We start from the raw sequence: 57,302 nt of genomic DNA on the forward strand, positions 1-57,302 counted from the left end.
ATGGTACTGCGACCGGGAGGTCGTGGGAGAGTAGGACGTCGCCGGACATTCACACTGTTAAGGGCCACCCCACACCGGGGTGGCCCTTAACATTTCCCCAGAACTCTCGGGCAGCACATTTCCCCAAGGACTCTTCGTCAGCAGATCGTTCGAGCGGTCGGCCTGTCAGGCCGGCCGCTTTCGTGCGTTCAGAGGTCTTCGGGAGTGATGCCTACGAGGGCGGCTGCGGCGCAGATGTGGACCGGTGAGAGGTCGATCGGGGCTACCGGGGCCTGGAGAAGAGTCCCTCGTTCGAACGGGGTCAGGTCGATGTCGATGCCGTGGGCGCCGGCGACCATGCCGCGGACGTAGGTCAGCCAGCCCATCGTGGGGATTCCGCGGCGGAACAGGCCTGCGGAGGTCGCGAGCTCGGTGTCGGCGATGCTCGCCCACTCTGGCTCCCAGATGGTGACAACCGCTCGGAGGACCTGGGCGAAGCGCTCTGACTGGATGAGAGCGTCTTCGTCGCTCCAGTGGAGGGTCAGCTGGTCGGACGCGGTGGTCAGGGTGCTGCCCATGGAGAGGTCGAAGAGCCAGGGCAGGTCGCCGGTGCTCTGGAGGTGGAGTCTGGTGGTGCTGGAACCGTTCGACAGGACCTTGGTAGTGGCCTCAACCATCTCCTCGAGGGGAGTGGTGCCGTCGGCCTCCAGTACGTGGTAGCCCCAGCGCTCGTCCTGGGTCCAGGCGTGCACGTCGGGGAAGGCCACGGCGACTGCGGTGAGTGTTCGGCCTACGCGGAGAGCGCGCTGCTCGACGGACTCGTCGCGGTGCGACCACTGGGCGCGCAGAAGCCAGGTCGCCATTCACGCCCTCCGATCGGTTACCGGCTGGAGTTGCCCCACGGACGGTACGCCGCGTGATGACGGGTTGGCCAGATGTGAGCGGTGGGAGCGGGGGAGATCCCCGTTCGGCAGACGCGTCACGGGTCTAGTCTGCCGGATCGGGGGATCGGTCCAGACCACCGGGGTGGGTTTTCGGAGGATCGCGGTCAAATCGGGTGGTGGTGGGGGCTGTTGGAGGGGGTGGATGAGGAGGGACGGAGGGGAGGCGCACGTCGTTGTCGTGCGGGTGCGGGTGCGGGTGCGGGTGCGGGTGCGGGTGCGGGTGCGGGTGCGGGTGCGGGTGCTGGCGCACGGCGGGTGGCGCACGGTCGTCGTCGACGGGTGGATTCCCGAGACCCTCGGGCCGGATTGGGCTGGGGGGGTGGGAATGCGGCCGGTGGGGTTGCCTGGGGTGAGGTCGCTGCGGCCGGGAAGAGAAGGAAAGACGGGGCAGTGGGGACGGCCGAGGCATGGCTCGGCCGAGATGGGCCATGCGGAGGCTCGGCCCGGCGGAGGTGGGGCGGCTGAGTCGTGGCTCAGTCGAGGTGGGGCTTGGCGGAGGGCTCGCGGAAGCGGGCTCGGGGCGCGTTGGGCGCCCGGGAGAATGCCCTTGGGTAGCGGAGGCCCGGGTGGGTTTGGGGGAAGGGTGCCTAGGTAGGGGTAGGGGACCTTGGGGTGCCGAGGCTTGGGTGGGTGGGCTTGGCGGGTGGTTGGTGGTCGCCTCTGCGTGGGGGGTTACTGGGTGTCGAGCGTGGGGGTGGGGAGGTCGAGGGTGGGGGCGGGGCCTCGGTAGGAGTCGAGCCAGGTGCGGAGGAGTTCTACTCGCGCGGCGTAGTCTTCGTTGCCCTTGACGACTGGGGACTGGTTGTAGGGCATGGTGTCGGAGCTTCGGCGGAGTTTCACGTACAGGCGGGAGGACGCCAGGGCGTAGCGTTCCATGTCGTCCTGGAGGGCGCCGATGACGGTGATGTTGCGGTCTCGGCCGATTTGTTCGAAGAGGGCTACTGCCTCGCGGCGGTGCTGGGAGCCGAGGTTGCGGCCCAGTTCGTCGAGGATGAGGAGTAGGGGGCGGTCGCTGCCGCCGGCCAGGGCTGCGGCGCAGACCAGCTTGACGGCCTTCTCGTCCATTTGGGCGGTGTTGCCCTTGACGTTGAAGGCGGAGAACGGGCCACCCTCGGAGCGGCGCCACTTGGGGGTGACGGTCCAGCGCCAGGGCTTGTCGGGCTCGGACGGCGGGTCGGGCTCGGGGAACTCGAGCTTGGCGCCGTAGCCGCCGTACGCCTGGTCCAGGCGGTCGAACTCGTTCGAGACGAGGCGCAGGCGGGACTTGATGCCGTCGGCCAGGGACGCCCGGTGGGCGCGGGCGGTGCTTTCGGCTTCGCCGAGGCCCTCGCGGGCGCGTTCCAGGGCGGCGTTGCGCTCGGCGCGTTGGCTGGCGATTTGTTGTTGCTGGAGGCTGTCGAAGGTCTCGTGCTGGGCGAGGTGGCTCGCGAGCGTGCGCTGCAGCGCGGGGACCAGGCCGACACGCGTGCCGAGGGTGCCGGTTGACCAGCCGTCGGCGCCGTTGAGGATCTCCCACAGCTCGGACGGGATTTCCTCCCGGGAGCGTGCGTTCGGGAAGCAGCGGCGGATGACGTCGTCGAGTTGCGTCGAGGTCTGGTGGTTCCAGTCGGCCGTCGTACGGCGCTGGGTGTCGGCGGGGAGCGCGAGGAGGAATTCGGACGCTTCGTCGGCGGTGCCGCCCCAGGCCGTCGTACGGGACACCAGGTCGAGGCCGGTTTGCTCCTCGAGGAGTACCAGACGGCGGCCGCCGAGTTCGTCGAGGAGGCGGTCGTGTTCGCGGCGCGTGGCTTCGAGGTTCTTCAGGCGCTCGTCGCGGACCAGTTGCTGGCCGGCGGCTGCCTCGGCGGACTCCTTCGCGGCCTGGAGCTGGGGAGCGAGCAGGTCGCGGTCGGACTCGTGGCGGTCGTTCTCCTCGCGCAGGGCGAGCATCTGCTCCTGCAGGTCGGAGGCGGTGCCGAGTGCGCGGGCGGCCGCCGTACGGCGTTCGGCCTGCTGGACGCGGGAGCGGGCCTGTTCGAGGGCGGCCGCGGCGTCGGTGCGGGCCTCGACTGCCGACTCCAGGCGGCGGCGGGCTGCCTCGATGCGGGCGGTGCGGCCGGTGATCGGTTCGTCGTGCTGGCCGACGGAGAGGACTCCGGCGGGGTCGTCGATGAACTCCTTCGAGGCGCGCTCGGCGAGCGTGGCGAAGAAGGTGTCGAGGGAGAAGCGCGAGTCGGCGGAGGCCGGGCCACCGGCGGACTTGCGACCCTTCGAGGACTGACCGGTGGTCGTACTGTCGCCAGGTCGGTTCGCGAGGATGAGGAGGAAGCCTGGGTAACCCGCGTCGGCCAGCGCCATGGCGGCGAGGGTGGCGTCGTCGGCGTCGACGACGACGGCTTCGCTGTACGGCGCGAGGCGCGGCTCCCACTCGGCGCGGGCCGCGGTGGGGAGCTCGGTGATGTCGGTGAGGGCGCCGCAGGCGATGCCGGCGTTCTCCAGAACCTGCTGCTGAGGTGCGGATACCGTCTGGCCGCTCTCGGCCTCGCGGAGGTCGGCGGTTGCCTGGTCGACCGTGAGCCGGGCCGCGTGGTCGCGGCCGATGTGCTCCTCCAGTACGGCGCGCGCCTCGTCCTGCTCGGTCAGCGCGACGTCCAGCTCACGGCCGTCGGCGGAGCGGCCCGCGTCGACCAGGCGGCGGTGCTCCTGGCCGAGGCGTTCCAGCCGCTCGCGGACCGAGCGCTGTGCGAGGTCCAGCTCGCGGTCGCGGGCGTCGAGCTTGTCGCGTTCCTGGCGGGTCAGCTGTACGTCGCGGAGGAGGTTCTCCTCGCTGCCGAACGCGTCGATCTCGCTGTCGACCGCCTCGCGGCGCGCCTCCTGCTCGGCGACGCGCTCGTCGAGCGTGGCCAGCTCCTGCAGGATCTCCGTGTTGCGGGCGTCGCCGTCGACCAGGTGTCGGGCGCAGCGCGCCAGCCACGACTCCTTGGCTGCTGCCAGAGCTGAGCGGGCTGCTGCGCGCTGCAGGATGCCCGCCTCGACGGTGGCCATCTCCTGCTCCCAGCGCTGCAGGTCGGCGGCCGCCTGCTTCGTCGCCTCGCGCTGGGTGTGCTCGGCGGAGCGGTGCGCCTGCTCCTGCTCCAGCTCGTGGTCGAGGCCGGTGAGCGTGGCGATCGCGTTGAAGATGCGCGCCGGGCCCAGCTCGTTCAAGGGCTCGGCGAGGAGGTTCGCGGTCGGGCTGGAACGGACCGACGTCGACAGGAACGAGACGCAGCGCACCTGGCCGCCGTACAGGACCTGGGAGAGCTTGTTCGCGTGGTAGTCGGTGCGGCCGTTCGAGTGCGGGAGGGCGGCCCAGAGGGCGTCCGCGCCGGCGGCGCGCTCGGACTCGGTCGCGCCGTACGGGACGTGCAGGCCGTTCTTCCAGCGCAGATCGAGGTACGACGCCTTGCGGTTGATGCGGATCCAGACCGTGATCGCGGCCGCCTCGATCTCCGCGAGATCGGTCAGGTCGGGGTCGGAGAAGACGCCGACGATGTAGCCGCGGTCCACGTTCGACCAGTTGCCCTCCTGGCCGGCTGCTTCGGCGGTGAAGAGGAGCTCGGCGGCGCCGGGAGCGCCGCTGGTGAGGCGCCACTGGTCGTCGGCGTGGAGGAGGGAGAGGGCGGCGATCCACGAGGACTTGCCGGCGCCGTTGGAGTCGACCGGGCCCTGGCCGGCGACGGTGACGAGGCCTTGGCCGACCATCGGGATCGGGTGGGTGGAGAGGCGGGAGAGGTCGACGACCTGTACGCCGAGGAGGACCTTCGAGCCGAGGATGTCGAAGGCGCCGTCGGCGGGGGAGTCGGGGGTGCGGCGGGATCTGGGTTTGGGGTCGGCCGGGACATCCGCGTCGTGGGTCGCTGCGGGCGTGTCGGAGTCGGTCGCGTCCGCGGGCGCGGTGGCGGCGCCGGGCTTGGTCGCCTTCGGCTTCGCGCTGGTGGGCTCGGGGCTCACGGGGGTGCTCGAGTTTGCGGGAGCGCTGGGCTCCGGGGGCGCGGAGACAGAGGTGTCCGCGCCTGCGGTGTCCGGGGCGGCGGGAGCAGCGCCCGGAGTAGTCGCGGGGGCAGGCGTGTCGGCCGCGACATCCGGCGCGGCGGAGGTTGCGTCCGAGGCGATGCTTGGCGCTGCCTTCTTCGAGCGCTTGGGCGACGCGGGCGGCGCGGCTGCCTTCGGGGTTTCCTTCGGCTGCTCGGGCTGGGGTGGGGTCATGCCGGTGCCTCGTCTTCGGTGATGCCTTTGCGGGCTCGGATGGCTTCCGCGATCGGGCTGGCTGGGGCGGCCGCGAGGATCAACTGGTCCTGGAGGCGGCGGCGGGCGGCCGGGGTGAGTCGTTGGAGTTGGGGGCCGGGGATGTAGCTCGGGCCGCCGGAGTGGTCGCCGGAGAGTTGGATCAGGCCGGCGGCGCGGAGTCTCTGCAGGGCCAGGCGGCGTTCTTCGCCGCTGATCTTCGTGGTGCGCAGCTCGTCGACGGTGGTGGGGCGGGCTGATTTCCAGCTGTCGCCGGTGAGGATGCCTTCGCTGCGGGGGATCGCCACCGAGTGGATCAGCACGAGGACCAGTACAGCGCGGTCGACAGCGGACAGCGGCTGCCAGCCTTGGGCGGTGAGGGTTTCGGCGACGTCGTCGGCGTAGCCGGAGGTCCAGTGGGTGCCGTCGACCTTCACCAGCACTCGACCGATCAGGGTCAGCATCTTCTGGACCTGGCGGCGGAGGGTGACGTCGCGGAGGCCCGGGAGTTGGACTTCGGCGACCGGGTTGGCGGCGTACTGGACTGCGCTGAAGGCGGCCAGGACCTCGTCGCGGGAACGGTCGCTGAGGTCGCGCAGGATCGGGTCGAAGAGGGCGTGCTGGTCAGTCAACGGAGTCCTCCGGGGAGGAAACCGAGGGGGCAGCGTCAGCAGTAGCCGCGTCGGCCTCGTCCGAAGGCAGCGGATCCGCCGGCGTCTCCGCCTTGCGCTCCACCAGTACGGCGGCCGGCGGGTCCGGCAGCACCCGGCAGATCTCCCGCAGCGTCGCCAGGTCGCTCACCCCCCACGTGATCGTCCGCGGCCCCAACCGGACCTCGCCGTTCTTCTCGTCCCACAGGATCCACTGCGTGGCGGCCAACCGCCGCAGACTCCCGATGATCAGCGTGAGATCACTCGACTGCTCAGGCCGACCACGCATCCCGGCGTACACGGCCTTGATCTGAGTCAGCGTCCCCACGACACCAGGCCAAGCCGAAGCATCGCGCTCGGTCCAGCAGCACGCGACGCAGATCGACAGCACCCGCGCCGTCTCGTTCGGCATCTCCACCGCGACCGGCGGAGCGCCGAGCTCCTCCAGCACCCGGTGGCCGGCGCCGTCAGGAAGCATCGGCAGGACCCAAACCCCGGACCCGTCCGGCTCGACAGCGCGCGCCAGACCGGCGACCGCAGGCGTGTCCACATCGACCTTCAGAGCACCGCCGGACTGCACCTTCGCCCACCACAGCGCGTTGTACACCCGCCCGTTCTCCACGACCTCCGACGTCATCGGACCACCCGCCGGAACACGCCCTCGGTCGCCCACGGCGTCCCGGCCGACGGATCGATCCGCATCCCGTCCGACCACACCAGCTCGTAGTCGAGCTCGTCGTGCAAGTGCGCCGCGGTCAGCTCAGCCAGCACGCGCCGCGCGGTCACCCAGTCCCCGGCGTCGTCCACCACGGCCACGATGTCCACGCTCGACCGTCCGGCCAGCACCCGCTCGGCCTCCGCGCGCAGATCCTCGCGATCCGTCGCGGCCGCCGACTCAGGCGCCTCGGTCTCCGCCGAAGGTCGCGGCGGCGCCATCCGCGCCGACCCCGTACGCCGACCGGTCTCGACCGCCTCCAGCATCGTCTCCGGCGAGAAGTCCGGCGCGGCGGCGTCGAACAGCAACCCATCCAGTACGCCGGCCAACACCTCCGTCTCGCTACCCCGCGTGAACGACAGCCACGTCTCGATCGGCAGCAGCCCCAGCGCCCGCGTTGTCCCGGCTCGCTCGACCAGCCGCCCAGCGGCGAGCTGCACCGCGTCGGCGTACGCCGCCAGCGCCATCCGCAGCTGGGTGCAGTCCCGGTGCAGTGACGGCCAGCGCTCGAGGACGGTCCGGTGCACCTTCTCGGCCTGCTCGATCAGCCGCTCGTTTCCCCAGGCGAGCTGCGCGTTCTCGCGCAGCTGCGCCGTCGTACTGGTCGAGACCAGGATGGCCAGCTCGTTCCCGAGCAGGCGGAAGACCTTCGTCAGCCGCAGGATCGATGCCTGGCCCTCGTCCTGCGTGGCCCGCGGGTCGCTGACGCTGTGCGCCTCGAGCGTGAGCAGCTGGTGCAGCTCGCCCTGGCCGCCCTGGACCGACATCCGGCGCAGGAACATCAGCATCACGTACGGCGCGAACGCCGCGCGGTGGCGCAGCTCGTTGGGCCGGTCGACCAGCTTGGTGATCGCACCGTACTGGCGCAGCACCTCGAAGCGGCGGACCACCAGGTCGTGCGGGAACGCGCGGCAGGCCTGGGTCGCCTGCTCGACGGTCATCCCGTCGCTGCCGGCCTCGGCGAACGCGTCCAGGATCGCCTGGTCGACGTCGAGCAGCTCCGGGTCGACGATCATCGCGCCGGCCTCGCGGGCGAGCACGGCGAACACCTGCCGGTAGACCCGCAGCACCGCGGCTTCCGCCTCGGCGTCCAGCAACGTGGCGTCCATCGCACCTCCTCCCGTCGGTCTCCGCCCCGAATCGGCGACCAGACAAGGGACTCTAGCGACCGGGGGCACCAGACCGAAAACCGACTGACCGGCAGCTTGTGGACAACCCGCTCGCCCACCGATCCCACGCCCGGGCGAGAATTGGCCGGTCGTCGCCGAACAGGGAGAGTCGCCGTGCCGTTCGTACCGGGTGAAGTCGTCGCGCCGGGGGATCCGCGGATCCTGCTGGAGGGCCAGTGGGGTCACCAGCCGGGCCTGGCCGTGACCGTGAACACCGGCTCGCGGATGGCGTTCGGCTTCAGCGGCACCGGGCTGCAGGTGCTGTTCGACACCGACGGTCTCGAGGTCGCGCCGCACCTGTGGGTGACCGTGGACGACGGCGAGCCGGTGCTGCACCTGATCGAGGAGCCGGTGCTGCAGCTGGACGTCGAGGACGGCCGGCACACGGTCGAGCTCGTGGTGAAGGACGTCAACGAGTTCGTGAACCGGTGGGAGCCGCCGTTCGCCTGCGCGGTCAGCTTCGCCGGTCTGGTCCTGAACGACCGGTCGACGCTGCGGCTCGGCGCGCAGCCGGGCGGTCCGCGGTTCGAGTTCTACGGCGACTCGATCACGCAGGGCGTTCGCGCGCTGAGCGCGGACCCGGAGTCGGCCGGCGCCGACGGGACGCGCGCGTTCGCGTACCTGACCGCGCGCGCGTTCGGCGCCTCGGCGTACCAGGTCGGTTTCGGGCGCCAGGGCGTCGTGAAGCCGGGTAACGGTGGGGTCCCGGCCGGGCCGGAGTCGTTCGGCTGGAATTTCGCTGGCTCCCGCGCGCTCCGGATCGCCGCCCCGGACCTGGTCGTGCTCAACCTCGGCGTCAACGACGACACGCTCACCCCCGACCAGTACGCCGGCTACGTCCGCGTCGTCCGGACGGCGTACCCGACCAGCACGATCGTTGCCTTGAGCCCCTTCAGCGGCAAGTACGCCGCCGAGATCGAGACCGGCGTGAAGTCGCTCGACGACGCGGCGGTGCACTACGTCGCGACCACCGGCTGGATCACCGAGGCCGACTGCACCGACGGTCTGCACCCGTCGGTCGCCGGTCACGCCGCGATCGCCGACCGCCTGATCCCCGTCCTGGAGGAGCTCACCGGCCTCCGGCGTCGCTGAGCGACCACGGGTCTGCCGCCGGGGGACCGGTCAGCGTCCAGTCCCCGAAGTGCTCGGCGAACAGGTACCACAGCCCGTCACGTCCGAGCCGTAGCTGCCGGCGCCCCGAGGTCACCCGGTTCCTGTCGACCCGGGGCGCGTCGGCCCAAGCAGGCCCGCGACTAGCGCCCGCCAGGCGACCACTGTCGGCCTCTGCGGCCGCCAGCGCCGCCTCGCCCTCAGCGAGCGCTCCCGGCTCCGGCTGGAACGCCTCGGCAGCCACCGCGAGCCCGCCGGCTCCGCCCTCACGCCAGGCGACCGCCCAGCTCGTCAGCTTCCGCGAGGACATCCCGGCGCGATGCGCCAGGTCCGCCAGCGCAGCCCGACCGAGCACCTCTGCTGCCCGCCGAGCCAAGTCCTGCTCAAAACTCAGCGACAACCCACCGTCGCCGTCTCCAACAGCCAGCTCCCACCCGCGCCGCGCAGCGTCCGTCGCCAGCGTCACCAGGTCAGCCGCCTCAACACCCGACGACCGAGGCGGCCCCAGCGCCAGCACAGCAGCCGGTACGCCGGCCTGCCCACCAGGCCGCAGCGGCGTCGGCACAGCAGCAGCTGTCGCAGCAAACGCCTGCCGAGCCAGTACGCCGCTAGGCTTCACCTTGACGGCAGTTGTCGGAGCAGCACTGCTCTTCCGCCGAGCCCGCAGCGCCTCCAACAGCTCGTCCCGCCTCCGCCCCCGCAGCAGCAGCAACGCGAACGGGTCGTCGTCCAGCGCATCCGCGATCAGGTAGCAGACCGCCGCCGAGTGCTTGCAGGGCACAGCGAAGTCCGGACAGTTGCACGCCGTCCGCACCTCACCAGCACCCGGCAGCAGCTCCAGCCCAGCAGCCTGTACGTCGTCCAGCAGCTCCGGCGGCAGCTCACCGTCCAGCAGCGCCGCCACCCGCCCGATCTGCGCCGACACCACGTCCAGCACCGAGTCCCACTCGGCGTCGGTGAACGCGTTGATCTCCACAGTCACCCCGTACGGCGTGACGCGGCTGCCCTGCACCTCCGCCCGTACGACGCCCGGGTCGACCACCAGCTCCAGCACGCTGCCGCGCCGCGCGTACGACCGGCCGCGCGCCAGGCGCCCCGGGTCCAGCCGGGCTCGGTGCTCCAGCGCCTCCACCCAGGCCTTGCCCCACCACGTCGTACCGAACGGCCTGCGCGCACCCGGCCCCTTGGCCGCTGGCAGCCCGGCGTTGTCGCTGGACCGGCGCCAGCTCTGCCACGGCGTACTCATGGCTTCTTCCCCACAGCAGAAGGGTTGTGGACGCTGGCAGCACCAGCCGGCACCGGAGCCGTCGTCAGCTCGACCAGCTCCGTCAGCTCGGTGTCGGACAGCTCACTGAGCCAGGCCTCGCCCGAGCCGACCACTGCGTCGGCCAGGTCGCGCTTGGCCGCGATGACCGTAGCGATCCGGTCCTCCAACGTGTTCTCCGTGACCAGCCGATGCACCTGCACCGGCTGGTCCTGGCCGATCCGGTAGGCACGGTCGGTGGCCTGGTCCTCGACCGCCGGGTTCCACCAGCGGTCGTAGTGCACGACGTGCGTGGCTCTGGTCAGCGTCAGCCCGACCCCACCGGCCTTCAGCGACAGCAGGAACACCTGCTGCTCACCGGACTGGAACTGCTCGACCATCTGCTCGCGCCGCCGGACCCCGATGCCGCCGTGCAGGAACAGCGAGCCGATCTGCCGCGTCGTCAGGTGCGCCTCGATCAGCCGGCCCATCTCGACGTACTGGCTGAAGATCAGCACCGACTCACCCTCGGCCAGGATGACGTCGAGCAGCTCGTCCAACGCAGCGAGCTTGCCGGAGCGGCGGGGGAGCGGGCCGGGCTCGTGCAGGAACTGCGCCGGGTGGTTGCAGACCTGCTTGAGCTGAGTGAGCAGGCTCAGCACCAACCCGCGCCGCTCGATCCCCTGCGCCTGCTCGATCCTGGCGAGCGTCTCCTTCGCGACAGCCTGGTACAGCGTCGCCTGCTCGGTCGTCAGCGGTACGACGACGTCGTGCTCGGTCTTCGGCGGCAGCTCGGGCGCGATGCCCGGGTCGGACTTGCGCCGCCGGAGCAGGAACGGCCTGGTCACGCGGGCCAGCCGGGCGGTCGCCTCCTCGTCGTGGTACCGCTCGACCGGTACGGCGAGGCTGTGCCGGAACCGCTCCAGCGTGCCGAGCAGGCCGGGCGCGGCCCAGTCGAGGATCGACCACAGCTCGGACAGCCGGTTCTCGACCGGTGTCCCGGTCAGCGCGATTCTGGTTGCTCCGGGCAACGTTCTGAGGGTGCGCGCGGTCCGTGACAGCGGGTTCTTCGCGTGCTGCGCCTCGTCGGCGACGACCAGGCCCCAGCCGATCTCACCGAGCACGCGGTGGTCCTGGCGGACGACGCCGTACGTCGTGAGCACGACCTCGTCGGCGCCGAGATCGCTCAGCGAGCGGGCGGTGCCGTGGTACCGGCGGACGGCGACGTCGGGCGCGAACTTGGCGAACTCGCGCTCCCACGTGCCGAGCAGCGTCGACGGGCAGACCACCAGCGTCGGCCCGCGGCCGCGGCCGGACAGGTGGAGGTGCAGCGCGATCACCTGGATCGTCTTGCCCAGGCCCATGTCGTCGGCGAGGCAGCCGCCGAGCCCCAGCTCAGCCAGCTGGGCCATCCAGGCGACACCGCGCCGCTGGTAGTCGCGAAGCGTTGCTCGGAGACCTGCTGGCTCAGCGAAGGGCTGCGGCTCCTCTGCTGTTCGCAGCCGGTCCACCATCGTCTCCAGCGAGCCGCTGGGCTCGAACTCGACCAGCTCCCCGTCCACCTCGACCCGGCCGGTCAGCGCGGCCGCCAGCGCCTCAGCACCGGTCAGCTTGCGGGACGTGCCCCGGCGGAGCTTGCGGACGAGGTCCTGGTCGATGCGGACCCAGCGGCCACGCATCCGGATCATCGGCCGCTTCGCCTCGGCCAGTGCGGTGATCTCCTGCTCGGTCAGCTCGGAGCCGTCGAGTGTCGGGCGCCACTTGAACGCCAGGAGGTCGTGCAGCGTGAAGTCGGGGCCGCTGACCGCTGTCGGAGTCGGTGTGGCTGCTACTGCGCCTCGTACGGCGAGCTCACCGGCGAAGAGCTCGGCCGGCCAGAGCACCTCGATGCCTGCGCCGTCCAGCGCGGTGCTGTCGGTGGCGAGGTCGTCAAGTGCGTCGTCGTCGATGGTGATGTCGGAGGGCGCTGCGTCCTCCAGCGCTGCTGTCAGCGGTGGCCAGACGCGTGCGCCGCGTCGCAGCGCCAGGAGGAGGTCTGTCTCGGCTCGCTCACCCAGCGCTGCCAGTACGGCGGGAGGTGCGCTCCAGACGTCGGCCACGTCGACCAGCAGGCTCGGGTCTACTCCGCTGCGCAGCTGCAGCACTGCGCGGAAGTCCTCCAGGTGGTCAGGCGGCTCGATGCGGAGCACCAGGCGGGCGCCGGCCTCCTCAGCGAGCGCCGTCTCGCTCAGCCAGTCGGTGGGGCCGGTCAGCTCGCGCGGCTCGGTGTCGGCGAACGCTGCTGCACCAGCTCGTACGGCGACCGCTGCTGCGGGGGTGCGGACGAGGGTGTCGGCCAGCGCGTCCCAGAACGCGCGCACCAGTTCGTCGGGCGCGACCAGCCGGAGCGGCTTCGACCCGGGGACCGGCAGAGCATGCCCGTACGCCGGCATCGCGGCGGCGAGGTTCTTGAGCCAGCCGCGGTCGGTGGGGTCGAGCGGAGCGACGCGCCAGGCGCCGAAGCCCGCGGGGGTCGCATCAGGGACGATGCGGCCGCGGCCGATCACGGCGAAGCCCGCCCAGAGAGCGGCAGCCCAAGCCCGCCCACTGAGACTCGCGTTCACCTCATCAAGACTCAAATGATCAATGGCCTCCCGAACGCTCAGCAGCTTCGCCGGCACCGTCACCCGCCGGACCCGCTCACCCCGCGGCTGCACCACCTCGATCCGCTCGTCACCGCGCACGCCGTCGCCGTACAGCGCGAGCCGGCCCGCGCGCGGCGGGTCGGCGGGAAGGAAGACCACCTCGACCACGCCCCGCAATGTACGCGGCCGCACCGACAGCTTGACCTCAACCATCGTTCAGGTACCAGGCTGCGACCCATGACAACCACCATGCGAGCCGCCGTCGTGACCGCCTTCGGCGACGCCGGCGTGATCCAGATCCAGGACCTTCCCCGACCCGTTCCCGCCGCCGGTGAGGTGCTCGTCGACGTCCAGCTGACCGACCTGATCTTCGTCGAGACGGCGATCCGGGCCGGCCAGCACGGCGGGTTCTTCGACGTCACTCCGCCGTACGTGCCCGGCAACTCGTTCGGCGGTGTCGTCCGCGCGGTCGGTGCGGGGGTCAGCGCCGACTGGATCGGCAAGACCGTCACCGGCCGGACAGCATCCTTTGGCGCGCACGCCGAGCAGGCCGTCGCCGCGGCGGACGGCCTCCACGAGGTCCCCGAGGGCCTCACCTTGGAGACCGCCGTCGCAGTCTCCGGTGACGGCTACACCGCGCTCATGCTCGAAGAGTTGGTCCCCGACCTGACCGGCAAGCATGTCCTGATCACCGCAGCCGCAGGCGGCATGGGGATCCTCCTCGTCCAGCTCGCGCACCGCGCCGGCGCGCACGTCATCGCCGCCGCCCGCGGTCGGGCCAAGCTCGGCCTCGTCCGGGCCCATCACGCCGACGTCGTGATCGACTACAGCCAACCAGGCTGGGAAAAATCGGTGCTAGAGGCAACCAACGGCGCGGGTGCCGACATCGTCTTCGAGGGCGCCGGCGGCACCCTGGGCGCGACCGCCTTCACGGTCACCGCCGACCACGGCTGGTTCTCCGCGCACGGTGCCCCGAGCGGCGGTTTCGCGGCGTACGACGAAGCGGACGCGGCGCGCCGGGGGATCACCGTCAAGGGCATCCTCGACCTGCGCGTCGACACCACCACGACCACCGTCAGCGCCGACGAGGTCCTCCGCCGAGCCGCTGCCGGAGACCTGGTCCCGGTCGTCGACCGCGTCTACCCACTGGCCGAGCTGGCCGACGCCCACCGCGCCATGACTGGCCGCGAACTCGTCGGCAAGGCCCTGATCCGCGTCAGCTGACGACCGCGTGGCAGGCGAGTAGCGCCGAGAGGACTACGACTGGGCCACGACGGGTTAGCTGCGGGGCTCAGGCGGGCACCAGACAGGTGGGAGGTCCCGCCGATGACCACACCTGTGCTGAGCCCTGCACGCCCTAGGCGTGCGTCAGTTGTCGATGGACTGGTGGTCCAGCGGGGGACCGGGCCGCGCCGAGACGATCTGGTTGCGGCCACCGCGCTTGGCGGTCAGCAGGGCGTTGTCGGCGGCCAGCACGAGCTGGTCCATGGTGCCGGCGACGTCGGGGTACACCGCGGCACCGAACGAGGCCGGGACGCCGCTGATCACCGCAGTACGGTTGGCGGCCGTCTCCACCGAGACGGTGAGGGCGCTGAGCCGGTCGCGGATCCGCTCGGCGACCTCCAGCACCTCGCCCTCGGAGGCGCCGGGCAGCAGCACCGCCAGCTCGTCGCCACCGACCCGCGCGACCAGGTCGCCCTGTCGGACCTCGGCGCGGACGCTCTCACCGACAGCGCGGAGCGCCCGGTCACCAGCCGGGTGTCCGTAGGTGTCGTTGATCTCCTTGAACTTGTCCAGGTCCAGCATCAGCAGCCCGACGCTGCTGCGCAGCGACTCGGCCCGGGCGAGCTCGGCCGGTACTGCGTTCGCCCAGTACGACGGGGTGGCCAGGCCGGTCTTGACGTCGACACCGGCGGCCCGCTGGTACTGCGGGAGCAGCAGGTCCCGGTGCAGCGCCAGGACGGTGACCATCAGCACCGGCACGACCCAGGGGTACGACGACTGGAGCGCGGCGATCGCGATGCCCAGCCCGAGACCGGCGCAGATCACCAGCTGGTGCGACAGCTCGCCGAGCGCGTCCTTGGCCGTTGCCTCCGGCGACGAAATCAGGATGGCGCCGACGACCAGCGCGTAGTTGACCAGCCACCAGGTCGCGGCAGCGGCCAGGACGACCAGCAGCGACCAGAAGTCCGTAGGAACCCGCGGCTCGGTGAGCAGACCGCCGCTGCGCAGTACGGCAGCGGCAGCGGCGCTGGCCAGGATGCAGGTGGAGTTGGAGAAGATCTTGCGGTGCGCGATCGTGCGCCCGAACACCCGGAACCACGAGTACACGTAGGACAGCACGATCAGCGGGATCACCAGCGACAGCGGGAGCAGCAGCAGGCTGGCGAAGAACCAGAGGCACTTGAGGTTCGTGTGCGGAGAGGTGTTGGCGGCCATCTCCCGGCGCCGCTCGATCCCGCGGGCGGACTCCAGGTGCAGCGTGGACGCGACCGCGAGGACGGCGAACGCCGTCCACTCCGCGGTGCTGATCGGGCCGCCGAGCACCGACGACCGCACCGCCAGGGCAGTGATGGCCAGCGCGACCGCGTCGACCGCGAGCACGTAACCGAGCGCCGAGGGCGGCAGCGACCACAGTTTCCATTGCCGGGGTGGCACCCAACCGCTCCGACCGATCAGAATCATCATTAGCCTCACACTGTTCAGCCTGAACGGTATTACGAACATCGTAGTGGGTTGCTCACTTCAGGTCACCCCCACCCCCGGGGGAATCCTCATTCAACTGTTCGGAAGGGTCGAGAACCATGGCTAAGACGACGCGCGGCACGGGCCACAGCAACGACTGGTTCACCGGTGGCAGCAACGACTGGTTCGCTGGTCAGAGCAACGATTGGTTCGTCGGCGGGAGCAACGACTGGTTCACCGGCGGCAGCAACGACTGGTTCTGCGGAAATGTTCGTACGGCCAGCAACGACTGGTGACGGTCGGTAAATCTTTACTGCCCTCTTACATTCAAACCCGGTGATTCCGGAACGGTATTCGGGATTTACCGCTCCGTTATTCTCCGGGCTCGGTCGCAGCTCGGCGGGCGCGTGCCCAGGCAGCGCCTGCCGCGACCGCGGCCAGCGTGCCCGCGGTGCCCATCACGGCGACCGACAGCGGTGCTCCGAACGGTTCCGCGAGCGCTCCCGCGAGCAGGATGCCGAGTCCTTGGCTGCCCTTCAGCGCGGTACTGGCCACACCGAAGGCCTGCCCCCTTTGGTGGTCCGGTACGGCTTGGACGAAGGCGGCGCTCGTGGGCAGGTGGTACGCCGACGCGAGCCCTGACAGCGCCCACAACCCGACGGTGGGCAGCAGCGCGGGCTCGAACGCGCACAGGACCAGTGGGATGCACGCCCCTGCCGCCAGCGGACCGATCAGCCGCATCCTGCGCTCCGGCGGCAGGAGGGTGATCAGCCACATGCCCAGCACGGCTCCGGCCGGGCTGGCGGCCAGCAGGAGGCCCGACGCCTCCTTGCCCTGGCCGATCGCGTCGGCGTACGGGACTGCGAGGCCTTCGACGGTGACGTAGAAGCCGGCGATGGTCGCCAGGGCGATCAGCGCGCGCAGCTTCGGCGTACGGAGGACCAGGGAGGTGCCTGCGGCCAGGTCGCTGAAGTAGCTGCCGCGTGCTCGCTCGCTGCGGCCTTCCTGCGGAGGAGCCGGGCGGCTGCGGACACCGACGGCGATGAGCAGTGCGGACAGCAGGAACGTGCCGGAGTCGAGCAGCAGACCGCCGGAGACGCCGACGGCGACCACGATGACTCCACCGGTTCCGAAGCCGAGCACCTGGCTGAACTGGACCACCATGTCGTTGGCGGCCTTGCCCAGCACGTAGTGGTCGCCCGGTAGTACCACTGGCAACGTGGCGGCGCGTGCTGCGTTGAAGGGCGAGCCGAACGCCTGCAGACCGAGCAGCAGCACGATGACCGCCCACAGCGGCAGGGCCTCGATCGCCATCGCTGCAACGACTACAGCCCTCGCCAGGTCTGTGACGATCATCACCTGACGCCGCGGGTAGCGGTCGGCGAATCCGGCCAGCAGCGGCCCGAACACCAGGTCCGGGATGAAGGTCAGCGCGTAGGTGAGAGCGGTCAGTCCGGCCGACGCGGTGCGTTCGTAGACGAGCACCGACAACGCCACCCGGGCCAGCTGGTCACCGGCGACGGACAGGATCCCGGCCAGGAACAACGCCCGGAACTCCGTGTGCCCGAAGACGTCCCGCCAGCGCGCACGCTCCACCCCCACCCCACCGACCATGCAGAGACCTTAACCACAATCAGTGCTGCCACACCTGCCCGCTGTGACGACAGGGGAATCCCTTCGGCGTGACCTTGCCGACACCAGGCGTGGATCAAGGGTTTGAGTACGGCGAATCAGTGCCACATCCCTGGCCCGGGTGTCGATGCGTTTGTCCCTGCCCTCTATCCTGGAGTCCTTCGGTACCGGGGTCTGGGCGGGGCGGCCCCGACCCTGGTACTGGAGCTCTTCTCCCGGGTTCGAGAATCTCTCCCCGGATCGCAGCAAACTGTCGGTGGCTCCCGGTAGCGTTCTTCTGGCCAGGGGCGGCTCCTGGACGTGCTTCCTTCTCCTTTCCAAGGCCAAGTAGCGCGTCCGCTCTCCGCCCCTGGCGCTGCTCTCCTTCGCCTGCCAGGAGGTTCGATGCCGGACGCGCTCGCCGCGGTGCTGCTGCGCCGCCGGCGCCTGGTCGACGGCGACCGCCTGACGCCACCGGTCCGCCGCTCCGCCTGGCAGTGGCTGAAGCGTCCGCTGAGCACACAGACCGGTCTCGGCGCGCTGCAGGCCGACCTGATCCAGCGCGGCTTCCTGATGTCGGTCGCTCTCTACCGGTACGCCGCCGGCCTCAACCCGCTGGCCCTGACCGGTTTCGGCCGCGACCTGCTCGCGCTGCTCGGCCAGGAGTCGGGTGCTGATGCCCAGCACGTCCCGCTGTTCCGCGGCTTCCCGGAGAGCGTGCCAGGCAACACGGAGACCTTCTACGTGAACCGGGTCTTCGCCAGGCTGCTGCAGGGGCCGGAGCAGCCGTGCGTGCTGTGTGGCGAGACCGGCAAGGTGCATCCGGTGTCCCCGTGCGCGCATCTGGTCTGCCGCGCTTGCTGGGACGGCGCGGACTTCAGCGCGTGTCCGTTGTGCTTGCGGCGGATCGACCAGGACGACCCGTTCCTGGAGCCGTCGTACGACGAGGTGCCGGGTCCGGTCGACGGGGATCGGCTGCGCCTGCTCGGGCTGGCTCCGCCCAGCGCTGCGCAGACCACCGCCGCAGACCTGCTCGCGCGCCGATCGCCCTTGTCCGTGGTGGATCGCGCCGACCTCGCCGTCCTGCTGCACGACGCCGACCCGAGCTGGCTCCCACCGGAGATCCCCGTCCGCGAGACCCGCGCGGTCGTCGTCGCCCAGCTCATGCAGCGGCACCCGTCGGTCGTCGACCAGCTCGAGACCGCCACCGACGTACTGCGCCTCCTGTACGCGCTGATGGACGCCGACCCCGGCCTCCGCACCGCCCCCGTACGCCGCCGCTCGCTCCCGCGCGCCGTACGGCGTACTGTCCTGGCCCGCCTCGACCTCATCCCGCTGGAGACTCTGGTCGAGGACCTGCTCCGCCACGAGCGCGCCTGGAAGCGGATCGCCGAGAACCTGCACCCCTTCGAGTACGCCGAGCGCTACCCGGCGGCCGCGACCGCGTTCGCGCTGATCCGCCGGACGACGCTGACCTCGGCGCACCCCGCCGTACTGTCCGAAGCCGCCCGGCACCCGTGGCTCCGGCTGGAGCCCGTCCCCGGCGGCGGTGTGCAGCTGAAGACGAACACCTTCGCCGGCCGCCTCGAGGGCGCCTTCGCCGACAACCGGCCGGTCGCCGCGCTCGACCTGCTGCGCCAGCGACCAGGTGATCTGGTGCGGCGCCTCGTGCACCTGGCGCGCGTCCTCCCGCCGGATGCGCACGGCGTACTGGTGGAAGCGCTCGGCACGGCGGTCTCCGACGTCTCACCGGTCGTGCTCACCGCCGCGCTCGGCCAGATCCGCACTCCACCAGGCGATCTGCGGCTGTTCTTCCCCCGCGGCGGCACCACCAAGGTCTGGACCACGGTCGACGAGCGCGACCCGCTCCCGGCGCCGCTCGCGACCGCGCTGGCCGGCCTGATCGTCGCCGAGTTGTTGCGCAGGGCAAGCGCTTTGCCGCGGCTGCGACGCGCTTTCCTCGACGAGGAGCTGAGCCTGCTCGCCGCACCCGGCTCCGAGCGCGCGACGTCGTCGACGCTGCTGCGGATGACCCGGGGGAGTGCCCAGCCGATCCCGCTCGACGACCACCTGCGCCTGTTCCTGCACTGGCAGGAGCCGCCGACGCAGCGCGTCGATCTCGACCTGTCGGTCGCCGTCTTCGACACCGAGTGGCGGTTCGTCGGGCTGTGCGACTACACCCGGCTCCGCTTCGACCAGGACGCGCTGGTGCACTCCGGCGATCTGACGTCGGCGCCCGGTCCGCTCGGGGCGACGGAGTTCGTCGACCTCGATCTCGTCGCCGTCCGGCGAGTCGGCGGGCGGTATCTACTGCCCGTCGTTTTCAGCTACAACAACGTCCCGTTCGACCGGTTGCAGCGCGGCTTCGCCGGGGTGATGCGACAGCCGGCGGAGCTGTTCGACCCGATGGCCGTCGAGGACCGCTTCGACCTGACCGGCCCGGCGAAGATCCTGATGCCGTTCGGCGTCGACCTGCAGACCAAGGAGCTGCGCTGGTACGACGTCAACCTGAGCGCCGCCGGGTACCGGCACAGCATCGCGAAGTACGCCGGCCAGCTCGCGCTGATGTCGGCCGCGCTCGAGGAGGTCCACGGCTCGGGCGACCGCGTCTCGCTCTGGGAGATCGCCTGCTGGCACGCAGCGGCCCGCACCGACGAGGTGGTGGTCCGCTGCGCCGACGGCTCAGTTGTCGGCTACGTCCGAACCCCCGAAGAAGACACCACAACCTTCGCCCACCGCCTCACCACCCGCCGGGAACCAGACCGCGTGTGGGACACCGATGCCGCTCAGCGCGCCGACTTCGTCGCGGTGCTCTCGGGTGACGACCTGAACCCGCCGCCGGGCGCGACGGTGTTCGCGCTGCATCCTCGCCTGCTGGACCCCACGACTCACCACCTGATCGCCGCCCCGAGCCTGCTGTCGCCCCTGAAGCCTGACGCCCGAGCCCGGCTCGCCACCCACTGAGTCGCGTCGGCAGTTGCGGCGGAGCAGCGGCCGGCCCGCCCGGCCCTCGGCCCGCCCAACCACTTCGTGGGCGGTGCTGCCGGACTCTCACCCTCCGGCAGCACCTGCACGGGCCCCACTCACCCCGATGCGTCGCGTCGCGACGAGGTTGCGGAGTTTCACATTCCGGTGACGCGCCGCGGTGCGGCGGCGACGTGGGCCCGGGACCGGAGTACAAAGGAAGAGTCGGCGAAGGGAGCCAACCATGAGCTACGACGTGGTGGTGCTCATCGAACGTGAGATGAGCGAGGGCGACGCCGCAAGGGTCGCCGCCCTGCACGCGAGGCACGACGACGCGGTGGACTACCACCTGCTCGTCTCCAGCCATCCGACCGAGGGCATCGCCGGGCCGATGGCCCTGCTCGGGTCCAGCTTCGCCGACGTCGCGGGGCTGTCCCGTGCCGCCGCCCAAGCCGGTACGGCGACCGCGCTCGCGGACCCGCAGTACGACCTCGCGTCGGTGATCGAGCACAGCTCGCGCCGGCTGCGCGGCCGCAACCCGGGCACCGTGAACGTCTCGATCACGCACGGCGAGATCCTGCTCGCGCTGCGCACCCTGGTGAACAGCACGAAGAGTCAGGAGGTGGTCGTGGTCGCCTGGCCGGAGACCGCGGCCCGGTTCGTCTGCTCGGACTGGACCACCCGGGCGCGCAAGGAGCTGAAGGTCCCGAGGGTCCGCGTGGTGGAACACGACACCTGACCAGCGTCGGGCCGTACGGCGTACGGCCGGAAGGTCCTTGACACCTCCTGACGGTCGGACAACCCTGGTGAACCGGTTTGCCCGAGGGCGTGCCTCCGAGCCTGCCGCGCGCCGCGCGGCAGACTAGGGGGCCACACTGTCCGACCAGTTCAGGAGCTCCTGCGTGAAGTCCTACCTCACCCCCGTGGTCGCGCTGCTCGGTTCGGCCACGCTGCTGGCGGTCGCGGCCTGCTCGGCCGGTTCCGGCTCCTCCTCGGGGTCGGGCTCGCCCGGCGCGGACCAGTCGCTGGCGATCGGGCTGGTCGCCGAGCCGGCCAGCCTGGACTTCACCACCACCGACGGTGCGGCGATCCCGCAGGCGCTGCTCGGCAACGTCTACAACGGCCTGGTCAAGCAGGACGAGACCGGCAAGATCGTCCCGGACCTGGCCAAGTCGTGGACGGTCTCGGCCGACCGGAAGACCTACGTGTTCACGCTGGTCGACAACGCGAAGTTCACCAACGGGCAGGCCTTCACCGCCGACGACGCGGTGTTCAGCATCGACCGGGTGAAGACGGCGTGGACGACGTCGCTGAAGGCCGCGATGGACGTGGTGCAGACCGCGAAGGCGGTGTCGCCGACCGAGCTCCAGGTGACGCTGGCCAAGCCGAGCAACGACTGGCTGTTCCGGATGACGACCCGGATCGGCGCGATGTTCTCCAAGACCGGCGTCGACAAGCTGGCCACAGAGCCGGTCGGCACCGGCCCGTACAAGTTCGGTTCCTGGAAGCGCGGCGACTCGATCGTGCTGCAGCGCAACGACGCGTACTGGGGGACCAAGCCGTACTTCGGCCAGGTGACGCTGAAGTACTTCAAGGACCCGACGGCGCTGAACAACGCGCTGCTCACCGGAACCATCAACGTGGTCGGCACCGTGCAGGCGCCGGAGGCGCTCAGCCAGTTCACCAGCAACGACAAGTACCAGGTGATCGAGGGCACGACCAACGGCGAGGTGCTGCTGTCGTTCAACAACGCGAAGGCGCCGCTGAGCGATATCCGGGTTCGGCAGGCGATCCGGTCGGCGATCGATCACAAGGCGCTGCTCGACACCTGCTGGGCGGGCCGCGGCAAGCTGATCGGGTCGATGGTGCCGCCGACCGATCCCTGGTACGAGGACCTGACCGGCGTCGCGCCGTACGACCTGAACAAGGCGAAGTCGTTGCTGCAGGCAGCTGGTGCCACCGGCAAGAGTCTTCGGTTGCGGCTGCCAACGTTGCCTTACGCAACCTCTTGCGGGCAGGTGGTGAAGAGCCAGCTGGAGCAGGCCGGGCTGAAGGTGCAGATCGACCAGCTCGAGTTCCCGGCGGCCTGGCTGACCGCCGTCCTGAAGAACGCCGACTACGACATGTCGATCATCGCGCACGTCGAACCGCGCGACCTCGGAGCCGTCTTCAACGCGAAGTACTACACCCGGTACGACGACCCGACGCTGCAGCAGGAGCTGGCCGCGGCCGATGCCGGTGACGAGGCGACGCAGATCGCCGAGATGAAGAAGGCGGCGCGCCGGTTGTCGGAGCAGGCGGCCGCGGACTGGCTGTTCCTGATCCCGAACCTGATGGTCGCCGACAAGGACCTGAAGGGCCTGCCGCAGAACGCGATCACCGAGTCGCTCGACCTGTCCACGCTGTCGCGATGACCCTGCGACCGGTGTCGCGATGATCGCTGAACTGCGGGTCTGCGGGCGTGAGCGGCGCCGCCCCGCGCGGAGGCCGCGATGATCCTGCGGCTGGTCTCGCGGACCGCGGTGCTGCTGGTCAGCCTCGCGGTCAGCTCGGTGCTGGTGTTCGCGTTCCTGGCCGTGCTGCCGGGCGACCCCGCGCGGGTCGCGCTCGGCGTGAACGCCTCCGACGACGCGGTCGCCGAGCTGCGCCGCCAGTTCGGGCTCGACCGGCCGCTGCCGACCCAGTACGTCGACTGGCTGACCGGGCTGCTGCACGGCGACTTCGGTACGTCGTACATCTCGAAGGCGGAGATCGGGCCGCAGATCACCGACCGGTTCCAGGTCACGCTCTGGCTGGTGGTGACCGGCATGGTGATCGCGCTGCTCGTCGCGGCGCCGGCCGGGACGGTGATGGCCGCGCGGCACCGCAAGATCTCCGGGTTCGCGCTCTCCGCGATCTCACAGGTCGGCGTCGCCGTCCCCGCCTTCCTGGCCGGGATTCTGCTGATCATGCTCTTCGCCGTGAAGCTCGGCTGGCTCCCCGCGAACGGCTGGACGCCACCGGCCGAGGACCCGGGGATGTTCCTGCGCCAGCTCATCCTGCCCGCGCTCTCGCTCGGCCTCGTCCAAGGCGCTGTCCTGACTCGGTACGTGCGGAGCGCCGTCCTCGACGTACTCCGTGAGGACTACCTGCGCACCGCGCGCGCCAAGGGGCTGCGGCCCTTTCGCGCGCTGTGGCGGCACGGGTTGCGCAACGCCGCCGTACCGGTCGTGACCGTCCTCGGCCTGCAGCTCGCGACGCTGCTGATCGGCGCCGTCGTCGTCGAACGCGTCTTCGTCATCCCCGGCCTCGGCAGCCTCCTGCTCGACGGCGTCTCCAACCGCGATCTGCTGCTCGTCCAGGGCGTAGTGATGGTGCTGGTGGTCGCCGTACTGGTCGTGAACTTCCTGGTCGATCTCCTGTACGTCGTCCTCGACCCGCGCCTGCGGGTGAGCCGATGAGCGCCGCGCTCGGCCCGGTCGGCCGCGCCGTCGGCGGCCGTCGCCGGTGGAACCCGAGTCTCCTCGTCGGCGGCTTCATCGTCCTCGTGATCGTTCTGCTGGCTCTGGTCTCGTTCGTCTGGACGCCGTACGACGCGACGCTCGTCGACCCGGCCGGCCGCCTGCAGCTGCCGTCCTGGTCGCACTGGCTCGGCACCGACAAGTTCGGCCGCGACATCTTCAGCCAGCTGATGGTCGGCTCCCGGACCACGCTCTTCGTCGGCCTGGTCGCCGTCGGCGTCGCCGCCGTGATCGGCGTACCGCTCGGCATCCTCGCGGCGATGACTCGCCGCTGGTCGAGCGAGCTGGTGATGCGCGCGAACGACCTGCTGCTCGCCTTCCCGGCGTTGCTGCTGGCCATCATGTTCGGCGCGGTCTTCGGTGCCAGCACCCTGACCGCGATGGTTGCCATCGGCATCGCGACCGTCCCGAGCTTCGTCCGCGTGATCCGCAGCGGCGGGCTGCAGGTGATGCGCACGGAGTACGTGCTGGCCGCGCGTGCCGCTGGCCGCCGTCCGTTCCCGATCGCCGTGCGGCACGTGCTGCCGAACGTGGTCAGCCTGATCACCGTCCAGGCCTCGGTCTCGTTCGCGATCGCCGTACTGGCCGAAGCGGCGCTGTCGTTCCTCGGCTACGGCACCCCGCCGCCGACGCCGTCGTGGGGGCGGATGCTGCAGGAATCCCAGGAGTTCCTCTTCACCGCGCCGCGCCTCGCGGTCTTCCCCGGCATCGCGATCGCCTTGGCTGTGCTGGGTTTCAACCTCCTCGGCGACGGCCTGCGCGACCACTTCGACCCCAAGCTGGAGGACCGCCGATGAGCAGCCCCGCGGACACGCCCGTCCGCACGCCCTCGGAGCCGGCGGCTCCCGACGTACTGACGGTCAGCGGCCTCACCGTGTCCGTCCGCGACCTGCAACTGGTCAGCGACGTCGACCTGACGGTCGGCCCGGGGGAGCGCGTCGGCCTGATCGGCGAGTCCGGCTCCGGCAAGTCCCTGACCGCGCTCTCGCTGCTCGGCCTGCTCCCCGACGACGTCACCGCGACCGGCTCCGTCCGCCTCGCCGGCGTCGACCACGACCTGATCGCCGCCGACGAACGCCGCCTGTCCCGTATCCGCGGCAACCACCTCGCGATGGTCTTCCAGGAACCGATGACCGCCCTGAACCCGACGATGCGGATCGTCGACCAGGTCGCCGAGACGATGCTCATCCACCGCACCCGCACCACCCGCCGTACCGCCCGAGCCGCTGCCGTCGACCTCCTCAACCGCGTCGAGCTCACCGACGTCGCCCGCGCCTACCCCCACCAACTCTCCGGCGGCCAACGCCAACGCGTCGTCCTCACCATCGCCCTCGCGAACGACCCCGCCCTCCTGATCTGCGACGAGCCCACCACCGCCCTGGACGTCACCGTCCAGGCGATGGTCCTCGACCTCATTCTCCAAGGCGTCACCGCCCGCGACGCGGCCCTCCTCTTCATCACCCACGACCTGGCCGTCGTCGCCACCACCTGCCAACGAGTCCTCGTCATGTACGGCGGCCGAGTGGTCGAATCGGGCCCCGTCCACCAGGTCTTCACCAACCCCCACCACCGCTACACCCAAGGCCTCCTCGCAGCGTCGGACCTGGAATCCGCCGACTCCGGCCCCGTCACCACCTCCGAACCGGCCCGCCGCCGCCTCCCCACCATCCAGGGCACCGTCCCCGCCGCCGGCCGTTTCCCCACCGGCTGCGTCTTCCGAACCCGCTGCACCCACGCCACAGACCTCTGCGCCGACGCGCCCTCCTGGACCGGCGACCGCCACGCCGGCTACGCCTGCCACCACCCCGCGGGCGACGCCTCCCACCATCCCGCGGGGGTCAGCGATGCCTGACCCGCTCCCGCCCGCAGCGCCCCCGACGCCGGCCAGCACATTTTCGCCACTCCCCAACACTCTTCTCGTCCTTCCGGCCGCAGCGGACCTCGCCCCCACGACCTCCCCGGCCGCATCACCAGAAACCGCAACCACCGCACACCCCCCGAGGAGGCCCCGATGCCTGAGCTGACTCGCCTTCCTCAGCCCGTCGAGCCCCTCATCCGCATCACCGACGTCACCCGCGACTACCCCCGCCCCCGCACCTCTCTCCTGAAACGCGCCGAAGTCGTCCACGCCCTCCGCGGTGTCTCCCTCGACGTCCACCCCGGCGAACGCTTCGGCATCGTCGGCGAATCCGGCTGCGGCAAGTCGACGCTGCTCCGCATCATCGCCGCCCTCGACCGCCCCACCTCCGGCAAAGTAGTTGTCGACGGCAAAGACATCACCGGCCTCCCCGAACGCCGCCTCCGCTTCCTCCGCGAGAACCTCCAGCTCGTCTTCCAGGACCCGATGAGCTCCCTCGACCCCCGGATGCGCGTCCGCGACATCATCGCCGAACCCCTAGTCGTCCAGGGCCACCCCGCATCCTCCGCCCGAGTCCGCGAACTCCTCGACGCAGTAGGCCTCTCAGCAGACGCCGGCGACCGCTACCCGCACCAGTTCTCCGGCGGCCAGCGCCAACGCATCTCCATCGCCCGCGCCCTGGCCCCCAACCCCAAGATCCTCATCGCCGACGAACCAGTCAGCGCCCTCGACGTCTCGGTCCGCGCCCAGGTCCTCAACCTGATCTCCGACCTCGTCGACGAGCTCGACCTCACCCTCGTCTTCGTCTCCCACGATCTCTCGGTCGTCAAGCACGTCTGCGACCGCGTAGCCGTCATGCACGCCGGCGAAATCGTCGAAACCGGCACCACCGGCGAGGTCTACGCCGCCCCCCGCCACCCGTACACCCGCCGCCTCGTCGCCGCCATCCCGACTCTCCCCAAGGCCCTCGCCGGCGCCACCCCCCAAGACCTCCTCCCGAAGGGAGCCCCCAAATGACCACTCCAGATTCCGTACCGGGCTCCCCGGCCTCGGTCCCCGGTACGCCGGCCTCCCCGCCGCACGTCATCCCCGCCTTCCCCTCCGGCCTCCCCATCGGCGACACCTGGCTCACCACCCCCACCACCGCCCCCGTCCACTTCCCGTACGACGGCTCCCTCGTCGCCCACGCCCCCGTCGGCACCCCCGCCCTAGCCACCCAGGCCCTCGAGATCGCGCTCTCCGCGCGCTCCGAGATCGCCCGCCTCCCGTCGCATACCCGCAGGTCAGCCCTTCAGGGAGCGCTCTCCGCGCTCTCCGCACGCCGCGACGACTTCATCGACCTCCTGATCCTCGAAACCGGCAAACCCCGCGTCGACTGCCAGGTCGAACTTGACCGCACCCTGCTCACCCTCCAGACCGCCGCCGAGGAGGTCGCCCGCCTGCACGGCGAGACCGTCCCCCTCGACCTCCTCCCGAGCGGCGAGAACCTGATCGGCTTCTGGGTCCGCAAACCGATCGGCGTCGTCATCGGCGTCACCGGCTTCAACTACCCCCTCCTCCTCGCCGCCCACAAGATCGCCCCCGCCCTGGCCGCCGGCTGCCCGGTTATCGTCAAACCTGCACCCCAAACCCCACTCGCCACCCTCTGGCTGGTCCACCTGATCCGCGAAGCCCTCGTCGCCGCAGGCGCTCCGCCGTACGCCGTACAGCTGGTCACCGGCGGAGTCGACGTCGGCGCCACCCTCACCACCGACCGCCGCATCGGCGCGGTCTCCTTCACCGGCTCAGCCGCCGTAGGCCACCAGATCGCCCGCGACGCCGCCCCCACCAAGGTCCTCCTCGAACTCGGCTCCAACTCCGCACTCGTCGTCGCCGAAGACGCCGACCTCGCGGCGGCAGCCGACGCCGTAGTACGAGGCGGCTACTACGCCTCCGGCCAGGCCTGCATCAGCGTCCAGCGCGTGATCGTCGTCGAGTCGGTCCGCTCGGCTTTCCTCGCCGAACTGAAACCCCGCCTCAACGCGATCAAGGTCGGCGACCCCCGCGACCCCACCACCCAGGTCTCGGCCCTGATCGACGAACGCTCCACCCAGCGCGTGGCGACGTGGATCGAAGAAGCCCTCGCCGCCGGCGCCACCCTCGCCCACCAGACCACGTTCCCCAGCACCCCCGACCAGCCACCCGCTGACCCACCGGACGTGACGACCGCGACTGCCGATCAGCTGACGGCTGCCCCCGCCGACGAGCCGACCGCCGCCCCGGCCCCCGCCATACGCCGTCGCCCGATCGTCGGCCCGACTGTCCTCCTCGATCTCCCGCACGGGCAGCAGGCGTGGGACGAGGAGATCTTCGGTCCGGTGATCGCGATCCGCTCGGTCCCCGACGTCGAGACCGCGTTCCAGGTCGTCAACGACACCCGCTACGGCCTCCACGCCGCCGTCTACACCGCCTCGCTCGCGACCGCCTTCGCCGCGATAGACCAGCTCGAGGTCGGGGGAGTGGTCATCAACGAGGTCCCCGGCTTCCGCTCCGACGTGATGCCGTACGGCGGCGTCAAGGACTCCGGTACCGGCCGCGAGGGCCCCCGCTTCGCCATCGAAGAACTCACCACCACCCGCATGGCCATCATCCGCCCGACCCTCTGACCCGCCCCGACCCCGCAGCCGCCCTGACGACCGACCAGATGCCCTGACCCACCGACCCCGGGAGGCCCCGTGCCGCACGACTACGCGAACCTGTTCCGCCTCGACGGCCGGCACGCCCTGGTCGTCGGCGCCGGCAGCGGCATCGGCCGCGAGTCCGCCCTCGCCCTCGCCGCCCACGGCGCCCGCGTCACCTGCGCCGACCGCGACCTCCCCGCCGCCGAACAGACGGTTGCCCTAGGCAACCTCACACCTGGCGCCACCCCCGCGCCGAGCGCCACCACCCCATCCAGCCGCCCCACCCCGCCACCGCAACCACCCGCGCTCACGCCGTACGAGCTCAACGTCCTCGACCCAGCAGCCATCACCACCGCCGCCCAAACCCTCGACCCCGTCGACATCCTCGTCTTCACCGCCGCCACGAACGTCCGCAAGCGCATCCTCGACTACACCGGCGAGGAGTTCGACCGCGTGGTCGCCCTCAACCTCCGCGCCTCCTTCGACCTGATCCGGGCCTTCGGCAAGCAGATGTCCGACCGCGGCCGCGGCAGCATCATCGGCTTCAGCTCCATCCGCGCGACCACCGTCGAACCAGGCCAATCGGTCTACGCAGCAACCAAAGCCGGCCTCGTCCAACTCCTCCGCACCGCCGCCGCCGAGCTCGGTCCAGCCGGCGTCCGCGTCAACGCCATCGCCCCCGGCGTCGTCGAGACCCCTCTCACCGAGCAGATCAAAGCCAATCAACCCTGGTACGACGCGTACGCCGCCAAGAGCGCCCTCAACCGCTGGGCCACCCCGGACGAACTCGCCGGCGCCGTGGTGTTCCTCGCCTCCGACGCGGCCTCCTTCGTCACCGGTTCGGTCCTGCACGTGGACGCCGGCTGGACCGCGGTCGACGGCCGCTTCAACCCCCCGAACTGACGGAGACCGCTTCACCCCCCGAACTGACGGAGACCGCTTCACCCCCCCGAACTGACGGAGACCGCTGATGAGCCTCGCCGACCTGACCGCCACCGAACTCGTCGCGCGGTACCGCGCGGGCGATCTCTCACCGGTCGAGGTGATCGAGGACGTGCTGTCCCGCGTCGAGGCCGTCGAGCCGCGCCTCTGCGCGACGTACGCGCTCGACCCCGACCGCGCCCGCAAGGCCGCGACCGACGCCGAGGACCGCTACCGCCGAGGCGAACCGGCCGGCCCGCTCGACGGCGTACCGGTCACGGTGAAGGAGAACATCGCCACCCAGGGCACGCCCGTCCCGCAAGGCACCGCGGCCACCGAGCTGGTCCCGGCCCCCGAGGACCACCCCGCGGCGGCCCGCCTCCGCGCGTCCGGCGCGGTGATCTTCAGCAAGACGACCATGTCGGAGTACGGCATGCTGTCGTCCGGCGTCAGCACCTTCCACCACCTCGCGCGCAACCCCTGGGACCTCACCAAAACCCCAGGCGGATCCAGCGCGGGCGCGGCCGCGGCGGCCGCTGCCGGGTACGGCCCGATTCACCTCGGCACCGACATCGGCGGCTCGATCCGCCTGCCCGCCGGCTGGTGCGGAGTCGTCGGCCTCAAACCGACCCACGGCCGCATCGCCGTCGGAAACCCCTACCCCGGCAGGGCAATCGGCCCGATCACCCGTACGGCGGCCGACGCCGCCCTCGCCCTGGAGGTCCTCTCAGGTCCCGACCGCCGAGACCACACGTCGCTCCCGCCGCTCACCGTCGACGACACCGAGCTCGACCTGAGGAATCTCAACGTCGCACTCCTCCTGAACGCCGGCCCAGGCCTCCCCGTCCACCCCGAGATCACCGCCGCCGTCACCAACGCCGCCCACACCCTCGAATCAGCCGGCGCCACCATCACCGAGATCGCACCCATCATTACCAGGGGAATGCTCGACGGCCTCGACCACTTCTGGCGCGTCCGCTCCGCCGCCGACCTCGCCGCCCTCCCCGAGGCCCGTCGCGCGAAAGTCCTCCCCGCCATCCAGGAGTGGACCAGCACCGCAGCCACCCTCACCCAGTACGACGTCTTCCACGGCTACTCACAAATGCAAACCATGGCAACCGCAGTCGACCAGGCCTTCGCGGCGTACGACTTCATCATCTCCCCGGTCGCCCCCATGGCCGCGTTCCCCGCCGACCTCGCCTACCCGACCGGCAACCCGCTCGAACCCTTCGAGCACATCGCCTTCACCGTCCCGTACAACATGTCCACCCACCCGGCCCTCACCGTCAACTGCGGCCGCACCACCACCGGCCTCCCGATCGGCCTCCAGATCGCCGCCCCACGATTCCAGGACCACGCCGCCTTGAACCTGGCGACGTGGCTGGAATCAACCTTCCCGACAGCCTGGCCGATCCTCTAGTTCAGGAACTAGCATCCGGGTACGAACAACCAGGGGGAGCGGCAATGGTTGTGTTGGTCAGGGGTGAGGGAAAGTGGACTCCGGCGACCTTGACGTCGTGGGCCTCTGAGGCAGAGTTGCAGGAGGTGTTGTGCGACTCACCTGAGTTGATGCCGGGATGTGAGGGCGCAGTAGTAGTCACCGAGTTCCGGATCCCGAGCGTGGGTGCGGTGGATCTGGTGTGTGTGCATGACACCGGTGCGATCAGCCTGGTCGAGTGCAAGCTCGCGAAGAACCCGGAGATCAGGCGCTCGGTCGTGGGCCAGATCTTTGCGTATGCCAGCGGGATGAGCGAGATGTCGCGAGCAGAGTTCGGGCAGGAGTTCGCCGGCCGATGTGGCCGCTCTCTGGCGGACGTGATCACGGAGGCGGCAGGGCCGGACTTCTCCGTCGAGGACTTCGAGGTCGAGCTGACGAAGACGCTGGCGAAGGGCCGGTTCCGGCTGATCATCGTGGTGGATCAGATCACCACCGAACTGCGAGCGATCGTCGAGTACCTGAATCTCCACCTCGCCGAGACCGTCACCATCATCGCGCTGGAGCTCGGTCGTGTGCTGGCCGGGGACAGCCAGGTTCTTGTTCCGCGTACGTACGGAGCGGAGGTTGCCGAACGCCGGGATCGGGTCGCCGGCGTGAAGCGCCGATGGACGCGTGGGGAGCTCGACGAGGCGATCTCTCAGATCGGGGACAGCAAGGCCCGGCAGTTCGTCGAAAGCGTTCTTGCACACGCCAAGGATCGAGGCGCTGTAGTCAATGGAGGGTCGGGGCCGGTGCCGTCTGCGGGGATCTACTACCCACAGGATGGGAAACGCAGGTCGGTGGTTTCCGTGTACGCGGATGCGGACGAGCCGATACTGTCGGTCAACGTTGCCGCCATCAAGCGCGGCTCGGACGTTCGGGCACAGCGGGTTCTCGCGGCTCTGCGGCGCTCGGCGACGTTCTCGGACAAGCTCCCCGCCGATGACGAGACGGCTGTCACCAAGTTCCCCTGGGTGCGGGCAGCCGACCTTGCGGCGTCTGCCGACGAGTTGGCGGCGTACTGGGATGCGATCCAGGCAGCGATTGAGGACGAACCTGAGGCAGGTACGCCGACCAATTGACCGGTCGACGCATCTTGTTCAGCTTCGCCGCTAGCCCTCGAGCAGTTGCTGCAGGCCCCTACGGGTCATCGGCCGGGCCAGCAGATCGGCGACCTCGTGGTCGATGAACGCCGTCCGATCGGGATCGGACGGATCGATCGCCTCGCACACCGTGTTGTACGTCCAGTTCAGCCACCCCGTGACACCGACCACGAACGACGACAGCTCCAGGTCGGGCCAGTTGCCCGTGGCATCGACGTACCCCTCGCGGAAGCCCGCGAGCGCCGTACGGTTGAGCTCCGGACGCAGCGCCCAGTGCCCGAGCGCAGCCCCCAGCTCCTGCTCGACGGTGAGCGAGCCAGCGAAGTCCCACTCCGTGACGACGAGCTCGTCGTGATGCCCGATCCGGACGTTCTCGGGGATCACGACGCAGTTGCACAGGATCAGATCGCCGTCCAGAGACGCCTCGATCGTGCGCAGCTCGCCGACGATCGGCAACAGCGCCGCCAACTCGTCAGCCCACGGCTTCCCGGCTCGCCGCGCATGCGCGACCAGGTCGTCCCACTGCGCATCGTCCCCGCGAGCCGTCAGGTACGGATTGACCGGCGTCGCACTCGGAATCGCCAACGAGTGCAAGATCCCGTACGTCGTACCAACAGCTCGCGCGACCCCAGTCGGCGTCGGGCTGACCGGCGACGGCCCGACCTCGATCCATTCGTGCACCCGCCAGCTCTGCTCCCGCACGCTGTCGATCAACCGCCCGGCGGGGCTCCGCACCGGCGTCGGTGCGGCGACTCCGCGGGCGACCGCCGCGTCCCGCAAGCGCGTCCCGATCTCGGCCTGCTCGTTCGTGATCCACGGGTACACCGTGACGGCGAGCCAGCGCCCGCGGTCCGTCGTGATCGACCAGCAGCGACCCATCGGCGTCAGCGAGACGGGGGAGACCTCGCCGCTCACCCGACCCAGCCCGAACGCCGCCGCCAGCGCATCGGCCAGCCCGTCCGGCGGCTTGGGTACGTCGGCCGCCCGCCGCTCGACCTCCGACCTGAGCGCGGCCCAGTCCCGTACGCCGTACTCGATCGCCAAGGCCTGCTGGGCCTCGGTCAACGACGTACCGGGACGTGACTCGCGCAGCGCGGCCAGCAGGTCCTTGGCCTCCTTGCGCAGGAACCCGAGACTTGGCTTGTCCGGCAGAAATCGCATCGCGCGTCCTCTCGCGCCCGGACTCGCACGGGCCACAAGGGGAGCGACAACCACTTGGGGCGGGGTGGCTTCCAGCCTGCCGGCGAGTCTCGACGCGGCCCCGGCCGCGCTCCGGCAACGCTAGCCGACGGCTCGGAGCGCGGTCAACGAGCTCAGTACTGGCCGTACACCGAGACCGTCGTGCCGATCTTCGTCTCCTTGAAGATCTGGCGGATCTGCGGCCGCATCACCCGGACGCAGCGGTGCGAGGCCGGGTAGGTCTTGATCAGGCTGTTCGAGCGGGAGCCGTGCAGGGCGATGCCCGGGCGGTCCTTGAGGAAGTAGATCGAGTCGTACATGTACGCGTCGTCGTACAGGCTGCTCTCGTGCGCGCCGGCCCACTTGCGCCAGACCTTGCCGGTGCGGTTCGGGGTGTCGTAGCCGGGGGCACCGGTCGAGACCCAGACGATGCGGCGGTAGGTGTTGTTGACGACCTGGTAGAGGACCTGGCAGGTCTTGTTGACGTAGATGCCGGCCGGCTTGGTCGGGGCGGGGCGGTTCTTTGCCAGCAGCACCGATCGGACGTCGGCGGTGGTGAGCCGCTCGCGGTTGATCGGGAGGCCGTTGGTCTCGCGCCACGCGCACAGCGCCTGCTTGGTGCGCGCGGTGATCTCGCCGTCGACGTCGCCGACCGGGTAGCCCCAGGCGGCCAGGCGCTTCTCGACCTCGAGGGGGTAGTTGACCGCGGCGGTCGGTTTGACCGTGGGCTTGGTGGTCGGGGTCGGCGTCGGCGCGGTGGTCGGCGTGTTTGTCGGGGCGCCGGTGGGGGTGGTCGTCGGGACGCTGGTTGTCGGAGTACCGGTCGGCGTGGCTGTCGGCGTACTGGAGGGTGTCTTCGCAGGCTCCTCCGCGGCGACGTCCGTGCAGCCGCTCAGCACCACGCCCAGCACCAGTACTCCAGCCAGAAGACCACGACGACGCGCCACGGATTCCCCTCTCCTCAGACGATCAGCGTCGCAGACAGGGGCCGTCCAGGGCGGAAGCCTCGCCGTGACCGCGCGCTCGCTGAACGCTAGTGCGTGGAGAGGTTCGCGGGCGCGGTCGTTCCCGCACCCGTCACCGAACCGTTGCCGATCAGAGCCCGAGGTCGCGCAGGAACTCCGGCTTGTAGGCCTGCATCACCACGTACCGCGGGTCCGGAACCTCCATGTCCGCGTTCTTCGCGGCGTCCTCGGCCGGCGTGTGCGCGCCCTCCGGGACACTCGGGTCGGTCCACTCCTGCTGCCCCGCGTTCCAGCGCGTCACCGTGTACTCCGCGCTCAGCTCGTCGTCCGCGACGAGCTCCTTCACCGTGCGCTCCGCCTCCTGCGCGTCCTCGAGCGTGTGCGTGTAGAGCAGCATCCGGTTCCCGTCCCGCGTCACCGTCACCTGCCGCCCGAGCCGCTTGCGCGCGTCGTCGTCCAGATCCAGCGCCCGCAACCGCTCCCAGAACGTCAGCCCGTGCTCATCGTTCCCGAGCTCGACAACAACCCGAAACTCCTCATCCGCCATGCGCACACCCTACCCAGCCGGTACGACGGTTCTGCTCAGCTACCCTGCCGAAGCGCCGGCCAGCCGTTCACGGGGAGGAGCCGCCGTTGCAACCGATCCCGACCGAGGCCATCCACCGCATCACCACTCGCACCTTGACCACAGGCGGCGCGACCTTCGACCTCACCACTCTCTCCTTCGTGCCCCCGGCCGACTACTGGTACTTCCCAAGACACCCCTCGCGAACCGCGATCGTCGACCAGCACCACCTCGCGGCCGAGCTCGCAACCTTCATCGACCACAACCGCGCCGTCTGCGAGACCGCTGGCACCTGGCTCGGCACCTGGCTCAACCCGTCCTCCGGCCAGTGCTACCTGGACGTCACCACCCGGCTCGCCGACCGCGACGCCGCACTCCGCGAGGCCCGCCGCGTCAGCGACCTCGAAGGCCGCCGCGTCGTCTCGATCTACAACCCCGGGCGCGACCGTACGGCGTACGTGCGGTTCTGATTGGATCGTCAAACACGCGACCGGTCAATCGATTGCCATCCATCGACTAAACTTCTGAGTCATGGAGCTGCGCCACCTCGAACACTTCATCGCCGTCGCCGAGCAGAAGCACTTCACCCGGGCCGCCGAGGTGATGTCGATCTCCCAGTCGGGCCTGTCCGCGTCGATCCGCGCCCTCGAACGCGAACTCCACGCCTCCCTGTTCGTCCGCAACACCCGCAGCGTCGAGCTCACCGAAGCCGGCCGAGCCCTCCTCTGCGAAGGCCGCCGCACCCTCGCCGCAGCCGAGGCAGCCCGCGACGCGGTCGCCGCCGTACAAGGCTTGGTCCGAGGCCACCTCACCGTCGGCCTAGAACAATGCCTAGGCGTCGTCGACGTCCCGGCCCTCCTCGCGAAGTTCCGCTCCGCCTACCCCGGCGTGGAAATCGAGGTCCGCCAAGCAGGCTCCACCCCCATGCTCGACGAACTCGCCTCCGGCCGCCTCGACGTAGCCTTCGTCGCCACCGCCGGCCACCCAGTAGACGGCCTGGACCTCCGCCCCCTCTCCACCGAGTCGATGGTCCTCGTCTGCGCCCCCGACCACCGCCTCGCCGGCGCCGCGGAAGTCTCCCTCCAAGACCTGGCCGGCGAGTCCTTCGTAGACTTCGACCGCACCTGGGGCGCCCGAGCCATCTCCGACCACGCCTTCGCCGCCGCCAACGTCGCTCACCCCGTCACTATCGAGGTCAACGACGTCCACACCCTCCTGGCCCTGGTCGCTCACGACCTGGGCGTGGCCCTCGTCCCCGAACGAATCGCCGCCAAACGAGGCGACCACAAAACCGTCCCCCTCAAACCCAACTCCGCCTCGGCCTGGCAGGTCTCAGTTGCCGTCCCGACCAGCCCGGCAGCCAGCCTCACCGCGGACGCCCTGATCGGGATGCTCCCAACCACACGCACTTAGTACGCCGTACGCCGCTCTGCCGCTCGGACGCGGCATCGGGTCGCCCACCGATCTCTCGGCGAACGACCCGATGCGCAGACCTGTGCCAGGCGTGATGCCTACCAGGCGTAGTCCTCCGGGGAGGTCTTGTACCCCGGGAAGATCTCGTCGAGTCGGGCCAGCGCCTTCTCGTCGAGCTTCAGGTCGACCGCCCGTACGGCGGACTCCAGCTGCTCCATCGTCCGCGGACCCACGATCGGGCCGGTGACCGCCTTCTGGTGCAGCAGCCAGGCCAGCGCGAGGTCGCCCGGCTGCGTGCCGAGCTCGTCGGCGAACGACTCGTAGGCCTCGATCTGCGGACGGAGACGCTCGACGGTCTCCTTCGCGCGGCCCTCGAGGCGGCGTACGCCCTCGGTGTCCTTGCGGATCACGCCGCCGAGCAGCCCACCCTGCAGCGGCGACCACGGGATGACGCCGAGGCCGTAGTACTCCGCGGCCGGCAGCACCTCGCGCTCGACGTCGCGCACGATCAGGTTGTAGATCGACTGCTCACTGACCAGCCCGGTGAAGTTGCGCTTCTCGGCGGCCGCCTGGGCCTGCGCGATGTGCCAGCCGGCGAAGTTCGACGACCCGGCGTACAGGATCTTGCCCTGCTGGATCGCGACCTCGATCGCCTGCCAGATCTCCTCCCACGGCGTCTCCCGGTCCACGTGGTGGAACTGGTAGAGATCGATGTAGTCGGTCTGCAGCCGCTTCAGCGAAGCGTCCAGCGCGCGCCGGATGTTCAGCGCGCTGAGCTTCCCCTCGTTCGGCCACCCTTCGCCCATGTCCCCGTAGACCTTGGTCGCCAGCACCGTCTTGTGCCGCTTCACCGGGTCCTTCGCGAACCACTCCCCGATGATCTCCTCGGTCCGCCCCGGGTAGATCGCCCGCCCGTACCCGTTCGCGGTGTCGAAGAAGTTGATCCCCTTCTCGTGCGCCGCATCCATGATCGCGTGGGAGTCCTCCACGCTCGTGTGAGGCCCGAAGTTCATCGTCCCCAACACGATCCGACTGACCTTCAGTCCCGTCCGCCCAAGCTGAGTAAAGTCCATGCCTCCCACCCTGCGTGGCTTCGGCTCAGACTTCCAACAGAAGAATCCGCACAGTGTGATCGGTCGAGCTTCTGAGTGCAGGTCAGGCGACCACTGAGGCCGCCTGGAACACATCCGTGGGCATCGGATAGTGGAGTTTCCACGTAATGGCGATCGGTCGATCACCGGTATGGCCCGTATACGTCGCCGGCCCGAGGAACAGGTACGGCGCGGTACCGAGGTCACTCTTCTTGTGCATCCGCGCGAAGATCAGGATGTTCGAGTCGCGTTCGAGGTGATTCAAGTAGCGCTGACCCGTTGAGGACGAGACCGACGTCGTGCTTTGCGACTCCCAGTGGAAGAGCTCGGGGCTGATTGCGTAATCCTGGTACATCGTGGTCGGCGAGTAATCCGCCTCGGACTTCTTCAAGGTCACGAAGAACGCATCGGTCGAGGGCTCCTTCAAGGCCAGCACCCCTTCGCGGAAGTTGCTCGGCGGCTGTTTCAGGCTCGCGTGGTTGAGCGCCGCGAGGATCTCCTCCCGTTGATAGCGGGCGTGCACTCGCAAGCTCAATCGCCGAAGCGGGCCGGCCAGAGCCTGGGCGCGATGCCGAGCCTGGTCCATCGCGTAGTCGATGATCTCCAACAACTCGTCGCGCACCGCTTCTTCGCCGCGGAGCGCTTCAAAGCCTTCCTGGTACGACGAGTAGCCGCCGCCGTTGGGCCAGAGCGAGAAGAACAACATCCGTGCGTAGCCCTGCTCGGATTCGTCGAGTTCGTCGTACGGCGGTGCTCCGTCGAGGATGAGCCTGCGATAGGCCTGAGTCCGCTCAACGTCATCTACATGGGCTAGCGCGCGAACACGTCTGAGTAGCGTGGAATCGCCTCCGGCGCGAGTCGGCAAGCCCGCATCCCTGCGCAACGTCGTCCACGTCCGCTGTGGGGTGCCCTGGCGCAGAACGTCACTGAGCTCGACGCCAGTCTCAGCCAAGAACGTCGGCAACGTCTGGTCGCCGTGGTCCCGCAGTTCGGTGACCAGATCCTTCCACCGGCTACCGATCTGCGAGCGAATGTTGTCGAGCACTGCTTGTTGCGCGACCTTGTCGAGAATGATCTGGCAGCCGGACGGGAGGAACGGAAAGCCCCGCTCGACCTGCTTCTCGAGTCCACGACGGGTATCGCCGGTCAGCGCTCGGAACCGCCGATCGAAGCGGAACTCTTTGCGCTGGTGGCCGACGAAGTCGAGCGCAGTCAGCACAGGCTTACCCCGCGCCTGTCGCAGGCCTCGGCCGAGTTGCTGAAGAAAGATCGTGGGGCTCTCGGTTGGCCGCAGGAACAGCACAGTGTCGACCTCTGGCAGATCCAGACCCTCGTTGAAGAGGTCGGCTGCGAAGAGCGCGTTCACCCGGCGGGCCTTCAGATCCGCGAGGGCTTGCTCGCGTTCGGCCAATGACGTCTGCCCCGACACTGCCTTGGCCGGGATGCCAGCCTCGGTGAAGACGCGAGCCATGTACTCCGCGTGCGCGACGGAGACGCAGAACCCCAGCCCGCGCATCCGCTGGACATCGGTGATCTTGTCGCGAACTTCACGCAAGACGATGCGAGCGCGGGCGCTGTTGCCGGTGTAGAGCTCGCTGAGCTGGCTGTCGTCGTACCGACCGCGCTTCCAATCCAATCCGGCGAGGTCCGTGCCGTCGGCGATGCCGAAATAGTGGAACGGGCAGAGCAGATCGTCAGCGAGCGCATCCCAGAGCCGGAGCTCCACCGCGGTCCGGCCGCCGAAGTACGTCTGGACATCGAAACCGTCCGTGCGTTCCGGTGTCGCCGTCAGACCGAGAAGTTCGCGTGGCTGCAGGTGCTCCAACAGTGTCCGATAGGTCTTCGCGGCCGAATGATGGAACTCGTCGACCACCACGATGTCGAACGCATCGCGAGGCATCGCTGTGACGTCATCGACGGAGAGGGATTGGATCGAGGCAAAGACGTGCCGCCACCGCTCGGGACGCGATCCAGAGTGGAACGATTCGCCGAACGAGGCGTCGCTCAGAACCTCGCGATACGTTCGGAGCGATTGCTGCAGAATCTCCCGCCGATGAGCGACAAAGAGCAGTGATGGAGCGGGCTGGCCCTGGCTCTCGGCCGCTTCCTTGAGCCTGCGGTAATCGAGGGCGGCGATCACCGTCTTGCCGGTACCGGTCGCCGCGACTACGAGATTTCGGTGCCGATCGTGAACTGTGCGCTCGGTGTCGAGCGTCTCCAACATCTCTGCCTGATACGCGCGAGGTCGTACCTCAAGTCCTGCCAGCGACACCGTGCCTTGCTGCGCGGTCTTGTCCCGCCGGGAATGAGCGAGTGCATCGTCCAAACGATCCCGGTCGCGTTCGGGATCGTAGGTTTCGAAGCTCGGGTCGTTCCAGTAGGTGTCGAACGTGGCCGCGAACTTGTTGAGCAGGCTCGGCGTGCCGATCCTGGAAAGCCGGACATTCCATTCGACGCCGTCCAGCAGTGCAGCGCGGGAGAGATTCGAGGAACCGACGTACGCCGTATCGAAGCCGGTCGCGCGGCGGAAAAGCCAAGCCTTGGCGTGCAGCCGGGTCCGGAGTGCGTCGTACTGCACCTTGACCTCTGCGCCGAAGTCTTGAACGAGCCGGTCGAGCGCTCGTCGATCGGTGGCGCCCATGTACGTCGTGGTGATGACGCGCAACGGCGCGCCCCGCAGCCGCAGACGTTGCAACTCAGGCTCAAGTACCCGCAGCCCGTGCCACTTGACGAAGGCGCAGAGAAGGTCGACTTCATTGGACGAGTCGATTTCGGCGCGGAGTTCGGTACCTAGTGCAGGTTCCCCGTGAGCGTTGGTCAGCAGCGCGGCATCCGACAGCGGTGTGGTCGGCCTGGTCAATGCGACCGACTGCACGCCGGGGCCGGCCGCCTCGCCGACCGAGAGGAGCCGCTCAAGTGGCGGCTCGGGAAGCGCATCTGCGTGCTGTGCCAACTGGCTGAGCAAATCATTGACGATGACGAGTCGCTTTGCCTCGTCACGGGTCGATTGGAGAACGCGAAGAACGGCCTCCCGCAGGTGTCGCGACAGCACTTCCGGCTGATCGGCGTCGTCGACCTTACCGGTGCTGGATGTGACGTCATCGGATTGCCGCAATGCTTCGAGCAATCCCTGCGTCACGAGTGCGTCGTAGATCCCTGGTTTCATCCCGTCACCCCCACGCGGAGAGCTTGCCAGACCGCACCGACAAGATGACGGATCGGGATCGGCCCGGCGCCGTACTGGCTGGTCGGACGTCCGGTTTCTGCCATGCCGGTTTCCGACAGCGGTTCGCCCTCCTCCGAGTTGCCGACGGCTGCTGATACTGAGAGCGGCTGGGCTTGAGGAGGAATCGTGACGAGTGTCGAGCAGAGATGGGTCCGGGTCTGGTTCGGGAACCACGTGATCGCCGACTACCGTGCCGAGGCAACCCTGGCCGAGCGGTACGCGAAGGCGATGGAACGACGGTTCGCCGGCTTGCAGGTGACGAACGAGGCGGTGCCGGGTGATGGGGCACCGGTGCGGCCGTTGCCGAACGAGCGGCTTTGGGAGATCGGGCCGCAGTAGGGCGGTCAGCGGTCTCGAAGAGGTTCGGGTGGGCGTCGTACGGCGTGCGAAGCTGCGCTCGGGTGGAGGGCTCCTGACGGGGTGGTCGCTCCGCGGGGAGAGGCGAGGCCTTTGAGGGCTCGGGCCAGGTCGAGTGGGAGTGGTTGGCGTACTGGGCCGGGGCGTTGGTCGGCGACACCTCGCAACAGGTTGAGCCGCTTGCCGGTTTCGCGGCCGAGGCGTTGGGCCGCAACCTCGAAGGGTCGGTCGTTGCCGCGGTGTTCGAAGCAGAGCACCTCGCGGTACGGCGGGCCGTCGTCGTCCGGTGTGAACTCGCGGTAGATCAAGCGGTGCGACGGTCCGAGGGCTCTGTCTCCGCGGGACTCGGGGATGACGGGGAGCTTGATCTCGGCGCAGTCGCTGAGGTCGTGGGTCTTGAAGCCGAGGCGCTTGCCGTCGAAGGCGGCTTCGTCGCCGTTGGCGAGGGCACGGAGGCCGGCGCGGAGGGCGCGGTACTCGCGGGCGCGGAGGCCGCCGGGCTGTTGGGTCTTGGCCGCCTGTTCGAGGGTGCGGAGCTGGTGGAGCACCTCACGGCTGATCAGGAGGCGGTACTGCGTCATGTCGGCTTGCGGAACTCGGAGTCGTCGGTGTCGTCGTCGAGGTCCCAGCCGAGCTCGGCGGCCACGTCTTCGAGTGGCACCGAGGGGCCGCCGGGGTTCTTCAGGCGGTGACGGGCGACGGAGTAGCTGGCGTCGAAGCCCTCGGCGTCGGTGCTGGTCTCGACGAGGGCCTGCCAGACCTCGAAGGGGATGATCACGGCTTCGGGCCGGCCCGCGTCGCCGAAGATCAACGGTTCGGCGTTGCCCGAGCGGTACAACCTGAGCAGGTTGCCAAGGTTCTCGGAGGCGGCGGCGGTGGACAGCACCCAGGCCGTGTCCCCGTTCGGGAGCAGGTGCTGGGTTTCGTCGGAGTCCATGGCCGGTCCTTCCAGGTTGGCAAGCGTCGGCTTCAGGATAGGAAAGATCGGCGGGACGCGGAGCAAGTTGTCCACAGCCCCCAAAAACGCCCGAAGGCCGGCCCAGGGCGGGGCCGGCCGGTCGGGGGTGCGGGTCAGCGGAGGTTCGCGAAGAACTTGCGGAGGTCGGCGGTCACGTTCTCGGGGCGCTCGAGGGAGGCGAAGTGGCCGCCGTCGGGGTAGTTGGTCCAGTGGACGATGTTGGTGTTGTCGCGGTCGGCCAGGGGGCGGATGGTCTTGAAGTCGTCGGCGAAGACGGCGACGCCGGTGGGGGCGGTGTTGACGGCGGGTTCGGTGCCGGCGTTGGCTTCCTCGTAGTGGTAGCGGCCGGCGGCGGCCGAGGTGTTGGTGAACCAGTAGAGGGAGACCTCGGTGAGGATCTGGTCGCGGGTGACCAGGCTCTTGCCGTCGCCGAAGTTGTTGAAGAGCTCGTTCCAGGCGAGCTGGCCGACCGGGGAGTCGGAGATGCCGACGGCAACGGTCTGCGGGCGGGTGGAGTTGATCGCGTTGTAGCCGCCGACCGACTGGAACCACTTCAGGTGCTCGAGGGCGGCGTAGTCCTCGCCGTTGAACTTCTCGAACTCGGCCGGGTCGCCGCTGGGGAAGGAGAACAGCTGCAGGACGTGCAGGCCGAGGAAGCCGGGAGGGTTCAGCAGGCCGAGCTCGCGGGAGATCATCGCGCCGGCGTCGGAACCGTGCGAGCCGTAGGAGTCGTAGCCGAGGCGGCGCATCAGCTGGTCGAAGGTCTTCGCGACCCGGGCCATCGTCCAGCCGCGGTCGGCCAGCGGGGTGCTGAAGCCGAAACCGGGGATCGACGGTACGACGACCGAGAACGCGTCGGACTCCGAGCCGCCGTACGCGACCGGGTCGGTGAGCGGGCCGATCATGTCGAGGAAGTCGACGAACGAGCCCGGGTAGGTGTGGATCAGGAGCAGCGGCGTCGCGCCCTCGACCGCCGACGGGACGTGCAGGAAGTGCACGGTCTGGCCGTCGATCTCGGTCAGGTACTGCGGGAACTCGTTCATCCGGGCCTCCTGCGCCCGCCAGTCGAAGCCGCTCTGCCAGTGGTCGACCATCTCGCGCAGGTAGTGGTTCGGCGTACCGAGGTCCCAGTTGTCGCCCGGGGCCGGCTCGGGGAGCCGGGTGTTCGCGAGGCGGGTCTGCAGGTCGTCCAGGTCGGCCTGGTCGATCGTGACGGTGAAGGGCCGGATGCTGCTCTCGTTGTTGTTCATGGCTTCACTGTAGAAGTCGTATAGGCAAGCTAGGTTCCTATTTGAGAGTATTTACCTGTGCGTGAAACCTCGTCGAGATTGCTGTCCTTGCTGTCGCTGCTGCAGACCCGCCCGGCCTGGACCGGCGCGGAGCTGGCCGAGCGCCTGGAGGTGAGCGGCCGGACGATTCGCAACGACGTCGACCGGCTGCGCGAGCTCGGGTACCCGATCGACGCGACCCGCGGGCCGGCCGGGCACTACCAGCTCGGCATCGGCGCGAAGATGCCGCCGCTGCTGCTCGACGACGAGGAGGCGGTCGCGGTCGCCGTCGGGCTCCGGACCGGCGCCGGCGTCAGCGGGATGGAGGAGAGCAGCGCGCGGGCGCTGGCCAAGCTCGAGCAGGTGCTGCCGCACCGGCTCCGGCGACAGGTCAACGCGATCCACACGACGCTGACGAAGGGGCCCGACAACACGGGGTCGAACGTGCCCGACCCCGAGGTCGACCCGGTCGTCGTCGCGACGATCGCGGCCGCGATCCGCGACCAGCACTACCTGCGCTTCGAGTACGCCGTACCGGACGCCGAGCCCGGCTTCCCGATCCTGGTCGAGCCGTACCGGTTGATGAGCTGGCAGCGGTACTGGTACCTCGCCGCCCGTGACGAGAAAGGGGCCTGGCGCACCTATCGGGTCGACTGGATGCAGTTGCGGATGGCAACGGGTCGGCGGTACCAGCCGCGGCCGATGCCGGACGACGACTACACCGACTTCGTACTCCGGGACGTCGCGACCGCGGGCTGGAAGGTGCACGCGCGGATCACGGTGTTCGCGTCGGCCGACGAGGTGCTGGCGCGGATCCATGCGGCGGTCGGGATCGTGGAACCGGTCGACGAGCACACCTGCGTACTGGTGACCGGCGCGGAGTCGCTCGAGGTCGTTGCCGTGTACATCGGGATGCTCGGCATCGACTTCCAGGTGACGGCGCCTCCCGCGCTCGTCGAGCACTTGCGGCTGATCGGGCAGAGGTATCTGCAGGCGGTTGCGCCGCCGGTGTGAAGCGCTACCTTGGCGAGAGGGGAGGGCGTCATGAGCGGATTCGGGAGTGGGTTCAAGCGGGTCGACGGGGTGCCGGAGGACGCCGTACGGATGGCGTGGATTCTGGATCAGATCGCGCAGCGGTCCGCCGTACGGGAGTTGAAGGCGTTTGCGCTGGCGGAGCTGGCGCCGAAGGCTGGTGAGGACGCGCTCGATGTCGGGTCGGGGACGGGTGAGGACGTCGCGGCGCTGCGCGGGCTGACCGGGTGCGCGGTTGGTGTCGAGCCGAGCGAGGGGCTCCGGGCCGAGTCGGTACGGCGGTTTCCGGGGCTCGAGATCGTCGACGGGGACGCGCTGAAGCTGCCGTTCGACGACGCGTCGTTCGACGTGGTCCGCTGCGAACGCGTCCTCCAACACCTCGCCGACCCCGCCCAGGCCGTCGCGGAGATGACCCGCGTCCTCCGCCCGACCGGCCGCATCGCCCTGATCGACACCGACTGGGGCACCGCGCTGCTGCACCCGGTCGTCCCCGGCGTCTACGAACGCCTCACCCAGGCCCTGCTCGCCGACTCCGCCAACCCGTACGCCGGCCGCACGCTCCGCGCGTTGCTCGCCGACAACGCCCTCACCATCACCGCCGAAACCGCCGCGACCTGGATCGAGCCGCAGTCGGGTGCGCGCGAGGGTTTCCTCCCGACGATGATCCAGGCGGGCGCCGCCAACGGGACGATCACGCCGGCGGAGGCCGAGGCGCTCACCCAAACTCTCGCCGAAGCCGCGGACCGCGGTGCGTTCCACATGTCGCTGACCATGTACGCGGTGGTCGCGGTGAAGCCCTAGTAGCGACAAGTGCACCCAGGGGCGACGCTGCTGAGCACTTACGTCGTCCTGGTGATTGCGGCAGGGTGATGGGAAGCGACGAGGGGGCGGGATGGTCGACGAGCTGCATCGGCAGTTTCAGGGGCGGATGGTACGGATCTACGAGCGGGCCAAGTCCGAGGCTGGATACAACGCGACGTACTTTCTGCGGATGTTGAGTGAGCACGGTGGCTTGGAGACCGCTCGGCGGTTGGTCGGGAGCAGTACGCCGTCGGAGGGGTTCACGCAGCTGTATCTCAAGCGGCGGCTTGATCTGACGGTCGAGCACCTGGTGCTGGAGGAGCAGTTCCGCGAGCTGTTCAGCGATGAGTTGCTCGTGGTGGCGCGGGAACGGCTCGACGAGTACGGCGGTTGAGCTCAGAGCCCGTTCTGTTTGAGGAACGCGACCGTGCGGGCCATCGACGTGGGCCATGCCGGACCAAAGGCGTGTTCTTCGCCGGGGTAGGTGTACATAGTCGCCTTGGCGCCGGCCTTCCTCAGGGCGGCCAGGGCCTCCGTGGACCACGCGATGGGGCAGGTCGAGTCGGAGGTGCCGTGGTGGATGAGGATCGGGGTTTTGGCCTGGTCGAAGAAGTTGATGGCGGAGAGGTTGCGCCAGAAGGTGGGGTTGGTGGTGGGGGAGCCGTGGGCTCGGGTGATGGCGTTGGCGATCTGGGAGTTGGGGCGGGTCCAGCGGTTGAAGTTGTCGGTGGCGTCGGCGCTGACGGGGGCGAAGACGACGGCGGCTTTCACCAGGTCGGGTTGGGCGACCAGGACGTTGTAGGTGATGCCGCCGCCCATCGAGCGGCCGAGCATGCCGATGCGGGTGGGGTCGACGTGCTGTGAGGTGCGCAGCGCCAGGACGGCGTTGATTGCGTCCTCGGTGTAGCCGAGGCGGACGTTGACCTCCGACGACGGGTCCTTCGACGACTGGGCGTGGTTGCGGTAGTCGGTGTGCAGTACGACGTACCCGCGCCTTGCGAGGTAGTCCTGCTCGCGTGTCAGGCCGCGGCCGTTGGTGTAGATGTCGAGGTCGATGTGGCCGTGGTTGAGGACCAGGGCGGGGTGCGGGCCGGGTGTCGACGGGATGTTGAGGATGCCGGAGATGGTCAGCGAGCCGCTGGGGTAGGTGACGAAGTACCTGGTGTACGCCGGGTTGCGGGCCAGGACGCGGCCGATGCGCAGGGGGCCGCCGGTGAACTTCTTCGCCGCCAACGCCTGCAGCGACACCGGGTCAGGTGCCGGCGCTGCGGGGGTGGAGGGTGGCGGCGAAGAAGGGCGAACGGATGGTGCAACGGGGGCGGAACTGACCGCCGTACTGGGAGTGGACGCAGGGGGTGCCGCGTCGTCCGTGGTGGTGCAGGCGACCGCAGCCGTCATCCCGAGCGTGGCGAGCCCCGCCCACGTCATCCGCCGGTTCATCTCCTCAGTCTGCGGCGCAGGGGAGAAAACCGGGCGAAAATCCCCGCAACGATCAGAGCCAGCCGAGGCTCGAGGCGGTGTCGACGGTCGGCTTGTACTCCGCCGCGACGACGCCCTGGTAGCCGGCCAGCCGCAGGGCGTCCAGTACGCCGGCGAAATCCACCGACCCGGAGCCGGGTTCGCCGCGGCCGGGGGAGTCGGCGAGTTGCACGTGCGCCAGGTCTGCGCCGACGGCAGAGGCACACGCGACGAGGTCGACTCCGTTGCTCGCGAGGTGGAACGTGTCGAACAGCAGCGACAGGTTCGGGACGTCCTTCAGCGGTCCGTCCAGCAACCCCAGTACGTCGGTTGCCGTGAGCAACGGATAGGCGCCGTTCAGCCCGGCGGTCAGTGGTTCGATCAGCACCGTCCCACCAACCCCGGCGACAGCGGCAGCCGCCGACCGGATGGCCTCGACCGCGCATGCCTCCTGCTCGGCGGCGGTCCACCGCGCGTCGAGCTGCCCGTACAGGACGTTGAACAGCCGGCAACCGGTTCGCTCCGCGATCTCCACCATCAGCGAGATGTTCGCCGCGAGCTCCTCCTGGCGGTCCGGGTGCGACGCGACGCCGCGTTCGCCGCCGGCGATGTCGCCGCCGTAGAAGTTCAGCGCGCTCAACGAGACGCCCGCCGACTTCAGCGCGGTCACTAACAGATCGACCTCGGCCGGTGACGCGGTCGGACCGGAGAACGGCCACCACGACTCGACCACCGTGAATCCCAGGCGCGACGCCGCGGCGAAGCGGTCCAGGTAGGGCAGTTCGGTGAACAGCATCGACACGTTGGCGCTGACCTCGAAGCCGCGGAAATCCATGCCGAAAAGGCTAGCACCAACTCTTGCCACTCATGCGATCTTGTCTAACAATCTTCTGCAAGCCGACCCCAGGCTTCAGCCGATCCCCAGGAGGAGCCGTATGCGCACCGATCCTGACCAAGCGCCCCTGAGCGCCGACCGGACTCCGGACTGGCCGGAACGGGCCACCCGCTGGGCGCAGATCACGCTGGCCGAGGACGACCCGCTGCACTTCGACGCCGACTTCTGGCTCGGCCTGATGCGCGACAGCCGGTCCAACGCGACCTGCATCAGCGCCGGCGGCTACATCGCCTACTACCCGACGCAGATCGAGTACCACTACCGCAGCAAGTTCCTCGGCGACACCGATCCGTTCGGCACGCTGGTCGACGGCGCGCGCGAGCTCGGGATGAGCGTGATGGCCCGCGTCGACCCGCACGCGATCCACGCCGACGCGGCCGCGGCGCACCCCGACTGGCTGGCCCGCGACAGCGACGGCAATGCGCTGGAGCACTGGGCGCACCCGAACATCTGGCTGACCTGCGCGTTCACCGGGTACCACCGCGAGTTCATCACCGAGGTGGCGCGCGAGATCGTCCGCGAGTACGACGTCGACGCGATCTTCGCGAACCGCTGGGAGGGCTACGGCGGCATCTCGTACAGCGAGGGCGCGCGCCGCTCCTTCCGCGACGAGACCGGCCTGGAGCTGCCCAAGGCCGAGCACCAGGAGAACTGGCACGAGTACGTCGGTTGGCGCCGCCGGCAGCTGAGCCGGCTGGTCTCGATCTGGGACGAGGCGGTCCGCGACGTCCGCCCGCACACCCGGTTCATCCCGAACCTGGGCGCGCTCGCGGCCCGCGACCTCGACCGTGCACTGGTCGAGAAGCACTACCCGATCTTCTTCATCGACAAGCAGGGCCGGTCCGGGACCGAGGCGCCCTGGGCCGCGGGCCGCAACGGCAAGCGCAACCGCGGCGTCTTCCCCGAGCGTCCGGTCCGGCTGATCACGTCGGTCGGTCCCGAGCACCACCAGTACCGCTGGAAGGACTCGGTCGCACCGGCCGAGGAGACCAAGACCTGGATCGTCGACGGGTTCGCGCAGGGCGCGCTGCCGTGGTTCACGAAGTTCAACGCGAGCGTCCCGGACCACCGCTGGGTCCCGCCGGTCGTCGAGGCGTTCACCCTGCACGCGCAGGTCGAGCCGGTGCTGAAGGACCTGAAGATCACCGCCGAGGTCGCGATGCTCGACCCGACCCGGGCCGGCCAGCTCCGGACGCCCGACGGGATCGGCCACGAGGACGGTTTCTACCAGGCGCTGGTCGAGGCGCGGGTTCCGTTCGAGTTCATCTCCGACCAAGAGCTCAAGCCCGAGCGTCTCGATGGCTTCAAGGTGATCGTGCTCGCCAACGCCGAGCAGCTGGGCGACGACCAGCTCACGGCATTGAAGCAGTACGTCGAACGCGGCGGCTCGCTCGTCGCGGCGTACCAGACCTCCCTGTACGATGAGCTCGGCCGCCCGCGCGACGACTTCGGGCTGGGCGACGTTCTGGGGGTGCGCCTCCAGGAGCCGGCGCGGAAGGTGAAGAACAACTACATCGCGCTCACCGGCGAGCACCGGCTGAACCGTGGGTACGACGGGACGACGAGGATCATCGGCGGTTCGCACATCCTCGGCGTCGAGGCGACGGACGACGCGCAGGTGCCGTTCCGGTTCATCCCCGACTTCCCCGACCTGCCGATGGAGGAGGTCTATCCGCGCGAGGCCCCGGACCGGCCCGGGGTCGTGTGCCGCGAGCACGCCGGCGGCGGGCGGACCGTGTACTTCCCGTTCAACCTCGGCGCGATCTTCTGGGAGGCGTTGCAGAGCGACCACGGCCAGCTCGTCGCCAACGCGGTGGCATGGGCCCTGGGCAAGGATCCCGAGGTCACCGTGGAGGGCGCCGGGCTGGTCGACGTCGCGGTTCACCGTGGCCCCCAAGAGGTGGCCGTTGCCCTGGTCAACCTGACGAACCCGATGGCGATGCGCGGCGCGATCCGCGAGACGTTGCCGTTACCCCCGCAAACCGTGTCAGTGGTTGTTCCTGGCAACGAAGTCCGGGCGCGGTTGCTGGTCGCCGACGTCGAGGTCGAGGCAACGGTCGAGAACGGCCGGGCGGTGGTGACGATCCCGACCGCCGGGCTGCTGGAGATCGTGCACCTGGTCTGGAGGTCGTGATGCGGATCGGGTTCGTCGGGCTCGGAGTGATGGGTACGCCGATGGCCGGGCACCTCGCCGCGGCCGGCCACGAGCTGTTCCTCTACCGGGGGCGCGACGGCTTGCCGGGCACACACTGCGGGTCGGCGGCGGAGGCGGCGGCCGAGGCCGAGGTGGTGATCCTGATGCTGCCGGACACGCCGGACGTCGAGCGGGCGCTGTTCGGGGACCAGGGCGTTGCCGAGGGCATCAAGCCGGGATCGCTGGTGATCGACATGAGCTCGATCTCGCCGACGGCGACGAAGGACTTCGCGCAGCGGCTCGAGGGGTGCGACTACCTGGACGCGCCGGTGTCGGGAGGCGAGGTGGGCGCGCAGCAGGCCACGCTGACGATCATGGTCGGTGGGGAGCCGGCAGCGTTCGAGCGGGCGAAGCCGTTGTTCGAGACGCTCGGGAAGAACATCACGCTGATCGGTCCGACGGGCGCTGGGCAGACGGCGAAGGTCGCGAACCAGATCGTCGTCGGGCTGACCATCGAGGCTGTTGCCGAGGCGCTGTTGTTCGCGGAGAAGGCGGGAGCTGATCCGGGCGTCGTACGGGAGGCGCTGATGGGTGGGTTCGCGCAGTCGCGGGTGCTCGAGCTGCACGGTCAGCGGATGGTCGACCAGACCTTCGATCCCGGGTTCCGGATCAGGTTGCACCGCAAGGATCTCAAGCTGGCGATCGAGGCGGCGGCGGAGCTGGACATCGCGCTGCCGAACACTGCCGGCACACAGCAGTTGATGAACGCCGCGATCGCTGACGGGGACGGCGACCTGGACCACTCGGCGCTCCACAAGACGCTTCGGCGCGAGCAGACGGGCGGGCCGCGGTCGTGACCAAGCAGCAGCCCCACCCGCGTCTCTGGTGGCAGGACCCCTTCCGCATGTTCCAGACCAACCTCCGCGAGATCGACGCCGGCCTCGACGTCGACGAGGTGCTCCACTTCCTCGTCGACTTCGGCGCCGACACCTGGCTGCTCAGCGTCGGCGGCATCCTGTCCAACTACCCGACCGACCTCGACTTCCAGACCCGCAACCCCTACCTGTCCGAAAGAGCTTCCGGCGACCTCGTCGGCGACGCCGTCAAGGCAGCGGGCCGGTGCGGCATCCGCGTGATGGGCCGGATGGACTTCTCCAAGATCGACCACCGCCGGGCCGAGCAGCACCCGGACTGGTGCTTCGTCGACGCGGCCGGCGACCCGCAGGTCTACAACGGCCTGACCAGCGTCTGCCCGAGCGGCGACTACTACCAGGTGAAGCTGTTCGACGTACTCGACGAGGTCCTCGACCGCTATCCCGTCGACGGCTTCTTCTGCAACTGGATGTCGTTCAACGAGGTCGACTACAGCCGCGTCTACCGCGGTGTCTGCCACTGCCTGGCCTGCATGAGCCGGTACGCCGAGTACGCGCCGGGCGAGAGCCTGCCCGAGGACAAGGAGTCGCCGGGGTACGAGACCTGGCAGCAGTTCTCCCGCGAGATCCTCGCCGATCTCACCGGCCGGATCCGCGACCACCTCGCTCGCCGCCGGCCCGAAGCGCCGCTGGTGCTGGGCGACCGCGCCGACATCGTGTTCCACGAGGCGAACAACGCCGTCGGCCGGCCGCTGTGGCACCACCGGACCAGCGAGGCGGTCAGCTCCGCGAAGAGCTTCCGCCCAACCGTCCCGGTGCTGACCAACTCGGTCGGTTTCGTCGATATGCCGTACCGGATGGCCGGCGAGGAGCCGCACCACTTCGCGCAGTACCTCGTGCAGGCGATCGCGCGCGGCGCCAACCCGTCGACGTACATCATGGGAACGCCGAAGGACAACCCGTACGGGTGCCTGAAGGTCGCCGGGGAACTGACTCGATTCCATCGCGATCACCACGACGTCTACCGTCGGCTGGTCCCCGCGGCCGGGACGCTGCTGGTCCGGCCGGACCAGTTCAAGCCCGGCGCGATCCGCGAGTTCCAGGGCCTGTACCTCGCGCTGCTGCAGCGGCACGTCCCGTTCGAGGTGCTGCCCGAGGAGCGGCTCGGCGACATCGAGCTCAGCCGGTACGACGTGGTGGTGCTGCCCGATCTCGGGCCGCTCGGGCGCGGGATCGCGCCCGCGCTCGACCGCTACTGCCGCGCGGGCGGCGCGATCGTTGCTACCGGCAACAGCGGCGTGGTCGCCGAGGAGATCCAGCTCGAATGTCTCCCGGCCGAACGGCGGCTGGCCAGCCACGACACCGAGGAGGCCGTCCGGTCGCTGCACCTGCGGACCGAGTACGGCGTCGTCCCGGTGGTCGGGGCGTTCGACCTGGTCGAGCCGTCGCCGGACGCCGAGATCGGGCAGAGAGCGCTCTCCCGTGCTCCCTACGGGCCGCCGGAGAAGTGCTACGGGCACCTCGAGCTGGAGCACGCGGGACGGCTGCGGGCGTCGTACGGGCGGGGGCGGGCGGTGATGCTGCCGTGGACCGTGGGGCGGGCGTACCGCGAGGTCGGGCTGAGTGCGCATCGCGAGCTGGTCGTCGACGAGGTGCTGTGGGCGGGTGGGCAGCAGATCGGGACCGGGCTGCCCGAGCAGGTGGAGATCGTGGTCGGGCGGTCGGCGGCCGGGCAGGTGATTCATCTGCTGAACAGGTCGGGGGATGCCGATCAGCGGTTCGCGGAGCCGCTGCCGATTGCGCCGACCTGGCTGAAGCTGCCCGCCGAGACCAGCGAAGCCGCCGGAGTCGCCGAAGCCGGCGAAGCCGCCGAGGTCCGGGCCCTCCGGGCCGGCGTACAGCTGCCGGTCGTCGACGGCCACGTCGAGCTCCCACCGATCGGGCTCTTCGAGACGCTTGTCTTTTGACAAATTGTCAAACAACTATGCATGACCTCTTGACCGTCATGTGCCAGAACCAAACAATGAACCCACCCTGAGGAAACAGGAGACCGTGATGACCGGACTGGATCGGCGAGGGTTCCTGAAGCTCGCCCTGGGTACGACGGCGGCGAGCCTGTCCGTGGCGGCGGTGGCCGGCTGCGGCGGGAGTGGTGGGGGCGGCGAAGCCGGCGGCAAGACCACGCTGCGCTACGCCTGGTGGGGCAACAACATCCGTCAGCAGAACTACACTAAGGCGCTGCAGCAGTTCAGCGCCGCGAACACCGACATCGGGATCGAGCCCGAGTTCGCCGAGTACACCGCGTTCCAGGAGCGGATGACCACGCAGATCGCGGCCCGCGACGTCCCGGACATCTTCTGGATCGCGTCGCCGCAGGTGATGACGTACGCGAAGAGCAAGCTGTACCGCAAGCTCGACGACGTCCCGACGCTGAACTGGGGCGACTACAGCAAGGAGGACCTGGAGACCTTCAAGCTGGGCGGCGAGCTGAACACGGTCCCGTTCGCGATCTTCGTGCCGGTGATCCGCTACAACGAGACCGTCGCCAAGGCTGACCAGGTCACGCTGCCCGCGGACGGCGCGGGCTGGAACTGGAACGCGCTCTCCGAGTTGCTGATCTCGTACAGCAAGAACAACCCCGGCAAGCGCAAGGGCACGCCGTACGCGCCCGACCACGATCTCACCTTCGAGGCCTGGCTGCGGCAGCACGGCGAGCAGCTGTGGACCGAGGACGGGCAGGTCGGCTTCACCGCCAATGGCCTCGGCAGCTGGCTGGAGTGGTGGGAGAAGCTGCGCAAGGCCGGGGCCGCGCTGTCGCTCAGCGAGCAGGAGGGCATGGGTCCGGACTGGGCGCAGGTCGGCAAGAAGGTCCTGGTGAACTTCGGCAACTCCAACCACATCATCGACGACGCCAAGATGTTCCCGACCGAGAAGTTCCGGCTGCGCACGATGCCGGCCGACGCGGATGCCGTTGCCGGGCACAAGTACCTGTACTTCCCGCGGATGGCGATCTACCAGCGCATCGACGACGACAAGCTCGAAGCGGCCGGCAAGGTGCTCGACTACAACGTCAACAACCCGGAGATGCTGAAGACGGTCCGGCTGACGATGGGTGCGCCGACCAACCCGAAGGTCGCCGAGGCCGCCGGTGCGTTCGCCAGCCCGGACGAGAAGGAGATGCTCGCGGTGGTCGCGACCGACCGCGCCGCGCAGCGCAAGCCGCGGTACGAGGCGCCGCCCGGGTCGAGCACCTGGCGGACCACGATGGCCCGGATCTGCGAGGAGATCGCGCTCGGCAAGCGCAGCGTGTCCGACGGTTCGGCGAAGATGATCGAGGAGATCGCGGCCGGCATCAAGCGGGCGCAATGACGCTGCTGACCGACCGCGAGCAAGCGGTCGAGGAACCACCGAAGCCGAAGGGCAAGCGGCCCGTCTTCCATCTCAACCGGCAGGGCCGGGCCGCGCACGTCTTCCTGATCCCGTGGCAGCTCGGCTTCCTGCTGATCACCGCGGTGCCGCTGTTCGCGTCGCTCTACCTGGCCTTCACCGACTACGACATCCTGAACCCGCCGGAGTGGTCCGGGCTGGAGAACTTCCGGCGGATGGTGCACGACGACCAGTTCTGGGCGTCGGTGAAGGTCACGCTGGTGTACGTCGTGGTGTCGGTCCCGCTGCAGCTCGGGTTCGCGTTGCTGCTGGCCCTCATCCTGGATCGCGGGCTGAGCGGGCTGGCCTTCTACCGCAGCGCGTTCTACCTGCCGTCGCTGCTCGGGACCAGCGTCGCGATCGCGATCCTGTGGCGGGAGATCTTCGGCGACGCGGGCCTGATCAACAAGGGCCTGGCGGTGATCGGGATCGACGGCGAGAGCTGGCTGCAGAATCCCAGCACCGCACTCGCGACACTGATCATCTTGAACGTGTGGACGTTCGGCTCGCCGATGGTGATCTTCCTGGCCGGGCTGCGGCAGATCCCCGACGAGCTGTACGAGGCGGCGAAGGTGGACGGCGCGGGCGTCGTACGGACGTTCACGCACGTGACCGTGCCGCTGCTGACCCCGATCATCTTCTTCAACCTGATCCTGCAGACGATCGGCGCGTTCCAGACCTTCACCCAGGCCCACATCATCAGCGGCGGCACCGGCGGCCCGGCGAACTCGACGCTGTTCTACACGCTGTACGTGTACCAGCAGGGATTCGTTGCCTTCGACATGGGCTACGCCTCCGCGCTGGCCTGGGTGCTGATGGCCGTGATCGGGCTGGTCACCGCGCTGCACTTCGTCGCGTCCAAGTACTGGGTCTTCTACGGAGACAACTGATGACTCTGACCACGGCGCCGCTCTTACGTGAGCGGCGGATCAAGTCAGCGCTCAAGCACACCGGCCTGCTGATCTTCGTCGCGTTCATGATCTACCCGCTGGTCTGGATGGTGGTCAGCGCGTTCAAACCGGCCGACCAGATCCTCACCGACCCCGGGCTGATCCCGAAAGACCTGACCCTGGACAACTTCAAGGACGGCTGGCACGCACTGAACCGGCCGTTCTCGGTGTTCTTCCTGAACTCGCTGCTGGTCACCGTCGGCTCGATCGTCGGCAACCTGTTCAGCTGCTCGCTGACGGCGTACGCGCTGGCCCGGCTGCAGTTCCGGATGCGCAAGGTGTACTTCGCGATCACGCTGGCCTCGGTGATGCTGCCGTTCCACGTGCTGGTGATCCCGCAGTACATCTTCTTCTCCCAGCTCGACCTGGTGAACACCTACTGGCCGCTGCTGATCCCGAAGTTCCTGGCCACCGACGCGTTCTTCGTGTTCCTGATGGTGCAGTTCATCCGGACACTGCCGCGCGAGCTCGACCGGGCGGCCTGGATCGACGGCGCCGGGCCGTTCCTGACCTTCTGGTACGTCGTCCTGCCGCTGATGCGGCCGGCCCTGGTGACCACGACGATCTTCACCTTCATCTGGACCTGGAACGACTTCTTCGTGCCGCTGATCTACTTGACCCGGACGCAGGTGTTCACCGTGCCGGTGGCGCTGAACTCGATGGTCGACTCGGAGACGCAGAGCGGGGTGGGCATGCTGTTCGCGATGTCGCTGCTGTCGTTGCTGCCGATCCTGGTCTTCTTCGCCTTCGCCCAGAAGTACCTGATCCGGGGTATCGCGACGACGGGACTCAAATGATTGTTGTCATTGGCAAGCACCGGTCGGACCTGGTGGAGATCGCCGGGGACCAGCTGCTGTTCACCGAGGGCTGGGACGGCGTCCCGCTGGACTCGGTCGAGGCGGTGATCGGGCGGGTGCCCGGCGAGCTGCTGGCGCGGATGCCGAAGCTGCGCTGGGTGCACAGCCCGGCCGCGGGCGTCGACGCCGATCTCTCGCCGGAGATGCTCGCGTCGGACGTCGTGCTGACGTCGTCGGTCGGCAACGGCGCGATCCCGCTCGCGGAGCACTCGATGCTGCTCATGCTGATGCTGAACCGGGAGGTGCCGCGCTGGCTGAAGGCGCAGGCCGAGCATCGGTGGGAGCGCTTCACGCACGGGGAGCTGGCCGGGCTGACCCTCGGCATCTACGGGCTCGGGCATTCCGGCCTGGACCTGGCCCGGAAGGCCGAGGCTTTCCACATGCGAGTGATCGGCGTACGGCGTCGCGTCGGCGAGCCTTCGCCGTACGTCGAGCAGGTGTCGTTCGAGACGCTGCTCGACGAGTCGGACTTCGTCGTGGTGACCGCGCCGCGGACCCCGGAGACGGCCGGCCGGTTCGGGGCCGCGGAGTTCGCGCGGATGAAGGCGTCGGCTTACTTCGTCTGCATCTCCCGGGGCGGGATCGCGGACGACGACGCGCTGCTCGACGCGCTCCGGACCGGGCAGATCGCCGGCGCCGGGCTGGACGCGCACGGGGTCGAGCCGCTGCCGCCGGAGAGCGCGTTCTGGGATCTCCCGAACGTGATCGTCACGCCGCACAACGGCGCGACCAGCACCGGGACGGCCCGGCGTGGCGAGCAGATCGTGCGCGAGAACCTGGGACGCTTCCTGTCAGGGCAGGAACTCGTGAACATCGTCGACAAGTCTGCGGGGTACTGAGCCGGGGTTGGATGGCCCGTACACTTGCCTGACCAATCGAGGGGAAGGGGGTGCCCGGTGGGTACCGAATCGAGTCTGGAGCTCGGGCCGTCCTCGCTGACCGAGGCGCTCTACGAGTCGGTGCGCAAGCGCATCGTGAACGGCGACATCCCGCAGGGGGAGAAGCTCACCGAGGTGCGGCTGGCCGGCGAGTACAACGTCGCCCGGCCGACCGCGAAGGCCGTGCTCGAACGGCTCACCGCGCTCGGGCTGCTGCGGCGTACGGCGCACAAGACCGCCGTCGTGCCGACCCTGGACGAGGAGGAGATCCGCGACCTCTTCTTCAGCCGGACCACGATCGAGCAGGCCGCGGTCTCGACGCTGGCGACCGGCGGCGAGGTCCCGCCGGCCGCGGCCAAGGCGCAGATCGCGATCGAGTACGCCGCCCGCGACCAACTGTTCGAGAACCAGGTCGAGGCCGACATCGCCTTCCACAGCGCGCTGGTCGCCGGCGTCGGCAGCCGGCGGCTGTCGCGGATGCACGAGCTGATCATCGGCGAGGTGCACCTGACGATGGGCCAGTACCAGGCGCACCGGACCGCGAAGCCGTCGACCGTCGCCGCCGAGCACGCGGCGATCCTGGACTCGATCGAAGCCGGCGACCCGGTGCGCGCGGCCGAGCACATGGCGTACCACCTGGAGCAGGCGCAGGGCCGGCTGCTCAGCTCGCTGCGGAAGGACTGACCTCGTGATGCAGTAGGACCGTGCGGCCGTCGAGGACGCGCGACTCCTTCAGCGGCAGCTCGATCCGCGGGGCGCCCGGCTGGTGCACCGGCTTGCCACCGCCGAGCACGACCGGGTGCACGATCACGTGGTACTCGTCGAGCAGCCCGAGCTCGGCCAGCGAGTGCGCGACGCTCGCGCTGCCGGTGATCAGGATGTCGCCGCCGGGCTGCTCCTTGATCGCGCGGAGGTCCTCGGCACGGCGTACGACGGAAGTGTTCCAGCTCTGGTCGTCGTCGAGCGTCGTCGAGAGCACCAGCTTCGGCGTCTTCAGCCACACCGGCGCGAACTCCTGCACGTGCTGCTCGTCGGGCTGCAGGTCGAGCGCGTGCGGCCAGTACGACGACATCATTGTCCACACGGTGCGCCCGTACAGGAACAGGTCCGACCGCGCGGCCAGCCCCATCGAGTAGGCGCCGAGCTCCGGCCCGAGCTGGGCCCAGTCGAACTCGCCGTTGGGGCCCTCGATGAACCCGTCCAGCGACTGGTGCACGTAGTACATGGTCTTGCGCATCGTCCTGCTCCTTCGGCTTGGTTGCCTTCTGGTCGGAGCCGGTCGGGCTGCTTTGACATCGGCTGCGGGATTGATTTCGGGAGCTTGCGGCGGGAAGGTCGAAGGACAGGGGTTGAGGTCCGGCACTGCTCTTCGGGGGCTGCCGGTCGGGGCGGGTGGCTGGGGGATCGGCCGGGGACGTGTGATGCCCGTACGGCTGTGGAGGAGTCATGGGCGAGTACACGATCGAGGACCTGCGGGAGCGGACCCGCGGCGCGGTGATCGCCGAGGGCGATCCGGCGTACG

Annotated in this window: 49 protein-coding genes (1 of these 49 running past the window's edge); 29 read left to right on the forward strand and 20 right to left on the reverse strand. The window is 69.5% G+C overall.

Features of this window, described 5'->3' with window-relative positions:
• Positions 1-188: 188 nt before the first annotated feature.
• The 5 genes from AB0M01_RS11425 to AB0M01_RS11445 all read right to left on the reverse strand — a co-directional run bounded on the left by AB0M01_RS11425 (position 189) and on the right by AB0M01_RS11445 (position 7,639).
• A complete protein-coding gene (locus AB0M01_RS11425) occupies positions 189-842 on the reverse strand; it encodes a hypothetical protein (protein WP_363668130.1) in 654 nt (217 codons plus the stop codon).
• A 753-nt stretch (positions 843-1,595) separates the two neighbouring features.
• A complete protein-coding gene (locus tag AB0M01_RS11430; RefSeq protein WP_363668132.1) occupies positions 1,596-4,892 on the reverse strand; it encodes a chromosome segregation ATPase in 3,297 nt (1,098 codons plus the stop codon).
• A 251-nt stretch (positions 4,893-5,143) separates the two neighbouring features.
• Positions 5,144-5,797 carry a hypothetical protein gene (locus AB0M01_RS11435; protein ID WP_363668134.1) on the reverse strand — a complete coding sequence of 218 codons (654 nt, stop codon included), beginning with the start codon at positions 5,795-5,797 and terminating at the stop codon, positions 5,144-5,146.
• Entirely contained in the window at positions 5,790-6,452 is a 663-nt protein-coding gene (locus AB0M01_RS11440) for a hypothetical protein (RefSeq protein ID WP_363668136.1), read from the reverse strand. Before AB0M01_RS11440 ends, AB0M01_RS11435 begins: the two co-directional genes overlap by 8 nt.
• Positions 6,449-7,639 (reverse strand): hypothetical protein, encoded by a 1,191-nt coding sequence (locus tag AB0M01_RS11445; RefSeq protein WP_363668138.1) that lies wholly within the window; start codon positions 7,637-7,639, stop codon positions 6,449-6,451. The genes AB0M01_RS11440 and AB0M01_RS11445 overlap by 4 nt, the downstream gene beginning before the upstream one ends.
• Before the next feature lie 174 nt (positions 7,640-7,813).
• Here AB0M01_RS11445 and AB0M01_RS11450 point away from each other — a divergent pair, with 174 nt between their 5' ends.
• Positions 7,814-8,791: a GDSL-type esterase/lipase family protein gene (locus AB0M01_RS11450; RefSeq protein WP_363668140.1), complete on the forward strand. Its 978-nt coding sequence runs from the start codon at positions 7,814-7,816 to the stop codon at positions 8,789-8,791.
• On the opposite strand, the gene AB0M01_RS11455 is transcribed toward AB0M01_RS11450, so the two are convergent.
• Both AB0M01_RS11455 and AB0M01_RS11460 read right to left on the reverse strand, forming a co-directional pair.
• A complete protein-coding gene (locus AB0M01_RS11455) occupies positions 8,769-10,055 on the reverse strand; it encodes an SWIM zinc finger family protein (RefSeq protein ID WP_363668142.1) in 1,287 nt (428 codons plus the stop codon). The two genes, AB0M01_RS11450 and AB0M01_RS11455, sit on opposite strands and share 23 nt — an antisense overlap.
• The gene (locus AB0M01_RS11460; protein ID WP_363668144.1) at positions 10,052-12,844 is read right to left on the reverse strand and encodes a DEAD/DEAH box helicase; all 2,793 of its coding nucleotides are present in this window, start codon (positions 12,842-12,844) and stop codon (positions 10,052-10,054) included. Before AB0M01_RS11460 ends, AB0M01_RS11455 begins: the two co-directional genes overlap by 4 nt.
• A gap of 69 nt (positions 12,845-12,913) precedes the next feature.
• On the opposite strand from AB0M01_RS11460, the gene AB0M01_RS11465 reads away from it, so the two are divergent.
• Positions 12,914-13,900: a zinc-binding dehydrogenase gene (locus AB0M01_RS11465; protein WP_363668146.1), complete on the forward strand. Its 987-nt coding sequence runs from the start codon at positions 12,914-12,916 to the stop codon at positions 13,898-13,900.
• 144 nt (positions 13,901-14,044) lie between these two features.
• On the opposite strand, the gene AB0M01_RS11470 is transcribed toward AB0M01_RS11465, so the two are convergent.
• On the reverse strand, positions 14,045-15,334 hold the full coding sequence (locus tag AB0M01_RS11470) for a GGDEF domain-containing protein (RefSeq protein WP_363668148.1): 1,290 nt from the start codon (positions 15,332-15,334) through the stop codon (positions 14,045-14,047).
• Between the two features lie 146 nt (positions 15,335-15,480).
• Between AB0M01_RS11470 and AB0M01_RS11475 the strand changes: the two genes are divergently transcribed.
• Complete coding sequence (locus AB0M01_RS11475) at positions 15,481-15,657, forward strand: DEAD/DEAH box helicase (protein WP_363668150.1); 177 nt, start codon at positions 15,481-15,483, stop codon at positions 15,655-15,657.
• 76 nt (positions 15,658-15,733) lie between these two features.
• Here the strand turns inward: AB0M01_RS11475 and AB0M01_RS11480 are convergent, their stop codons facing one another.
• Positions 15,734-16,975 carry an MFS transporter gene (locus AB0M01_RS11480; RefSeq protein WP_363668153.1) on the reverse strand — a complete coding sequence of 414 codons (1,242 nt, stop codon included), beginning with the start codon at positions 16,973-16,975 and terminating at the stop codon, positions 15,734-15,736.
• 402 nt (positions 16,976-17,377) lie between these two features.
• Here AB0M01_RS11480 and AB0M01_RS11485 point away from each other — a divergent pair, with 402 nt between their 5' ends.
• The 11 genes from AB0M01_RS11485 (at position 17,378) to AB0M01_RS11535 (ending at position 31,434) form a co-directional block, all read left to right on the forward strand.
• Positions 17,378-19,936, forward strand: coding sequence for an MXAN_6230/SCO0854 family RING domain-containing protein (locus AB0M01_RS11485; RefSeq protein WP_363668155.1), 2,559 nt, complete (start codon positions 17,378-17,380; stop codon positions 19,934-19,936).
• Positions 19,937-20,180: 244 nt separating this feature from the next.
• Entirely contained in the window at positions 20,181-20,675 is a 495-nt protein-coding gene (locus tag AB0M01_RS11490) for a hypothetical protein (RefSeq protein WP_363668157.1), read from the forward strand.
• A gap of 163 nt (positions 20,676-20,838) precedes the next feature.
• A complete protein-coding gene (locus tag AB0M01_RS11495) occupies positions 20,839-22,350 on the forward strand; it encodes an ABC transporter substrate-binding protein (protein ID WP_363668159.1) in 1,512 nt (503 codons plus the stop codon).
• Positions 22,351-22,428: 78 nt separating this feature from the next.
• Complete coding sequence (locus tag AB0M01_RS11500; protein WP_363668161.1) at positions 22,429-23,376, forward strand: ABC transporter permease; 948 nt, start codon at positions 22,429-22,431, stop codon at positions 23,374-23,376.
• Positions 23,373-24,233, forward strand: a complete 861-nt coding sequence (locus AB0M01_RS11505) for an ABC transporter permease (protein WP_363668163.1) — start codon at positions 23,373-23,375, stop codon at positions 24,231-24,233. The genes AB0M01_RS11500 and AB0M01_RS11505 overlap by 4 nt, the downstream gene beginning before the upstream one ends.
• Positions 24,230-25,288: an ABC transporter ATP-binding protein gene (locus tag AB0M01_RS11510; protein ID WP_363668165.1), complete on the forward strand. Its 1,059-nt coding sequence runs from the start codon at positions 24,230-24,232 to the stop codon at positions 25,286-25,288. Before AB0M01_RS11505 ends, AB0M01_RS11510 begins: the two co-directional genes overlap by 4 nt.
• 159 nt (positions 25,289-25,447) lie before the next feature.
• A complete protein-coding gene (locus AB0M01_RS11515) occupies positions 25,448-26,311 on the forward strand; it encodes an ATP-binding cassette domain-containing protein (protein ID WP_363668167.1) in 864 nt (287 codons plus the stop codon).
• On the forward strand, positions 26,308-27,939 hold the full coding sequence (locus AB0M01_RS11520; protein WP_363668169.1) for an aldehyde dehydrogenase family protein: 1,632 nt from the start codon (positions 26,308-26,310) through the stop codon (positions 27,937-27,939). Before AB0M01_RS11515 ends, AB0M01_RS11520 begins: the two co-directional genes overlap by 4 nt.
• A 69-nt stretch (positions 27,940-28,008) precedes the next feature.
• Complete coding sequence (locus AB0M01_RS11525; protein WP_363668171.1) at positions 28,009-28,857, forward strand: SDR family oxidoreductase; 849 nt, start codon at positions 28,009-28,011, stop codon at positions 28,855-28,857.
• A gap of 67 nt (positions 28,858-28,924) precedes the next feature.
• Entirely contained in the window at positions 28,925-30,295 is a 1,371-nt protein-coding gene (locus AB0M01_RS11530; protein ID WP_363668173.1) for an amidase, read from the forward strand.
• On the forward strand, positions 30,253-31,434 hold the full coding sequence (locus tag AB0M01_RS11535) for a hypothetical protein (RefSeq protein ID WP_363668175.1): 1,182 nt from the start codon (positions 30,253-30,255) through the stop codon (positions 31,432-31,434). The genes AB0M01_RS11530 and AB0M01_RS11535 overlap by 43 nt, the downstream gene beginning before the upstream one ends.
• A 30-nt stretch (positions 31,435-31,464) precedes the next feature.
• On the opposite strand, the gene AB0M01_RS11540 is transcribed toward AB0M01_RS11535, so the two are convergent.
• The 3 genes from AB0M01_RS11540 to AB0M01_RS11550 form a co-directional block, all read right to left on the reverse strand.
• The gene (locus AB0M01_RS11540) at positions 31,465-32,616 is read right to left on the reverse strand and encodes a hypothetical protein (protein ID WP_363668177.1); all 1,152 of its coding nucleotides are present in this window, start codon (positions 32,614-32,616) and stop codon (positions 31,465-31,467) included.
• 152 nt (positions 32,617-32,768) lie between these two features.
• Positions 32,769-33,581, reverse strand: a complete 813-nt coding sequence (locus AB0M01_RS11545) for a L,D-transpeptidase family protein (RefSeq protein WP_363668179.1) — start codon at positions 33,579-33,581, stop codon at positions 32,769-32,771.
• 148 nt (positions 33,582-33,729) lie between these two features.
• Positions 33,730-34,146: a hypothetical protein gene (locus AB0M01_RS11550; RefSeq protein ID WP_363668181.1), complete on the reverse strand. Its 417-nt coding sequence runs from the start codon at positions 34,144-34,146 to the stop codon at positions 33,730-33,732.
• An 86-nt stretch (positions 34,147-34,232) separates the two neighbouring features.
• Here AB0M01_RS11550 and AB0M01_RS11555 point away from each other — a divergent pair, with 86 nt between their 5' ends.
• Complete coding sequence (locus tag AB0M01_RS11555) at positions 34,233-34,634, forward strand: hypothetical protein (protein WP_363668183.1); 402 nt, start codon at positions 34,233-34,235, stop codon at positions 34,632-34,634.
• A 61-nt stretch (positions 34,635-34,695) separates the two neighbouring features.
• Positions 34,696-35,577: a LysR family transcriptional regulator gene (locus AB0M01_RS11560; protein WP_363668185.1), complete on the forward strand. Its 882-nt coding sequence runs from the start codon at positions 34,696-34,698 to the stop codon at positions 35,575-35,577.
• Positions 35,578-35,675: 98 nt separating this feature from the next.
• On the opposite strand, the gene AB0M01_RS11565 is transcribed toward AB0M01_RS11560, so the two are convergent.
• Both AB0M01_RS11565 and AB0M01_RS11570 read right to left on the reverse strand, forming a co-directional pair.
• A complete protein-coding gene (locus AB0M01_RS11565) occupies positions 35,676-36,650 on the reverse strand; it encodes an aldo/keto reductase (protein ID WP_363668187.1) in 975 nt (324 codons plus the stop codon).
• An 82-nt stretch (positions 36,651-36,732) separates the two neighbouring features.
• Entirely contained in the window at positions 36,733-39,834 is a 3,102-nt protein-coding gene (locus AB0M01_RS11570) for a DUF3427 domain-containing protein (RefSeq protein WP_363668189.1), read from the reverse strand.
• 186 nt (positions 39,835-40,020) lie between these two features.
• On the opposite strand from AB0M01_RS11570, the gene AB0M01_RS11575 reads away from it, so the two are divergent.
• A complete protein-coding gene (locus AB0M01_RS11575; RefSeq protein WP_363668191.1) occupies positions 40,021-40,233 on the forward strand; it encodes a hypothetical protein in 213 nt (70 codons plus the stop codon).
• A gap of 5 nt (positions 40,234-40,238) precedes the next feature.
• On the opposite strand, the gene AB0M01_RS11580 is transcribed toward AB0M01_RS11575, so the two are convergent.
• The 3 genes from AB0M01_RS11580 to AB0M01_RS11590 all read right to left on the reverse strand — a co-directional run bounded on the left by AB0M01_RS11580 (position 40,239) and on the right by AB0M01_RS11590 (position 42,459).
• Entirely contained in the window at positions 40,239-40,832 is a 594-nt protein-coding gene (locus AB0M01_RS11580) for a hypothetical protein (protein WP_363668193.1), read from the reverse strand.
• The gene (locus tag AB0M01_RS11585; protein WP_363668195.1) at positions 40,829-41,188 is read right to left on the reverse strand and encodes a hypothetical protein; all 360 of its coding nucleotides are present in this window, start codon (positions 41,186-41,188) and stop codon (positions 40,829-40,831) included. Before AB0M01_RS11585 ends, AB0M01_RS11580 begins: the two co-directional genes overlap by 4 nt.
• Before the next feature lie 134 nt (positions 41,189-41,322).
• Positions 41,323-42,459 (reverse strand): epoxide hydrolase family protein, encoded by a 1,137-nt coding sequence (locus AB0M01_RS11590; RefSeq protein WP_363668197.1) that lies wholly within the window; start codon positions 42,457-42,459, stop codon positions 41,323-41,325.
• Between the two features lie 57 nt (positions 42,460-42,516).
• Between AB0M01_RS11590 and AB0M01_RS11595 the strand changes: the two genes are divergently transcribed.
• The 3 genes from AB0M01_RS11595 to AB0M01_RS11605 all read left to right on the forward strand — a co-directional run bounded on the left by AB0M01_RS11595 (position 42,517) and on the right by AB0M01_RS11605 (position 44,704).
• Complete coding sequence (locus tag AB0M01_RS11595) at positions 42,517-43,491, forward strand: WYL domain-containing protein (RefSeq protein WP_363668199.1); 975 nt, start codon at positions 42,517-42,519, stop codon at positions 43,489-43,491.
• Positions 43,492-43,521: 30 nt separating this feature from the next.
• Positions 43,522-44,310 carry a methyltransferase domain-containing protein gene (locus tag AB0M01_RS11600; RefSeq protein WP_363668201.1) on the forward strand — a complete coding sequence of 263 codons (789 nt, stop codon included), beginning with the start codon at positions 43,522-43,524 and terminating at the stop codon, positions 44,308-44,310.
• A gap of 91 nt (positions 44,311-44,401) precedes the next feature.
• Entirely contained in the window at positions 44,402-44,704 is a 303-nt protein-coding gene (locus AB0M01_RS11605) for a hypothetical protein (protein WP_363668203.1), read from the forward strand.
• Positions 44,705-44,706: 2 nt separating this feature from the next.
• Here AB0M01_RS11605 and AB0M01_RS11610 read toward each other — a convergent pair whose 3' ends face one another.
• Together AB0M01_RS11610 and AB0M01_RS11615 are read right to left on the reverse strand one after the other, a co-directional pair.
• A complete protein-coding gene (locus AB0M01_RS11610) occupies positions 44,707-45,750 on the reverse strand; it encodes an alpha/beta fold hydrolase (protein WP_363668205.1) in 1,044 nt (347 codons plus the stop codon).
• 52 nt (positions 45,751-45,802) lie between these two features.
• Positions 45,803-46,603 carry a TIM barrel protein gene (locus tag AB0M01_RS11615; RefSeq protein ID WP_363668207.1) on the reverse strand — a complete coding sequence of 267 codons (801 nt, stop codon included), beginning with the start codon at positions 46,601-46,603 and terminating at the stop codon, positions 45,803-45,805.
• Between the two features lie 100 nt (positions 46,604-46,703).
• Between AB0M01_RS11615 and AB0M01_RS11620 the strand changes: the two genes are divergently transcribed.
• The 8 genes from AB0M01_RS11620 (at position 46,704) to AB0M01_RS11655 (ending at position 56,464) form a co-directional block, all read left to right on the forward strand.
• Complete coding sequence (locus AB0M01_RS11620) at positions 46,704-48,797, forward strand: family 10 glycosylhydrolase (RefSeq protein ID WP_363668209.1); 2,094 nt, start codon at positions 46,704-46,706, stop codon at positions 48,795-48,797.
• On the forward strand, positions 48,794-49,654 hold the full coding sequence (locus AB0M01_RS11625; protein WP_363668212.1) for a 2-hydroxy-3-oxopropionate reductase: 861 nt from the start codon (positions 48,794-48,796) through the stop codon (positions 49,652-49,654). The genes AB0M01_RS11620 and AB0M01_RS11625 overlap by 4 nt, the downstream gene beginning before the upstream one ends.
• A 47-nt stretch (positions 49,655-49,701) precedes the next feature.
• Positions 49,702-51,636, forward strand: coding sequence for an alpha-amylase family protein (locus AB0M01_RS11630; protein WP_363668214.1), 1,935 nt, complete (start codon positions 49,702-49,704; stop codon positions 51,634-51,636).
• Positions 51,637-51,724: 88 nt separating this feature from the next.
• On the forward strand, positions 51,725-53,038 hold the full coding sequence (locus tag AB0M01_RS11635; RefSeq protein ID WP_363668216.1) for an ABC transporter substrate-binding protein: 1,314 nt from the start codon (positions 51,725-51,727) through the stop codon (positions 53,036-53,038).
• The gene (locus tag AB0M01_RS11640) at positions 53,035-53,985 is read left to right on the forward strand and encodes a sugar ABC transporter permease (protein ID WP_363668218.1); all 951 of its coding nucleotides are present in this window, start codon (positions 53,035-53,037) and stop codon (positions 53,983-53,985) included. The genes AB0M01_RS11635 and AB0M01_RS11640 overlap by 4 nt, the downstream gene beginning before the upstream one ends.
• A complete protein-coding gene (locus AB0M01_RS11645; RefSeq protein ID WP_363668220.1) occupies positions 53,985-54,842 on the forward strand; it encodes a carbohydrate ABC transporter permease in 858 nt (285 codons plus the stop codon). Before AB0M01_RS11640 ends, AB0M01_RS11645 begins: the two co-directional genes overlap by 1 nt.
• Positions 54,839-55,741 (forward strand): D-2-hydroxyacid dehydrogenase, encoded by a 903-nt coding sequence (locus AB0M01_RS11650; RefSeq protein ID WP_363668222.1) that lies wholly within the window; start codon positions 54,839-54,841, stop codon positions 55,739-55,741. The genes AB0M01_RS11645 and AB0M01_RS11650 overlap by 4 nt, the downstream gene beginning before the upstream one ends.
• A gap of 57 nt (positions 55,742-55,798) precedes the next feature.
• Positions 55,799-56,464, forward strand: coding sequence for a GntR family transcriptional regulator (locus AB0M01_RS11655; protein ID WP_363668224.1), 666 nt, complete (start codon positions 55,799-55,801; stop codon positions 56,462-56,464).
• On the opposite strand, the gene AB0M01_RS11660 is transcribed toward AB0M01_RS11655, so the two are convergent.
• The gene (locus tag AB0M01_RS11660; protein WP_363668227.1) at positions 56,442-57,017 is read right to left on the reverse strand and encodes a dihydrofolate reductase family protein; all 576 of its coding nucleotides are present in this window, start codon (positions 57,015-57,017) and stop codon (positions 56,442-56,444) included. The genes AB0M01_RS11655 and AB0M01_RS11660 overlap by 23 nt on opposite strands.
• A gap of 209 nt (positions 57,018-57,226) precedes the next feature.
• Between AB0M01_RS11660 and AB0M01_RS11665 the strand changes: the two genes are divergently transcribed.
• Positions 57,227-57,302: the start of an FAD-binding oxidoreductase gene (locus AB0M01_RS11665; RefSeq protein WP_363668229.1), read on the forward strand. 1,295 nt of this gene lie beyond the right edge of the window; 76 of the gene's 1,371 nt are visible here — the first part of the coding sequence; it begins with the start codon at positions 57,227-57,229; its stop codon lies off the right edge, out of view.

It is taken from the genome of Kribbella sp. NPDC051770 (assembly GCF_040681455.1).
Lineage (GTDB): Bacteria > Actinomycetota > Actinomycetes > Propionibacteriales > Kribbellaceae > Kribbella.

What these genes read in the sequence shown, in the direction of transcription:
- AB0M01_RS11490 (WP_363668157.1), top strand. Translation starts at nt 20,181, where the DNA reads ATGAGCTACGACGTGGTGGTGCTCATCGAACGTGAGATGAGCGAGGGC.
- AB0M01_RS11480 (WP_363668153.1), bottom strand. Translation starts at nt 16,975, where the DNA reads ATGGTCGGTGGGGTGGGGGTGGAGCGTGCGCGCTGGCGGGACGTCTTC.
- AB0M01_RS11640 (WP_363668218.1), top strand. Translation starts at nt 53,035, where the DNA reads ATGACGCTGCTGACCGACCGCGAGCAAGCGGTCGAGGAACCACCGAAG.
- AB0M01_RS11485 (WP_363668155.1), top strand. Translation starts at nt 17,378, where the DNA reads ATGCCGGACGCGCTCGCCGCGGTGCTGCTGCGCCGCCGGCGCCTGGTC.
- AB0M01_RS11660 (WP_363668227.1), bottom strand. Translation starts at nt 57,017, where the DNA reads ATGCGCAAGACCATGTACTACGTGCACCAGTCGCTGGACGGGTTCATC.
- AB0M01_RS11445 (WP_363668138.1), bottom strand. Translation starts at nt 7,639, where the DNA reads ATGGACGCCACGTTGCTGGACGCCGAGGCGGAAGCCGCGGTGCTGCGG.
- AB0M01_RS11440 (WP_363668136.1), bottom strand. Translation starts at nt 6,452, where the DNA reads ATGACGTCGGAGGTCGTGGAGAACGGGCGGGTGTACAACGCGCTGTGG.
- AB0M01_RS11560 (WP_363668185.1), top strand. Translation starts at nt 34,696, where the DNA reads ATGGAGCTGCGCCACCTCGAACACTTCATCGCCGTCGCCGAGCAGAAG.
- AB0M01_RS11530 (WP_363668173.1), top strand. Translation starts at nt 28,925, where the DNA reads ATGAGCCTCGCCGACCTGACCGCCACCGAACTCGTCGCGCGGTACCGC.
- AB0M01_RS11600 (WP_363668201.1), top strand. Translation starts at nt 43,522, where the DNA reads ATGAGCGGATTCGGGAGTGGGTTCAAGCGGGTCGACGGGGTGCCGGAG.
- AB0M01_RS11650 (WP_363668222.1), top strand. Translation starts at nt 54,839, where the DNA reads ATGATTGTTGTCATTGGCAAGCACCGGTCGGACCTGGTGGAGATCGCC.
- AB0M01_RS11630 (WP_363668214.1), top strand. Translation starts at nt 49,702, where the DNA reads ATGTTCCAGACCAACCTCCGCGAGATCGACGCCGGCCTCGACGTCGAC.
- AB0M01_RS11570 (WP_363668189.1), bottom strand. Translation starts at nt 39,834, where the DNA reads ATGAAACCAGGGATCTACGACGCACTCGTGACGCAGGGATTGCTCGAA.
- AB0M01_RS11645 (WP_363668220.1), top strand. Translation starts at nt 53,985, where the DNA reads ATGACTCTGACCACGGCGCCGCTCTTACGTGAGCGGCGGATCAAGTCA.
- AB0M01_RS11635 (WP_363668216.1), top strand. Translation starts at nt 51,725, where the DNA reads ATGACCGGACTGGATCGGCGAGGGTTCCTGAAGCTCGCCCTGGGTACG.
- AB0M01_RS11580 (WP_363668193.1), bottom strand. Translation starts at nt 40,832, where the DNA reads ATGACGCAGTACCGCCTCCTGATCAGCCGTGAGGTGCTCCACCAGCTC.
- AB0M01_RS11520 (WP_363668169.1), top strand. Translation starts at nt 26,308, where the DNA reads ATGACCACTCCAGATTCCGTACCGGGCTCCCCGGCCTCGGTCCCCGGT.
- AB0M01_RS11620 (WP_363668209.1), top strand. Translation starts at nt 46,704, where the DNA reads ATGCGCACCGATCCTGACCAAGCGCCCCTGAGCGCCGACCGGACTCCG.
- AB0M01_RS11475 (WP_363668150.1), top strand. Translation starts at nt 15,481, where the DNA reads ATGGCTAAGACGACGCGCGGCACGGGCCACAGCAACGACTGGTTCACC.
- AB0M01_RS11540 (WP_363668177.1), bottom strand. Translation starts at nt 32,616, where the DNA reads ATGCGATTTCTGCCGGACAAGCCAAGTCTCGGGTTCCTGCGCAAGGAG.
- AB0M01_RS11615 (WP_363668207.1), bottom strand. Translation starts at nt 46,603, where the DNA reads ATGGATTTCCGCGGCTTCGAGGTCAGCGCCAACGTGTCGATGCTGTTC.
- AB0M01_RS11550 (WP_363668181.1), bottom strand. Translation starts at nt 34,146, where the DNA reads ATGGCGGATGAGGAGTTTCGGGTTGTTGTCGAGCTCGGGAACGATGAG.
- AB0M01_RS11500 (WP_363668161.1), top strand. Translation starts at nt 22,429, where the DNA reads ATGATCCTGCGGCTGGTCTCGCGGACCGCGGTGCTGCTGGTCAGCCTC.
- AB0M01_RS11510 (WP_363668165.1), top strand. Translation starts at nt 24,230, where the DNA reads ATGAGCAGCCCCGCGGACACGCCCGTCCGCACGCCCTCGGAGCCGGCG.
- AB0M01_RS11425 (WP_363668130.1), bottom strand. Translation starts at nt 842, where the DNA reads ATGGCGACCTGGCTTCTGCGCGCCCAGTGGTCGCACCGCGACGAGTCC.
- AB0M01_RS11585 (WP_363668195.1), bottom strand. Translation starts at nt 41,188, where the DNA reads ATGGACTCCGACGAAACCCAGCACCTGCTCCCGAACGGGGACACGGCC.
- AB0M01_RS11455 (WP_363668142.1), bottom strand. Translation starts at nt 10,055, where the DNA reads ATGAGTACGCCGTGGCAGAGCTGGCGCCGGTCCAGCGACAACGCCGGG.
- AB0M01_RS11465 (WP_363668146.1), top strand. Translation starts at nt 12,914, where the DNA reads ATGACAACCACCATGCGAGCCGCCGTCGTGACCGCCTTCGGCGACGCC.
- AB0M01_RS11515 (WP_363668167.1), top strand. Translation starts at nt 25,448, where the DNA reads ATGCCTGAGCTGACTCGCCTTCCTCAGCCCGTCGAGCCCCTCATCCGC.
- AB0M01_RS11605 (WP_363668203.1), top strand. Translation starts at nt 44,402, where the DNA reads ATGGTCGACGAGCTGCATCGGCAGTTTCAGGGGCGGATGGTACGGATC.
- AB0M01_RS11505 (WP_363668163.1), top strand. Translation starts at nt 23,373, where the DNA reads ATGAGCGCCGCGCTCGGCCCGGTCGGCCGCGCCGTCGGCGGCCGTCGC.
- AB0M01_RS11610 (WP_363668205.1), bottom strand. Translation starts at nt 45,750, where the DNA reads ATGAACCGGCGGATGACGTGGGCGGGGCTCGCCACGCTCGGGATGACG.
- AB0M01_RS11565 (WP_363668187.1), bottom strand. Translation starts at nt 36,650, where the DNA reads ATGGACTTTACTCAGCTTGGGCGGACGGGACTGAAGGTCAGTCGGATC.
- AB0M01_RS11590 (WP_363668197.1), bottom strand. Translation starts at nt 42,459, where the DNA reads ATGAACAACAACGAGAGCAGCATCCGGCCCTTCACCGTCACGATCGAC.